General features: G+C 71.0%; 56 protein-coding genes (2 of these 56 cut by a window edge). 11 read left to right on the forward strand and 45 right to left on the reverse strand.

Annotation, left to right across the window (positions count from 1 at the left end):
• The 17 genes from ACFYQ6_RS32540 to ACFYQ6_RS32620 form a co-directional block, all read right to left on the reverse strand.
• Positions 1-454, reverse strand: the 5' portion of a protein-coding gene (locus tag ACFYQ6_RS32540) for a TetR/AcrR family transcriptional regulator (protein WP_388766491.1). 104 nt of this gene lie to the left of the window's left edge; 454 of the gene's 558 nt are visible here — the first part of the coding sequence; it begins with the start codon at positions 452-454; its stop codon lies off the left edge, out of view.
• Positions 455-551: 97 nt separating this feature from the next.
• On the reverse strand, positions 552-1388 hold the full coding sequence (whiG, locus tag ACFYQ6_RS32545) for an RNA polymerase sigma factor WhiG (protein ID WP_361583626.1): 837 nt from the start codon (positions 1386-1388) through the stop codon (positions 552-554).
• Positions 1389-1639: 251 nt separating this feature from the next.
• Positions 1640-2815 carry a DNA-processing protein DprA gene (dprA, locus tag ACFYQ6_RS32550; protein ID WP_361583623.1) on the reverse strand — a complete coding sequence of 392 codons (1176 nt, stop codon included), beginning with the start codon at positions 2813-2815 and terminating at the stop codon, positions 1640-1642.
• On the reverse strand, positions 2812-4434 hold the full coding sequence (locus tag ACFYQ6_RS32555) for a YifB family Mg chelatase-like AAA ATPase (RefSeq protein WP_361583620.1): 1623 nt from the start codon (positions 4432-4434) through the stop codon (positions 2812-2814). The genes dprA and ACFYQ6_RS32555 overlap by 4 nt, the downstream gene beginning before the upstream one ends.
• Positions 4434-4793: a YraN family protein gene (locus ACFYQ6_RS32560; RefSeq protein WP_361583617.1), complete on the reverse strand. Its 360-nt coding sequence runs from the start codon at positions 4791-4793 to the stop codon at positions 4434-4436. Before ACFYQ6_RS32560 ends, ACFYQ6_RS32555 begins: the two co-directional genes overlap by 1 nt.
• 346 nt (positions 4794-5139) lie before the next feature.
• Positions 5140-5448 (reverse strand): DUF2469 domain-containing protein, encoded by a 309-nt coding sequence (locus ACFYQ6_RS32565; protein WP_008745401.1) that lies wholly within the window; start codon positions 5446-5448, stop codon positions 5140-5142.
• Positions 5449-5511: 63 nt separating this feature from the next.
• Complete coding sequence (locus ACFYQ6_RS32570; RefSeq protein WP_361583614.1) at positions 5512-6000, reverse strand: NUDIX hydrolase; 489 nt, start codon at positions 5998-6000, stop codon at positions 5512-5514.
• Entirely contained in the window at positions 5990-6769 is a 780-nt protein-coding gene (gene lepB, locus ACFYQ6_RS32575; protein ID WP_361583611.1) for a signal peptidase I, read from the reverse strand. Before lepB (ACFYQ6_RS32575) ends, ACFYQ6_RS32570 begins: the two co-directional genes overlap by 11 nt.
• Positions 6770-6819: 50 nt before the next feature.
• Positions 6820-7701 carry a signal peptidase I gene (gene lepB / locus ACFYQ6_RS32580; RefSeq protein ID WP_361583751.1) on the reverse strand — a complete coding sequence of 294 codons (882 nt, stop codon included), beginning with the start codon at positions 7699-7701 and terminating at the stop codon, positions 6820-6822.
• On the reverse strand, positions 7619-8677 hold the full coding sequence (gene lepB / locus ACFYQ6_RS32585; RefSeq protein WP_361583608.1) for a signal peptidase I: 1059 nt from the start codon (positions 8675-8677) through the stop codon (positions 7619-7621). Before lepB (ACFYQ6_RS32585) ends, lepB (ACFYQ6_RS32580) begins: the two co-directional genes overlap by 83 nt.
• Positions 8670-9440, reverse strand: coding sequence for a signal peptidase I (gene lepB, locus ACFYQ6_RS32590; RefSeq protein ID WP_361583605.1), 771 nt, complete (start codon positions 9438-9440; stop codon positions 8670-8672). The genes lepB (ACFYQ6_RS32585) and lepB (ACFYQ6_RS32590) overlap by 8 nt, the downstream gene beginning before the upstream one ends.
• Positions 9441-9485: 45 nt before the next feature.
• The gene (gene rplS, locus ACFYQ6_RS32595; protein WP_014048592.1) at positions 9486-9836 is read right to left on the reverse strand and encodes a 50S ribosomal protein L19; all 351 of its coding nucleotides are present in this window, start codon (positions 9834-9836) and stop codon (positions 9486-9488) included.
• Between the two features lie 124 nt (positions 9837-9960).
• Positions 9961-10782: a tRNA (guanosine(37)-N1)-methyltransferase TrmD gene (gene trmD, locus ACFYQ6_RS32600; protein WP_361583748.1), complete on the reverse strand. Its 822-nt coding sequence runs from the start codon at positions 10780-10782 to the stop codon at positions 9961-9963.
• Positions 10782-11366 (reverse strand): ribosome maturation factor RimM, encoded by a 585-nt coding sequence (rimM, locus tag ACFYQ6_RS32605; protein WP_361583602.1) that lies wholly within the window; start codon positions 11364-11366, stop codon positions 10782-10784. Before rimM ends, trmD begins: the two co-directional genes overlap by 1 nt.
• Positions 11367-11471: 105 nt before the next feature.
• Entirely contained in the window at positions 11472-11711 is a 240-nt protein-coding gene (locus ACFYQ6_RS32610; protein ID WP_014153811.1) for an RNA-binding protein, read from the reverse strand.
• Between the two features lie 2 nt (positions 11712-11713).
• Positions 11714-12151, reverse strand: coding sequence for a 30S ribosomal protein S16 (rpsP, locus tag ACFYQ6_RS32615; protein ID WP_145810827.1), 438 nt, complete (start codon positions 12149-12151; stop codon positions 11714-11716).
• Between the two features lie 155 nt (positions 12152-12306).
• Positions 12307-12900, reverse strand: a complete 594-nt coding sequence (locus tag ACFYQ6_RS32620) for a hypothetical protein (RefSeq protein WP_014153813.1) — start codon at positions 12898-12900, stop codon at positions 12307-12309.
• A 520-nt stretch (positions 12901-13420) separates the two neighbouring features.
• Between ACFYQ6_RS32620 and ACFYQ6_RS32625 the strand changes: the two genes are divergently transcribed.
• Positions 13421-14284 carry a class I SAM-dependent methyltransferase gene (locus ACFYQ6_RS32625; protein WP_388766450.1) on the forward strand — a complete coding sequence of 288 codons (864 nt, stop codon included), beginning with the start codon at positions 13421-13423 and terminating at the stop codon, positions 14282-14284.
• Between the two features lie 87 nt (positions 14285-14371).
• Here ACFYQ6_RS32625 and ffh read toward each other — a convergent pair whose 3' ends face one another.
• From ffh to ACFYQ6_RS32650, 5 genes are all read right to left on the reverse strand, one after another.
• Positions 14372-15919: a signal recognition particle protein gene (gene ffh, locus ACFYQ6_RS32630; RefSeq protein ID WP_361583596.1), complete on the reverse strand. Its 1548-nt coding sequence runs from the start codon at positions 15917-15919 to the stop codon at positions 14372-14374.
• A 122-nt stretch (positions 15920-16041) separates the two neighbouring features.
• Positions 16042-18495 carry a [protein-PII] uridylyltransferase gene (locus ACFYQ6_RS32635; protein WP_361583593.1) on the reverse strand — a complete coding sequence of 818 codons (2454 nt, stop codon included), beginning with the start codon at positions 18493-18495 and terminating at the stop codon, positions 16042-16044.
• A gap of 32 nt (positions 18496-18527) precedes the next feature.
• The gene (locus ACFYQ6_RS32640) at positions 18528-18866 is read right to left on the reverse strand and encodes a P-II family nitrogen regulator (protein ID WP_033304048.1); all 339 of its coding nucleotides are present in this window, start codon (positions 18864-18866) and stop codon (positions 18528-18530) included.
• Positions 18863-20215 (reverse strand): ammonium transporter, encoded by a 1353-nt coding sequence (locus ACFYQ6_RS32645; protein WP_361583590.1) that lies wholly within the window; start codon positions 20213-20215, stop codon positions 18863-18865. The genes ACFYQ6_RS32640 and ACFYQ6_RS32645 overlap by 4 nt, the downstream gene beginning before the upstream one ends.
• Before the next feature lie 338 nt (positions 20216-20553).
• A complete protein-coding gene (locus ACFYQ6_RS32650; RefSeq protein ID WP_361583588.1) occupies positions 20554-22026 on the reverse strand; it encodes a hypothetical protein in 1473 nt (490 codons plus the stop codon).
• 424 nt (positions 22027-22450) lie between these two features.
• On the opposite strand from ACFYQ6_RS32650, the gene ACFYQ6_RS32655 reads away from it, so the two are divergent.
• A complete protein-coding gene (locus tag ACFYQ6_RS32655) occupies positions 22451-23098 on the forward strand; it encodes a bifunctional DNA primase/polymerase (protein ID WP_361583584.1) in 648 nt (215 codons plus the stop codon).
• A 65-nt stretch (positions 23099-23163) separates the two neighbouring features.
• On the opposite strand, the gene ftsY is transcribed toward ACFYQ6_RS32655, so the two are convergent.
• Positions 23164-24369: a signal recognition particle-docking protein FtsY gene (gene ftsY / locus ACFYQ6_RS32660; protein WP_361583581.1), complete on the reverse strand. Its 1206-nt coding sequence runs from the start codon at positions 24367-24369 to the stop codon at positions 23164-23166.
• A gap of 109 nt (positions 24370-24478) precedes the next feature.
• Between ftsY and ACFYQ6_RS32665 the strand changes: the two genes are divergently transcribed.
• The gene (locus ACFYQ6_RS32665; RefSeq protein WP_388766456.1) at positions 24479-25870 is read left to right on the forward strand and encodes a cytosine permease; all 1392 of its coding nucleotides are present in this window, start codon (positions 24479-24481) and stop codon (positions 25868-25870) included.
• 110 nt (positions 25871-25980) lie between these two features.
• Here the strand turns inward: ACFYQ6_RS32665 and ACFYQ6_RS32670 are convergent, their stop codons facing one another.
• The 4 genes from ACFYQ6_RS32670 to ACFYQ6_RS32685 all read right to left on the reverse strand — a co-directional run bounded on the left by ACFYQ6_RS32670 (position 25981) and on the right by ACFYQ6_RS32685 (position 32669).
• Positions 25981-27399 (reverse strand): sugar porter family MFS transporter, encoded by a 1419-nt coding sequence (locus ACFYQ6_RS32670; protein ID WP_361583575.1) that lies wholly within the window; start codon positions 27397-27399, stop codon positions 25981-25983.
• Positions 27400-27640: 241 nt separating this feature from the next.
• Positions 27641-31417: an AAA family ATPase gene (locus tag ACFYQ6_RS32675; protein WP_388766459.1), complete on the reverse strand. Its 3777-nt coding sequence runs from the start codon at positions 31415-31417 to the stop codon at positions 27641-27643.
• 313 nt (positions 31418-31730) lie between these two features.
• The gene (locus ACFYQ6_RS32680) at positions 31731-31943 is read right to left on the reverse strand and encodes a hypothetical protein (protein WP_033304037.1); all 213 of its coding nucleotides are present in this window, start codon (positions 31941-31943) and stop codon (positions 31731-31733) included.
• Between the two features lie 444 nt (positions 31944-32387).
• Entirely contained in the window at positions 32388-32669 is a 282-nt protein-coding gene (locus tag ACFYQ6_RS32685; RefSeq protein ID WP_361583569.1) for an acylphosphatase, read from the reverse strand.
• Between the two features lie 156 nt (positions 32670-32825).
• On the opposite strand from ACFYQ6_RS32685, the gene ACFYQ6_RS32690 reads away from it, so the two are divergent.
• The 3 genes from ACFYQ6_RS32690 to ACFYQ6_RS32700 all read left to right on the forward strand — a co-directional run bounded on the left by ACFYQ6_RS32690 (position 32826) and on the right by ACFYQ6_RS32700 (position 36502).
• Positions 32826-33770, forward strand: coding sequence for a CAP domain-containing protein (locus ACFYQ6_RS32690; protein ID WP_388766461.1), 945 nt, complete (start codon positions 32826-32828; stop codon positions 33768-33770).
• A 212-nt stretch (positions 33771-33982) separates the two neighbouring features.
• A complete protein-coding gene (locus ACFYQ6_RS32695; protein WP_388766463.1) occupies positions 33983-36022 on the forward strand; it encodes a PA14 domain-containing protein in 2040 nt (679 codons plus the stop codon).
• Between the two features lie 75 nt (positions 36023-36097).
• Complete coding sequence (locus ACFYQ6_RS32700) at positions 36098-36502, forward strand: helix-turn-helix domain-containing protein (protein ID WP_361583560.1); 405 nt, start codon at positions 36098-36100, stop codon at positions 36500-36502.
• A 75-nt stretch (positions 36503-36577) separates the two neighbouring features.
• Here the strand turns inward: ACFYQ6_RS32700 and mutM are convergent, their stop codons facing one another.
• The 9 genes from mutM to ACFYQ6_RS32745 form a co-directional block, all read right to left on the reverse strand.
• Positions 36578-37444 (reverse strand): bifunctional DNA-formamidopyrimidine glycosylase/DNA-(apurinic or apyrimidinic site) lyase, encoded by an 867-nt coding sequence (mutM, locus tag ACFYQ6_RS32705; RefSeq protein ID WP_388766465.1) that lies wholly within the window; start codon positions 37442-37444, stop codon positions 36578-36580.
• 79 nt (positions 37445-37523) lie between these two features.
• On the reverse strand, positions 37524-38348 hold the full coding sequence (gene rnc / locus ACFYQ6_RS32710; RefSeq protein WP_361583554.1) for a ribonuclease III: 825 nt from the start codon (positions 38346-38348) through the stop codon (positions 37524-37526).
• 19 nt (positions 38349-38367) lie between these two features.
• A complete protein-coding gene (gene rpmF / locus ACFYQ6_RS32715; RefSeq protein WP_003965982.1) occupies positions 38368-38541 on the reverse strand; it encodes a 50S ribosomal protein L32 in 174 nt (57 codons plus the stop codon).
• Between the two features lie 2 nt (positions 38542-38543).
• Positions 38544-39209, reverse strand: a complete 666-nt coding sequence (locus tag ACFYQ6_RS32720) for a DUF177 domain-containing protein (protein ID WP_361583551.1) — start codon at positions 39207-39209, stop codon at positions 38544-38546.
• Between the two features lie 135 nt (positions 39210-39344).
• Complete coding sequence (locus ACFYQ6_RS32725; protein ID WP_388766467.1) at positions 39345-40466, reverse strand: cell division initiation protein; 1122 nt, start codon at positions 40464-40466, stop codon at positions 39345-39347.
• Between the two features lie 97 nt (positions 40467-40563).
• Positions 40564-41043: a pantetheine-phosphate adenylyltransferase gene (coaD, locus tag ACFYQ6_RS32730; RefSeq protein ID WP_361583745.1), complete on the reverse strand. Its 480-nt coding sequence runs from the start codon at positions 41041-41043 to the stop codon at positions 40564-40566.
• A gap of 26 nt (positions 41044-41069) precedes the next feature.
• Positions 41070-41654 carry a 16S rRNA (guanine(966)-N(2))-methyltransferase RsmD gene (rsmD, locus tag ACFYQ6_RS32735; protein WP_388766469.1) on the reverse strand — a complete coding sequence of 195 codons (585 nt, stop codon included), beginning with the start codon at positions 41652-41654 and terminating at the stop codon, positions 41070-41072.
• 87 nt (positions 41655-41741) lie between these two features.
• The gene (gene recG, locus ACFYQ6_RS32740) at positions 41742-43946 is read right to left on the reverse strand and encodes an ATP-dependent DNA helicase RecG (protein ID WP_388766471.1); all 2205 of its coding nucleotides are present in this window, start codon (positions 43944-43946) and stop codon (positions 41742-41744) included.
• A 49-nt stretch (positions 43947-43995) separates the two neighbouring features.
• Complete coding sequence (locus tag ACFYQ6_RS32745; RefSeq protein WP_361583539.1) at positions 43996-45615, reverse strand: DAK2 domain-containing protein; 1620 nt, start codon at positions 45613-45615, stop codon at positions 43996-43998.
• A gap of 256 nt (positions 45616-45871) precedes the next feature.
• Between ACFYQ6_RS32745 and rpmB the strand changes: the two genes are divergently transcribed.
• The gene (gene rpmB, locus ACFYQ6_RS32750; protein ID WP_003965989.1) at positions 45872-46057 is read left to right on the forward strand and encodes a 50S ribosomal protein L28; all 186 of its coding nucleotides are present in this window, start codon (positions 45872-45874) and stop codon (positions 46055-46057) included.
• A gap of 89 nt (positions 46058-46146) precedes the next feature.
• On the opposite strand, the gene thiD is transcribed toward rpmB, so the two are convergent.
• Positions 46147-46956: a bifunctional hydroxymethylpyrimidine kinase/phosphomethylpyrimidine kinase gene (gene thiD, locus ACFYQ6_RS32755; RefSeq protein WP_361583536.1), complete on the reverse strand. Its 810-nt coding sequence runs from the start codon at positions 46954-46956 to the stop codon at positions 46147-46149.
• Positions 46957-47023: 67 nt separating this feature from the next.
• On the reverse strand, positions 47024-47992 hold the full coding sequence (locus ACFYQ6_RS32760) for a thiamine-phosphate kinase (RefSeq protein ID WP_361583534.1): 969 nt from the start codon (positions 47990-47992) through the stop codon (positions 47024-47026).
• A gap of 320 nt (positions 47993-48312) precedes the next feature.
• Here ACFYQ6_RS32760 and ACFYQ6_RS32765 point away from each other — a divergent pair, with 320 nt between their 5' ends.
• Together ACFYQ6_RS32765 and ACFYQ6_RS32770 are read left to right on the forward strand one after the other, a co-directional pair.
• Positions 48313-48546 carry an Lrp/AsnC family transcriptional regulator gene (locus tag ACFYQ6_RS32765; RefSeq protein WP_056791028.1) on the forward strand — a complete coding sequence of 78 codons (234 nt, stop codon included), beginning with the start codon at positions 48313-48315 and terminating at the stop codon, positions 48544-48546.
• A 20-nt stretch (positions 48547-48566) separates the two neighbouring features.
• Positions 48567-49052, forward strand: coding sequence for a DUF3515 domain-containing protein (locus tag ACFYQ6_RS32770; protein WP_361583531.1), 486 nt, complete (start codon positions 48567-48569; stop codon positions 49050-49052).
• Between the two features lie 25 nt (positions 49053-49077).
• Here the strand turns inward: ACFYQ6_RS32770 and ACFYQ6_RS32775 are convergent, their stop codons facing one another.
• The 3 genes from ACFYQ6_RS32775 to ACFYQ6_RS32785 are packed head-to-tail and all read right to left on the reverse strand — an operon-like array spanning position 49078 to position 52062.
• A complete protein-coding gene (locus ACFYQ6_RS32775; protein WP_388766475.1) occupies positions 49078-50268 on the reverse strand; it encodes a D-alanine--D-alanine ligase family protein in 1191 nt (396 codons plus the stop codon).
• A 34-nt stretch (positions 50269-50302) separates the two neighbouring features.
• A complete protein-coding gene (locus ACFYQ6_RS32780) occupies positions 50303-51313 on the reverse strand; it encodes an NAD(P)H-dependent glycerol-3-phosphate dehydrogenase (protein WP_361583525.1) in 1011 nt (336 codons plus the stop codon).
• Complete coding sequence (locus ACFYQ6_RS32785) at positions 51310-52062, reverse strand: lysophospholipid acyltransferase family protein (protein ID WP_361583522.1); 753 nt, start codon at positions 52060-52062, stop codon at positions 51310-51312. Before ACFYQ6_RS32785 ends, ACFYQ6_RS32780 begins: the two co-directional genes overlap by 4 nt.
• Before the next feature lie 150 nt (positions 52063-52212).
• Between ACFYQ6_RS32785 and cofC the strand changes: the two genes are divergently transcribed.
• Positions 52213-52896, forward strand: a complete 684-nt coding sequence (gene cofC / locus ACFYQ6_RS32790) for a 2-phospho-L-lactate guanylyltransferase (RefSeq protein WP_361583520.1) — start codon at positions 52213-52215, stop codon at positions 52894-52896.
• A gap of 10 nt (positions 52897-52906) precedes the next feature.
• Positions 52907-53110: a hypothetical protein gene (locus ACFYQ6_RS32795; RefSeq protein WP_361583517.1), complete on the forward strand. Its 204-nt coding sequence runs from the start codon at positions 52907-52909 to the stop codon at positions 53108-53110.
• A gap of 80 nt (positions 53111-53190) precedes the next feature.
• On the opposite strand, the gene ACFYQ6_RS32800 is transcribed toward ACFYQ6_RS32795, so the two are convergent.
• From ACFYQ6_RS32800 to leuC, 4 genes are all read right to left on the reverse strand, one after another.
• On the reverse strand, positions 53191-53847 hold the full coding sequence (locus ACFYQ6_RS32800) for an HU family DNA-binding protein (protein WP_361583514.1): 657 nt from the start codon (positions 53845-53847) through the stop codon (positions 53191-53193).
• A 142-nt stretch (positions 53848-53989) separates the two neighbouring features.
• Positions 53990-54217, reverse strand: coding sequence for a hypothetical protein (locus tag ACFYQ6_RS32805; RefSeq protein ID WP_361583511.1), 228 nt, complete (start codon positions 54215-54217; stop codon positions 53990-53992).
• Positions 54218-54321: 104 nt separating this feature from the next.
• On the reverse strand, positions 54322-54915 hold the full coding sequence (leuD, locus tag ACFYQ6_RS32810) for a 3-isopropylmalate dehydratase small subunit (RefSeq protein ID WP_361583508.1): 594 nt from the start codon (positions 54913-54915) through the stop codon (positions 54322-54324).
• A 5-nt stretch (positions 54916-54920) separates the two neighbouring features.
• Positions 54921-55900, reverse strand: the 3' portion of a protein-coding gene (gene leuC, locus ACFYQ6_RS32815) for a 3-isopropylmalate dehydratase large subunit (RefSeq protein WP_361583506.1). Its footprint extends 445 nt past the window's final position; the window shows 980 of its 1425 coding nt (coding positions 446-1425); its start codon lies beyond the right edge, outside the window — the gene reads right to left on this strand; its stop codon occupies positions 54921-54923.

The raw sequence follows: 55900 nt of genomic DNA on the forward strand, positions 1-55900 counted from the left end.
AACCCTGCAGCAGCATGGCGGCGAGCCTCGGCTCGGTGTGGCCCAGGTCGGCCAGCGCCTCGACGATCATGGCGATCAGGCCGCCGTGCGCGGCACGGATCTTCTCGCGCGCGCCCGCGTCCAGCTCGCTCGCGGAGATCGCCACGACGGCCCGGTGCCGGCGGTCGCCGACCAGGTCGAGCTGCCGGCGCACATAGGCCTCGATCTTCGCCTCGGGTGTGGCGGCGCGCTCCATGGCGTTCTCGACCTCGGCCGCCCAGACGGGGAAGTCGACGGCGCAGAGTTCCTCGACCACGGCGGCCCGGGAGCGGAAGTACTCGTAGACGGAGGACCTGGCGAGGCCGGTGCGCTCGGCGAGGGCGGGGAAGGTCAGCGCCTCCGTACCGCCCTCGGACAGCAGGGAGCGCGCGGCGTCCAGGAGGGCGCCGCGCTGCATGGTCCGGTGCTCGGCCACGGAGGCCGCTCGAATCCTGGGCACCCGTCCACTCTACGGCGGGGCCCGCCCGAAGGGGGGTGCGCGTCCGCCACGGGGTGGCCGAAGCGGCTCCGGCTCAGCGGCCGGCGTCGGCCAGCTTCGCGCGGAGCTGGAGCACCGACTTGGTGTGGATCTGGCTGACCCTGCTCTCCGTGACTCCGAGGACGTTGCCGATCTCGGCCAGGGTGAGGCCTTCGTAGTAGTACAGGGTGACCACGGTCTTCTCCCGCTCGGGGAGCGTGTTGATGGCGCGGGCGAGCAACCGTCTGAGCTCGCGGTCCTCGGCGACCTCGACCGGGTCGTCCGCCGCGGTGTCCTCCAGGGTGTCCATCAGGCTCAGCCGGTCGCCGCCCTCGCCGCCCACGTGCAGCAGCTCCTCCAGGGCCACCACGTTGGCGAGCGACAACTGGCTGAAAACCGCGTGCAGTTCCTCCAGGGCGATGCCCATCTCCGCCGCGACCTCGGACTCCGACGGCGTACGGCGCAACTGGGCTTCGAGCGTGGCGTAGGCGCGCTCGACGTTGCGCGCCTTCTGCCGCACGGACCTGGGAATCCAGTCCAGGGCCCGGAGTTCGTCGATCATCGCGCCGCGGATCCTGGTGATCGCGTACGTCTCGAACTTGATGGCGCGTTCGATGTCGAACTTCTCGATCGCGTCGATCAGCCCGAACACTCCGGAGGACACGAAGTCCGCCTGTTCCACGTTGGACGGCAGCCCGACGCTGACCCGCCCGGCGACGTACTTCACCAGGGGCGAGTAGTGCAGGATCAGCTGCTCCCGCAGCCGCTCGTCGCCGGTGGTCTTGTACGAACGCCACAACTCGTCGAGCGAGGAGGGGGCGGGAGGGCGCACAGTGCCACGCGCAGCCGGTGGTACTGCCGCGCGGTCAGACCCGGAGGTGTGCTGGGGCATGTGGTGCCTTGAGCCGTTCTGCCGTGACGTGCTGGGGACGTGTCTCTGGGGCGGATTCCTTGTGAGCGTAGCGTGACTGAGGTGTTGCGGTGCGCGCAGGACAAGGGAACCGTGCGGTGCGATTGCGTTCCATTTCCCCCGCCGCCGGACACGGTCCGACGGCGCGACCGTCACCGCGCGCACCGGCCCCAGGGGCCTGTAGAGGTACTGCCGAGGTCATCGGCATCACCTTTTCACCCGAATGCTCCGGGTCAAGTAACGCCTCGCCGCGCGTCGCCATTGCATGTCCGTCCGGACGTCAACCTCCATCCGTCGCCTTGGCGTTCGACGAACCCCAGTGAGTGAAGTTCGTACAGGTGCCCGAGCGCTTCGTCGGTCGACGTCCCGGCGCTCCGGGCGATGCCGCGGCCGTCCATGGCGCCCCTGCCCGGCACGGCGTCCAGCACCCGGGCGCAGACGGCGTCGAGGTGGTCCCTGGGCAGGACGGGCCCACGCCGGACCGGGGCGAGGTCACCCATCTCCCCCACGAGTTCGACGATCTCGGCGGCGTCGGTCACCAGGACGCCCTCGCCGCGCAGGAGTTCATGCACCCCGGACGACAGACCGCTGGTCGCGGGGCCGGGCACCCCCATCGTGAATCGGCCCAGCTGCTGGGCGTTCCTCGCGGTGACCAGCGAACCGCTGCGGTATTCGGCCTCCACGACGACGGTCCCCCTGGTCAGTGCGGCGATCACCCTGTTGCGGAGGATGAATCTGCTGCGGGTGGGATGACCGGAGGGCGGGAGTTCCCCCAGGACCAGGCCCTGCTCCGCGATTCGCCCGATCAGCTCGGCGTGGCCGCGGGGATAGGCCACGTCCACTCCGCAGGCGAGTACGGCCATGGTCGCCCCGCCGGCGGCGAGCGCCCCCCGGTGGGCGGCACCGTCCACACCGAACGCCGCGCCGGAGACGACCACCCAGCCCAGCTCGGCCAGTCCGGCACCGAGGGTCGCCGCCATGTGCGCCCCGTAGGGTGTGCAGGCCCGGGCGCCGACGAGCGCCACGGAACGCAGCGCCCACAGGCGCAGATCGCATCTGCCGCGGACCCAGAGTCCGATGGGGCGCGCGTCTCCCAGGTCGTCGAGCTGGCTCGGCCACTCCAGGTCGCCGGGGCAGACGAACCGTCCCCCGATCGCAGCCGTGTCGGCGAGGTCCTTGCGGGGATCGACGTCCGACGCCCGTAAGCGGTAACCGGCGAGCCGGGTCTCCGTCATCCCTGCGAGCGCCTTCGCCGATCCGTCGTCCGTGCCGATGAGCCTGCGCACCAGCTCGACGGCGCCGACCTCGCGGAGCCAGCGCCCGCCGCGCTCGTCCCCGGGCTCGAAGACCCGGGTCAGGGCGGCTCGCGCCAGCCGCTCCCGCTCGTCGACGGCGGGCGCGCCGCTCATGAGGCACCGGCCCGCATCGGCACCCCGCGCTGGATGCCGGTGCGCAGCTCCAGGGCCACCGCGATGTCCGAGGCGTCCGGCCGCTCGGCGGCCCTCAGATCGGCCACGGTCCAGGCCACCCGCAGGACGCGGTCGAGCCCCCGGGCCGTGAGGATGCCCCGCTCCATGTCCCGCTCGGCGGCCATGAGCGCACCGGGCGCCGCGACCAGCCTCGTCCGCAGCTCGTGTCCCGGCACTTCGCTGTTGGTCGACCAGGGCGTGCCCGTGAGCCGCGCGGCGGCCCGCTCCCTGGCCTCCGCCACCCGGGCGGCGACGGTGGCCGAGGACTCCCCGCGCCCGCCGCCCCCCATCAGGTCCGCCCGGCCGACCGGCTCGACCTCCACCCGCAGATCGACCCGGTCGAGCAGGGGGCCCGACAGGCGCGACTGGTAGCGGCGCACCAGGGAGGGCGGGCACTCACAGCCCGCTCCCGCCAGGGTGTGCCTGCCGCAGGGGCAGGGATTCGCGGCCAGGACCATGAGGAACCGCGCGGGCAGCCGCACGACCCCGGCCGCTCGCGCGACCACCACGTGCCCGGACTCCAGGGGCTGACGCAGCGCGTCGAGGGCCCGCACGGAGAACTCGGGGGCCTCGTCCAGGAAGAGCACGCCCCGGTGCGCCAGGCTCACCGCACCCGGCCGCGGCAGGCCGTGCCCCCCGCCGACGAGTGACTGCATCGTCGCCGAGTGGTGCGGTGCGCAGTACGGCGCTCTGCCGATCAGTGGTTCACCCGGGGGGAGGATGCCCGCGACCGAGTGCACCGCCGTCACTTCGAGGGATTCCTGCCGGGTGAGCGGCGGCAGGATCGCCGTGAGCCGCTCGGCCAGCATGGTCTTCCCGGCGCCGGGCGGCCCGGAGAGCAGCAGATGGTGCCCGCCCGCCGCGGCCACCTCCAGCGCCTTGCGCGCCCGGCCCTGGCCGGCGACGTCCGACAGGTCGGGGGGACGTCCCGTACCGTCGGCCGCGTGCGGGGCCAGGCCCGTGCCGATACCCGCTCCCGGCACCATCAGGCCGCTCAGCATCGTGTCGGGACGGTTCCGGTCGGCGACGGGCTCGTCGGGCACCGGTTCGTCGCCGAGGACGGCGATCAGCTGGCGCAGACTGCGCACGCCGAGCACCGAGACACCCGGGACCAGGCCCGCCTCCCCCGCCGTCTGCTCGGGAACCACGACGTGGCGGTAGCCCGCCTCCGCCGCCGCGAGCACCGCGGGCAGCACCCCGCGCACCGGGCGCACCCGGCCGTCCAGCCCCAGCTCTCCGATCATCACCACGTCGGCGATGGCCGCGGGGTCGATCCGCTCCGCGGCGCCGAGCACCGCACACGCCACCGCGAGGTCGAAGCCCGATCCGCCTTTGGGAACGGATGCGGGCGACAGGCCCACGGTGAGCTTCTTCTGCGGCCACTCCGCGCCGGAATTGACGACCGCCGCCCTCACCCGGTCCCGGCTCTCCACCAGGCTCTTGTCCGGGAGGCCGACGAGCGTGAACGCCGCGACGCCCGGTTCCAGATCGGCCTGGACCTCCACCACCACACCCTCGACGCCGACCAGCGCCACCGAGCACGCCCGCGCGAACCCCATCAGGCCACGCCCCGCACGTGCTCGGCGACCGGGGCGCCCCGCCTGGGCAGGATCACACCGACCAGATCGATCCGGACCCCGCCCGGCGGAGGACCGCCGTGCCGGGAGAGCCAGATCTCGGCGAGCCTGCGCAGCCGGTCGGCCTTGGCCGGTGTGACGGCCTCCATCGGATGTTCGAAGAAGCCCGCCCTCCGGGCCTTCACCTCGCAGACGACCACCGCGTCGCCGTCCCTGGCGACGATGTCGATCTCTCCTGCGCGACAGCGCCAGTTGCGCTCCAGGACGGTCATCCCGGCTTCGGTCAGCAGCCGCGCCGCCAGATCCTCGCCGTACCGCCCGAGTGCCCCCCGTGCGTTCATGTCGGCACCACCTCCGGCACCGACTCTGACGCGCCCCGCCGGATCTTTTGGATCTTGGTGGACAACCTTGGCGATGTGGATATCCCGGCCACTCGTACGAGTGAAATACGTCGATACGAGTGAACCGGGATTCGGGTGGGTGGACCAGGATCCGGGTGGGTTGACCAGGACCCGGGTGGGCAGGACGGGCACGAGCGGCGGCCCACCGGGATGCGGGCGAAGCGCTTGACCACGGCCGGCGCACCGGAACGCGGGAAAACTCCGGCCCGGCCGGTGCGCGGACGACGGGCCGGAGCGCCGAAACGCGGACCTCCGGCACGGAAGCCCGCGCGACCGGCCGCCGCGATCAGCCGCCCGGAAGCTCGAGGTCAGTCTTGTTGAGCTCCTCGATGTTCACGTCCTTGAACGTCAACACCCGGACCTGCTTGACGAACCGCGCGGGCCTGTACATGTCCCAGACCCAGGCGTCCGCCATGGAAACCTCGAAAAAGACCTCACCCTGGACCGAGTGCACCTGCATCTCGTAGTCGTTGGTGAGGTAGAAGCGCCGTTCGGTCTCGATCACATATTTGAACAGACCGACGACATCGCGGTACTCCCGGTAGAGCTTCAGCTCCATCTCGGTCTCGTACTTCTCGAGGTCCTCGGCGCTCATGGCATGTTCCCCTTCAGCCGTGCGTCCCCCTATTGTGCGTCAGCCCCACGCCCCCCTGGCCGATTAGACGATTTCGGGGGCGAGAACCAGCGGAACACTCGGGGGACCCTCGTCGAGCAGCGTGCGCAGCAGCCCGGCGAGCTTGGTCGGATACACCGTCTCACGCGTGGCGAGAAGTTCGGCGGACGTCCACCACCTCAGACCGGCGACGCTGCGCAGCTCCAGCTCGGTCATGCCCCGCCGGTCCGTGACGGTCTGCGACGTACGCGCCAGGAAATACCACTCGTCCTGGTCCCAGCGCCGCCCGTCGAAGGGGAAGGAGCAGATCCTCGTCCACAGCAGCGGCCCGAGTGAGACGTCCGTGATCCCCGTCTCCTCCGCCAGCTCGCGCAGTGCGGCCTGCTCTCTGGTCTCGTCTCCCTCCAGGCCGCCGCCCGGGGTGAACCACCAGCTCTCGGCCGGATTCTCCGGCTCGAAGCCGTGCAGCAGCAGGATCCGGTCGTCCGGGTCCAGGAGCACCACGCGGGCGACCTTGCGGGTCTCAGTGAGCACCGGTGGACACCCCGTGCCGCTCGGTCCGGCGGGCGGACCTCCGCGCCGCGATCGGGCCGTAGGCCGCTCCCCCCACGATGAGCACCGCGCCCACCACGAGGCCGGTGAGCTGGAGCCGCAGCGGGCCGCTCGACGAGATCCCACCGGGCAGAGCGGCGAAGCCCTCGGGCCGGTCGATCATGCCGTTCAGGGGCCATGCCACCGCGTCCACCCGCGCCTGGACGGCGCTGCGCGGCACCGAGCCCTGCCCCGGGTCCTCCAGATGGACACGGGAGTCCATGGAGGTGTTGCGCTCGTCCCCCAGCAGGAAGAGCTGGCCCTCGGGCACCTCGGCCGTGAAGTTCTGGGGGGAGGCGGGGGCCTTTCCGTCGGGACCGCCGAGCGAGGAGGCGCCCTCCGCCCGCAGATACGGTTCGTCGACGGGCTTGCCGTTGACGGTGAGCCGGCCGTCCTTGTCGCAGCAGGCGACCTTGTCACCCCCCACGCCGACGACGCGCTTCACCATGGGCACATCACCCCAGGTCGAGTCGGTGAAGACGACCACGTCGCCCCGTCGTACGTCGTCGCCGTCCACCCGCTCCGCGAGCACCCGGTCCCCCGCATTCACCGTCGGGGTCATCGACCCGGTCGGCACGGTGTACGGCTGATAGACCACCGCTCCCCAGGCGAAGCCGCCGAGGAAGAGCACACAGCCGACGGCCACGGCCAGGTTCGACAGCACACTGCCGATCCGGCCGCGGCCGTCGTCCCTACGTCCTGTTCCACTCATCCCAGCGCTCCCCCATCGGAGATCGACAATCGCTGATCCGAGTCGGCACCCTACCCGGCGGTACGCCCACGGGTCAGCCTGCGGCGACGCCAGAACACGAGGGGCAGCGCACCGGCTACACCCAGTGCTCCCGGCACCGCGGCAGCGGCGGCCGCGTTGAGGCCGGGCTGGTCGAAGGTGCTCGGCACCGGCAGGGTCGCCCAGCGGTTGACGGGCCACGCGATGACGACGGCACGCCCGACGACCTCGTCCGTGGACACCGTGCCCTGGCCGGGCAGCTCCTGGTGGTAGCGGGAGTCCAGCGAGTTCTGGCGGTGGTCGCCCATGACCCAGATCCGGCCCTCGGGCACGTGGATCGGCCCGAACGGCTCGTCGTCGCAGGCGCTGTTGCCCTCGAAGATGAAGGACTTGTCGTCCAGCGCCTTGCCGTTGACCGTGACCGGGCCGTTCTTCTTGCACTCGACGGTGTCGCCGCCGATCGCGATGACCCGCTTGATCAGGTCCTTCTCCTCGGCCGACGGCATCAGTCCGATGAAGCTGAGGAACTTCTGCACCGCGTTCGGCTCGGGCGTCGCGGTGTCCTCCAGCCAGCCGCCCGGGTCGTGGAAGACCACGACCTCGCCGCGCTCCGGCTCCGAGCCGAACCACGGGGTCAGCTTGTCCACCAGCACCCGGTCACCGCGCTGCAGCGTGTTCTGCATGGAGTCCGAGGGGATCGAGAACGCCTGCACCAGGAACGTCTTGATCAGCAGCGCGAGGATGAGCGCGATACCGATGAGGAGGGGCAGTTCCTTCCAGAACGAACGCGGCTTCTTCACCGCCGTACTGCCTCGGTCCGTGGATTCGCCGTCACTCCCCGCATCCGCCGGGACCCCGTCGCCCGTCGGACGGTCCTCGGGTTCGTCGTGTCCGGATCGTGCGCCGACCGCCAAATCCCCCACATCCACTCCTCACTCCGTGCCACCGCCCACGCCTGATCCGGCGCAGGCCCACCACTCCCATAACGAGCGGGAGTTCCGCAGGGGTCGGGAGCAGGACCATTCCGTTGCGATCCTGGGAGGACACACTATTCGACGGGCCTGGTGCGGCCGTCGTCCCGGCGCGCCCGTCCGGGACCGAGGCGTACGTCCCGGGCTCCTCGAGCCTGCGCCAGTGGGCGAAGGGCCAGGCGATCACGACGGCCCGTCCCACGACCTCTTCCTCCGAGACCGTGCCCTTGCCCGGCTTGTCGAGGTGGAAGCGCGAGTCCGCGGAATTCGAGCGGTGGTCGCCCATCACGAAGATCCGGCCCTCGGGAACCTTTACCTCGAATTTGAGGGTGGACGGCACGTCGCCGGGGTTCAGATACGGCTCGTCGAGGGCGACGCCGTTGACCGAGAGCCTCCCGTCGGTGCCGCAGCACTTCACGGTGTCGCCTCCGACGGCCACAACACGCTTGATCAGGTCCTGCTCGTCGGCCGAGGGCAGCAGCCCTATGAAGGTCAGCAGCTCCTTGGCCTGCTTGACACCGGCGGGCGCTTCCTCGGGCTCGGCGGTCTCCTGCTGGAGCCAGCCGCCGGGGTCCTTGAAGACGACGACGTCACCGCGCTGCGGCTTCGAGCCGAACCACGGGGTCAGCTTGTCCACCAGTACCCGGTCACCGATCCGGATGGTCTGTTCCATCGACCCGGAGGGGATCACGAAGGCCTGGACCAGGAAGGTCTTGAGCACCAGGGCGATGACCAGGGCCACGAGGACGAGAAGGGGTATCTCCTTGATCGCGGACCTGCGCCTGCGGCGTCTGACCTTGCGGGCCAGCTTGCGACGCTCCGCCCGGGTGGGCAGCGAACGGCCGGTGGTGGGCCTGGACCCGGTGGGCAGCGGCGGGTCCGCATCCGGTGCTCCCCGTTTACGCCCCCGGTTACCCATGGTCCGCGCCCGCCGGCCGTATGCCCGCGAACGCGCCGGTCCCCTCCAGCGAGCCGAGTCTGCCGAGCGGCCAGCCGAGCCAGTCCACCCGCCCGATCACCCGCTCGACCGGGACCATGCCGCCTCCCGGCTGCCCGAGGTGGTCCCGGGAGTCCCGTGAGTTGCTGCGGTGGTCGCCCATCATCCACAGGGTGCCCTGGGGCACCACGATGTCGAAGGCGACGTCGGACGGCCGGTCTCCCGGATACAGGTACTCCTCGTCCACCGGAGCGCCGTTCACCCCGAGCCTCCCCCGCTTGTCGCAGCAGACCACCCGGTCGCCCCCCACGCCCACCACCCGCTTCACGAAGTCGGACCCGGCGGGCTCGGCCAGCCCGAGGGACGCCGCCGCCCCGCGCACGAGCGCGCCGACGGCGTTCTCCCCGGACGTCTCCCGCACGAAGGATCCGGTGCCGTCGAAGACCACCACGTCGCCGCGCTGCGGCTCCGAGCCGAAACGGTACGCCAGCTTGTTGACGAGGACCCGGTCCCCGACCCTCAGCGTGGGCTCCATCGAACCGCTGGGAATGAGGAAGGGCTGGAGCACGAAGGCGCTGAAGAGCAGCAGGACCGTCGTGCAGAGCATGCCCAGGAAGACGGTCCGCCCCCAGGACATCGACGTGACCCGCGAGTCCGGGACATGCGTGAAGCGCGACCCCTCCTCCGGCCCGTCTGCGGGGCCGGAGGAACGATCGCGCTCCATGTGCTGTGCTTCCGTGTCCATCGGGGCCGAATCCTATCCGGCCGCGCTGTGGACGCCGGAGGGGAATCAGCGGTCGCGCTTCTCCTTGATCTTCGCGGCCTTGCCGCGCAGCTCACGGAGGAAGTACAGCTTGGCGCGACGGACGTCACCGCGGGTGACGAGCTCGATCTTCTCGAAGATCGGGCTGTGCACCGGGAAGGTGCGCTCGACGCCGACGCTGAAGGAGACCTTGCGGACCGTGAAGGTCTCGCTGACGCCCGAGCCCTGGCGGCGGATGACGATGCCCTTGAACTGCTGGATACGGGAGCGGTTGCCCTCGATCACGCGCACGTGGACGTTGACCGTGTCACCGGGGCGGAACGCCGGGAGGTCGGTACGGAGCGAGGCGGCGTTGACGCCATCGAGCAGGGAAGCCATGTTGTCTGCTTTCTTCGCCGATGCCACAGGTCATCGACGGGAGAGAGTGAAGTTCGGATGCTGATCACATCGGGCGGGCGTCTTTCCCCCTGTGGCAGGGGCGCACGCCGGACGTACAGCGGGCCTATTCTTCCACGGCGTCGGGCCTGCGCCAAAATCGTCCGCCGGGCTCCGGGGACCAGCCGAGGATGGAGAGGATCTCGCGGTCCTTCTTGTCGAAGCCGGACGCCTCGCAACGCTCGATGAGATCAGGCCTGTTGAGCGCCGTACGGCGGAACGCCTCGTCCCGCCGCCAGCGCGCGATCCGGCCGTGGTGGCCGCTGAGGAGCACGTCGGGGATGCCCCGCCCGCGCCACTGGGGCGGCTTCGTGTAGACCGGCCCTTCGAGCAGGTCGGCCATCGCCCCGGGGGCGAAGGAGTCGTCACGGTGCGACTCGGCGTTGCCGAGCACTCCGGGCAGCAGCCGGGCCACCGCCTCCGTGATCACCAGGACCGCCGCTTCCCCGCCGGCCAGGACGTAGTCACCGATGGACACCTCGACGACCGGCATCCGGGTCGCGTACTCGTCCATCACCCGCCGGTCGATGCCCTCGTAGCGGGCCGGGGTGAAGACCAGCCACGGCCGCCCGGAGAGCTCGACGGCCAGTTCCTGGGTGAAGGGCCTGCCGCTCGGCGTGGGCACGACGAGCACCGGGGAGTGCGCTCCGGCCTCGTAGCCGTCGGCGAGCACCTCGTCCAGCGCCTCGCCCCACGGCTCGGTCTTCATGACCATGCCGGGCCCGCCCCCGTAGGGGGTGTCGTCCACCGTGTTGTGCCGGTCGTGGGTCCACTCCCGCAGGTCGTGGACACGTACGTCGAGGCTGCCCCGGGCGCGCGCCTTGCCGACGAGCGACACGTTCAGCGGTTCCAGGTACTCGGGGAAGATCGTGACGACGTCGAGCCGCATCACGCGCCGCCCTTCTGCCCGCCGGCCTCGGTACCGTCCTCCTCGGCGTCACGGGCCGAGGCGACCACGGCCTCGCTCTCGTCGATCAGGCCCGGCGGCGGCGTGATGACGACGCGCTGCTCCTCCAGGTCGATCTCCGTGACGATCTCCTCGACGAACGGGATCATCACCTCGCTGCCGTCCGCCCGTTCCACGATGAAGAGGTCCTGGGACGGCAGGTGCGAGATCTCGGTGATCCGGCCGATCTCCGTGCCGTCCGCGAGGACGACGTCGAGGTCCATGAGCTGGTGATCGTAGAACTCGTCCGGATCCTCGGGCAGTTCCTCCGGGTCGACCTCGGAGATCAGCAGCGTGTTGCGCAGCGCCTCGGCGGCCGTACGGTCGCGCACGCCTTCGAACCGCAGCAGCAGCCGGCCGCTGTGCACCCGGCCGGTCTCGATCGTCAGCGGTCCCACATGGGCGGGCTCCGTGACCAGGACGGCCCCGGGCCCGAGCCGGAGCTCCGGCTCGTCGGTGCGCACCTCGACGGTGACCTCGCCCTTGATGCCGTGGGCGCGACCGATCCGCGCAACTACCAACTGCACGCTACTTCTCCCGATGATCTCTTACTGAGGAGGCGGTCATGTACGGACGACAAAGGCCGGGGACGGCTCGAAAGCCCTCCCCGGCCCCTGCCGGTGTTCAACTCTTCAGCGAACCTGGTCCACATCGACGAGGTCGACACGGATTCCACGTCCGCCGATGGCACCCACGACGGTACGCAGGGCGCGCGCGGTGCGGCCGTTACGGCCGATCACCTTGCCGAGGTCGTCCGGGTGGACCCGGACCTCCAGGACGCGCCCACGGCGCAGGTCACGCGAGGCGACCTGCACATCGTCGGGGTTGTCGACGATGCCCTTCACGAGGTGCTCAAGAGCCTCCTCGAGCATGCTCAGGCCTCGGTCGACTCGGTGGACGCAGCGTCAGCCGCCTCGTCCGCCTTCTTGTCCGACTTCTTGGCCTTCTGGGTGATGGCCTCACCCTTGGCCTCGTCGCCGTCCGTGGCCAGGGCCTCGAACAGGGCGCGCTTGTCAGCCTTGGGCTCCGGCTGCAGCAGCGGCGCGGGGGCCGGGAGGCCCTTGTGGGCCTGCCAGTCACCGGTGAGCTTCAGGATCGCGAGAACCGGCTCGGTCGGCTGGGCGCCGACGGACAGCCAGTACTGCGCGCGCTCCGAGTTGACCTCGATGCGGGAGGGGTTCTGCACCGGGTGGTACAGGCCGATCTCCTCGATGGCCCGGCCGTCACGGCGGGTACGGGAGTCGGCGACGACGATGCGGTAGTGAGGCGAACGGATCTTGCCCAGACGCTTCAGCTTGATCTTGACTGCCACGGAAGTGGTGTCTCCTGGTCTCTGACGTGGTTGGGCACAAAAGATGCCACGTGGGGTTGCGGTACTCGGGTGCCCGATGGACGCGTCAGCCGGAGGAGAGAGGGGTCCTGTGCGACTGTCGAGTACAGCTGACCATTGTGCCACACCGCATCGGGTCACCCCACCGCGACCGCCCCTTCGGGGATACGGAAGGGCTTTCCGCAACCGCCGCAGACGATCGGCGCCTGGGCGAGGACCGAGGGGACCACGCGGACGTTGCGCCCGCAGTCACAGACGGCCTTGACCCGCACACCTCCCCCGGACGAGCCGTGCCGCGCCGCGGGCCCGCGGAACGAGCGCTTGGTGTCGGCGGCCGTGGCGACCGTGTGCGCCTTCAGCGCACGCTGCAGCCGTTCCGCCGTCGGGCGGTATCTGCGTTTGGCCTCGGGATTCAGCGTCACCAACGAGAATCCGCTGCTGGGGTGGGGCTCCTCGGCATGGTCGAGGCCCAGCTCCTCTGCGATCGCGAGGAAGCGTCGGTTGTGGTAGCGGCCGGCACGGGAGGTGTCCCGGACACCCCGCGCGGCGGCGATGCCGTGGACTGCCTCATGGAGCAGCCGTTCGAAGGAGAGCTCGGCGCCACAGGCGGACGACGACTCTCCGATCAGGGACTCTGGCGCGGCAAGATCGGGCAGCTCGGGGTGGTACCGCTGAATGTCGGCCCACGCCTGTGCCAGCTCTGCGGCAAGTACAGGTGGTGTCGTGCTCACGTCGTGACAACGAGCCTGAGTGCTCCGGTGTTCCTATTCCGGGGCATCCCAAATAATTTGCACGTACCAGTCAGTTGCCATTGATGCGTCCGGACGAGGGCGGGTGCGCAGAACAGCGGAGAACACGCACAGCTCGCACCAAGGTGGTACGTAGCAACGCGTACGCACCGGCGCCGACAAGGGCCGCGCGGGCGACACTACCCGGCACGGAGCGACCGGCGCACACCGGTCGCGGGGCGGGTGCGGAGCGCTCGACGTGCTGCGCCCCGCGTGTCGGGTAAGACTGTGAGGAAGCGAGCGGCACGCGTGCTGCCGCCGGCGCCCGCCCTCCACCGCGCGGCGCCGGGGGCGCACGACCGGAGCACGCGAGCAATGCCATCCCACCCCGTCCGACCCCTGGACGGGACCGCCGATGCGGAGTTCTCTGGCATACGGGGGCTGTGGGCACGCATACACAGACATAGACATGGGGGACCTCACTCGGGCACGACCGACCTCACGGCGGATTGGGGCGCATTCCATGACACCTACGCTCGTCCGGCACCACAGGTACGCGGCTTCGTCCGCCCCGGTGGACGCCGGTACCCGCGCCCGTGACTGGGCCGAGATCCAGGAGCGCATGCTGGCACCGCTCTACGAGGCGGTGTACGAGCGCCTCGAAGTAGGGGCCGGAACACGGATGCTCTCCCTCGGCTGCGGTTCCGGGCTGGCGCTGCTGATCGCGGCCTCGCGCGGGGCGCGCGTCACCGGCGTCGACAGCGACCGTGAACGGCTGGCCCTGGCACGTGAGCGCCTCTCACCCGGTCAGGGGCCGGAGGCGGGCCTCGACCGTCCGGCCCCGCGGGCCAGGCTCGTGGAGGGCGTGTCCGCGGCCGCGCCGGAAGGTGCGCCGTACAACCTCGTGACGGCCTTCCAGCCGGTCGGCTGCGCTGCCGGTGACTCCGAGGGCCTCGCGCCCGCGCTCGCCTCCGCCATGCCGCTGGCCGTGCGCGGCGCCACGGTGGTGCTGGCCGGCTGGGGACCGCCGGAGCGCTGTGCCACGGCTCCCGTGCTGGAGGTGGCGGCGCGGCTGACCGGGTCGTCGCGGGCCCCGCGTCCGGCGAGCGGGTGGCGGCCGGCGCTGCGGGACGACCTGGAGGAGGTCGCGGCGCGGGCCGGACTGAAGCCGGACGGCTCGGGCCGGGTGTCCTGCCCGTTCGGCTACGCGGACGTGGACAGCGCCGTGCGCGGACTGCTGTCGACCGGGCTGTTCGACGCGGCGATACGGGCGACCGACCGCTCCCAGGTGGAGAAGGAGATCGCCGAGGCGCTGCATCCGCATCTGCGGCCGGACGGCACGGTGTGGATGCCGAACGTCTTCCGCTACCTGGTGTGCGTGGCCTGACCACAAGGATGGCGTGACCGCCGGACGCCGGAAGACGAAGGGGCGCCCCGCCGAGCGGGGCGCCCCTTCGTCCGGGTCCTGGGCCGGTCAGCCCATGAACTTCTTGAACTCGTCCGGGAGTTCGAAGTTCTTGTCCTCCTGGGCGGGCAGACCGAACGCGCCGCCCTGCGCGGCCTGCTCGCGCCGGGCCGCGGCGGCCTGCTCCTCGGCCTTGCGCTTCATCGGGTTCCCGCTCTTGCGCTTGCCCTTGGCCTGCTTGACCTGCTTCTTCTGACGGCCGGCGCCGCCGCCCATCCCCGGCATGCCCGGCATCCCCGGCATGCCGCCGCCCTGGGCCATCTTCGACATCATCTTGCGGGCCTCGAAGAACCGCTCCACCAGGTTCTTCACGGCGGAGACCTCGACTCCGGAACCCTTGGCGATACGGGCCCGGCGCGAGCCGTTGATGATCGTCGGCTCGGCGCGTTCCTTCGGGGTCATCGACTTGATGATCGCGGCCGTACGGTCGACGTCGCGCTCGTCGATGTTGTTGATCTGGTCCTTGATCTGCCCCATGCCGGGCAGCATCCCGAGCAGCTTGGAGATGGAGCCCATCTTCCTGACCTGCTCCATCTGTGCCAGGAAGTCGTCGAGCGTGAAGTCCTTGCCCTTGCTCGACGCCAGCTTGGAGGCCATTTTGGCGGCCTCTTCCTGGCTGAACGTCTTCTCCGCCTGCTCGATCAGGGTGAGGAGGTCACCCATGTCGAGGATGCGGGAGGCCATGCGGTCCGGGTGGAAGGCGTCGAAGTCCTCGAGCTTCTCGCCGTTCGACGCGAACATGATCTGCTTGCCCGTGACATGGGCGATCGACAGGGCCGCACCACCGCGGGCGTCACCGTCGAGCTTGGAGAGCACCACGCCGTCGAAGCCGACACCGTCGCGGAAGGCCTCGGCGGTGTTCACCGCGTCCTGGCCGATCATCGCGTCGACGACGAAGAGGATCTCGTCGGGGCTGACGGCGTCGCGGATGTCCGCGGCCTGGCGCATCAGCTCCTCGTCGATGCCGAGGCGGCCGGCGGTGTCGACGATGACGATGTCGTGGACCTTGGCCTTGGCGAACTCGATGGAGTCCTTGGCGACCTTGACCGGGTCGCCCACGCCGTTGCCCGGCTCCGGTGCGTAGACCGCCACACCGGCGCGGTCGGCGACGACGCTCAGCTGGTTGACGGCGTTGGGACGCTGGAGGTCACAGGCGACGAGCAGCGGGGAGTGGCCCTGGGCCTTGAGCCAGAGGCCGAGCTTTCCCGCCAGGGTGGTCTTACCGGCACCCTGGAGACCCGCGAGCATGATCACGGTGGGCGCGGTCTTGGCGAACCTGAGCCGCCTGGTCTCGCCGCCGAGGATGCCGACGAGCTCCTCGTTGACGATCTTGACGACCTGCTGGGCCGGGTTCAGCGCCTGGGAGACCTCGACGCCGCGCGCCCGCTCCTTGACGTTGGCGATGAACGCGCGGACGACGGGGAGGGCGACATCCGCCTCGAGCAGGGCGATACGGATCTCGCGAGCCGTGGCGTCGATGTCCGCCTCGGACAAGCGGCCCTTGCCCCTGAGGTTTTTGAAAGTCGCGCTAAGGCGGTCGGAGAGAGTATCGAACACGGCGCTCGTCGGTCCTCAGGGTCGGGGGCGGGGCAGGTCAGTCGCCCTCCAGGGTATCCGGACCCCGGGGGACGCAAAGCCCTCGCCCGTTTCTCGTGACGAACGGGGGCCTGGGCCCGGCTTCAGCCGAGCTCCTTCTCCACCTCCCTGGCCACCTCCGCGGCTCGTTGCGGCGCCAGCGGTGCGCCGTCCTTGTCCGTGACGTAGAAGGCGTCCACGGCGTTCGCTCCGAGCGTGGAGACGTGGGCGCTGCGCACCCGGACCTCGCTCTGTTCCAGTGCCCGGCCGATCCGGTGCAGCAGTCCGGGGGCGTCCTGGGCGCGGACCTCGATCACCGTGGCCAGGCGGGAGCCGGCCGCCGCGACGGTCACCCGGGGCGGGGGCGCCTTCACCCCGCGCCGCCGCGGGTAGGCGGCCTCGCGTTCGGCGAGGCGGGCCCGGATGTCCAGGGCCCCGTCCAGGGCGCGGACGAGGTCGGCGCGGAGCCTGGCGGCCTGCGGGAGCGAGCCGTACTCGGCGGCGACCCGCCAGCTCAGCACCAGCAGACCGGCCGTCTCACCCAGCTCGGTCGGGAGCTCGACGGCGCGCAGGTCGGCCGCGCGGACGGTGAGGCGGTGCAGGGCCAGGACGCCGGCCGCGGCGGGCAGGACCCCGGGGCGGTCGGGCAGCGCGATGAGCAGTTCGACGCCGACGGGCTCCGGCTCCCCGTCCTCGGCGGCCGGCTCGGGCCGGGTGTGCAGGGCCAGGACGGGCTCGCCGGTGCGCAGTGCCTCGACTGCGAGGCGTTCCTGCTCGGCGCTGGGGGCGAGCGGTTCCGGCTCGGGGGGCTCCTCCCCGGCCAGCAGTGCCGCGACGCGCTTGACCAGGTCCGTGACCAGCGATGCCCGCCAGGAGCTCCAGGCGGCGGGTCCGGTGGCCAGGGCGTCGGCCTCGGTGAGGGCGTGCAGCAGCTCCAGGGTGGACGCGCTGCCCACGGCGGTGGCGACGGAACGCACGGTCGCGGGGTCGTCGAGGTCGCGCCGGGTGGCCGTCTCGACGAGCAGCAGGTGGTGGCGCACGAGCGTGGCGACGACGGCCACGTCCTGCTTGTCGAAGCCGATCCTGGCGGCCATGTCACGGGCGATGACCTCACCCGCCACCGAGTGGTCCCCTGGCCAGCCCTTGCCGATGTCGTGGAGCAGGGCGGCGATCAGGAGGAGGTCGGGGCGCCCCACCCGGCGGGTGAGCGAGGAGGCGCGGACGGCCGTCTCGACGAGGTGGCGGTCGACGGTCCAGGTGTGGACGGGGTTGCGCTGCGGACGGCAGTGGACCCGCTCCCAGTCGGGCAGCAGGCGGGTGATGATGCCCTCCGCTTCGAGGGCCTCCCACACGCCGACGGTGGATTCACCGGCTCCGAGCAGGGTGACGAGCTCCTCGCGGGCCTGGGAGGGCCACGGGACGGGGAGCGGCTGGACCGCGGTCCTGAGGTGCCGTACGAGATGACGGGAGAGCGGCAGCCCGGCCTCGGCCGCCGCGGCGGCGGCCCGGAGGGTGAGCACCGGGTCGCGTTCGGGGCGGGCGGTGCGCGCGAGGACGACCTCGCCGTCCGCCTCGACGACGCCTTCGGCCAGGGGGGTGCGGTCCGGGGCGGTTCTGGCGCCGCCGCCGAGGATCGACCGCAGCCGTGGCCGTGCGGAGCGGGCGCGCAGGACGCGGTTGACCTCGCGCCAGGTGACGTCGGTGGCGTACGAGACGGTCCGGGCGGCTTCGTACACCTGGCGCAGCAGGGCGTCGGAGTCGAGGAGGCCGAGGGCCTGGGCGACCTGGTCCTGTTCCTGCAGGGCGAGCCGGTCGGTGGCCCTGCCGGTGGTCAGGTGGAGGGCGTCACGGGCGTCGAGGAGGACACGGCGGGCTTCGGCGAGCCCTTCGCGGGGTGCGTCGGCCACCCACGAGGCGGCCACGGCGCGCAGGGCGGTGGCGTCGCGGAGGCCGCCGCGGGCCTCCTTGAGGTCGGGTTCCAGGAGGAACTGGAGCTCGCCCATGCGTTCCGCTCGCTCACGGCAGAGTTCGTCCAGGGCGGGGAGCCTCTTGGGGGCCTGGTTGCGCCAGTCGGCGAGCACGGCCGTGCGCAGTCCGGCGACGAGGCCGAGGTCACCGGCGACGGGGCGGGCGTCGAGCAGTCCGAGCTGGACCTTGAGATCCTCGCCGGCGGTCCCGCGCGCTTCGGCGGGGGTGCGTACGGAGTGGTCGAGGGCGAGGCCGAGGTCCCAGACGGGGTACCAGATCCGGTCCGCGAGGGTGGCGACGGCTGCGGAACCGGCGCTGCCGTCGTGCAGGAGGAGCAGGTCGAGGTCGCTGCGCGGGGAGAGTTCGCCGCGGCCGTACCCGCCGACGGCGACGAGGGCGGCTCCGCGCACGCCCGCCTCCTCGGCCGCCGCGTCGAACAGCGCGGTGAGCCAGTCGTCGGTGAGCCGCGCCAGGGCGGCACGGCGCGGCGGCCCGGACCGCGCCTCCTCCTGGAGGAGGCGCAGCCGGGCCGCCGCATAGCCGCTGGGTCCGGAGTCCTCTGCTTCGGTCGTCACTTCGGTGCTCGTCACCCAGCTGCCTTTCCGTTCACAGGAACCGTCGGTCAGAGTGCGTCCGGGCCGCGCTCACCGGTCCGTACGCGGATCGCGGTGTCGACCGGGACGCTCCAGACCTTGCCGTCGCCGATCTTGCCGGTGCGGGCCGCCTTGACCACCACGTCGATGAGCTGCTCGGCGTCCTCGTCCTCGACGAGGACCTCGATGCGGATCTTCGGTACGAGGTCCACGGTGTACTCGGCACCACGGTAGACCTCGGTGTGTCCGCGCTGACGCCCGTAGCCGCTCGCTTCCGTGACCGTGAGGCCCTGGACGCCGAAGGCCTGGAGGGCCTCCTTGATCTCGTCCAGCCTGTGCGGCTTCACGACTGCGGTGATGAGCTTCATGCGTCCACCTTCTTGTTCGTCGGGGCTGCCGTGGTGCCGGGCGCCGGAGGTGTGGTGCGGGTGGCGGAGCCGCCGCCGGCGCCGCTGAAGTCGTACGCGGTCTCGGCGTGCTCGACCTGGTCGATGCCGGAGACCTCGTCGTCCTCGCTGACCCGCATCCCGATCGTCCGGTCGAGGACGAAGGCGAGGACCGCGGAGACGACCAGGGAGTACGCGAGGACCGCGAAGACACCGACGGCCTGCTTGCCGAGCTGGTCGAGTCCGCCGCCGTAGAAGAGGCCCTTGGCGTCGGACTGCACTCCGCCGGTGGCGAAGAAGCCGACGAGGAGGGAGCCGAGGATACCGCCGACGAGGTGGACGCCGACGACGTCGAGGGAGTCGTCGTAGCCGAACTTGTACTTGAGGCCGACCGCCATGGCGCAGACCACACCGGCGATGACACCGACCGCGATCGCGCCCAGCGGGCTGATCGCACCACCCGCGGGGGTGATGGCGACGAGGCCGGCGACGGCGCCGGAGGCTGCACCGAGCGTGGTGAAGGAGCCGTGGCGGATCTTCTCGTAGGCGAGCCAGCCGAGGACCGCCGCACCCGTGGCGACCTGCGTGTTGACGAACATGACCGCGCCGACGCCGTCGTCGTTGCCGAGCCAGGAGCCCGCGTTGAACCCGAACCAGCCGAACCACAGGAGCGCGGCACCGAGCATGACGAGCGGCAGGCTGTGCGGCCGCATCGGGTCCTTCTTGAAGCCGACCCGCTTGCCGATGACGAGGATCACGCCGAGGGCGGCGGCACCGGCGTTGATGTGGACCGCGGTACCACCGGCGAAGTCGATGACACCCAGCTCGAAGAGCCAGCCGCCGGCACCCCAGACCCAGTGCGCGACCGGGAAGTAGACGACGGTCACCCACAGGGTGATGAACAGGGCCCAGGAGGTGAACTTGACCCGGTCGGCGAGGGCGCCGCTGATCAGGGCGGGGGTGAGGATCGCGAACATCAGCTGGAAGACGGCGAACACGTACACCGGAATGGTGTAGCCGTCCCAGAGTTCGGTGACGCCGATACCGCTGAGGCCGACGAAGTCCGAGCTCCAGCCGATGACCGAGCCGATGTCGGTGCCGAAGGCGAGGCTGAATCCGTAGAGCACCCACAGGATCGTGACGATCCCGAGGCTGATGAAGCTCATCATCAGCATGTTCAGGGTGCTCTTGACGCGGACCATGCCTCCGTAGAAGAAGGCCAGACCCGGGGTCATGAGCATCACCAGCGCGGAGCAGATGAGCATGAACCCTGTGTTGGCGGCAGACAGCTGCGGAGTGTCTGCGGCAAGCGTCGTGATGCCTGGGGGCATCGGCGTCTCCTCGTCGTCGGTGCGGCCACGTGCGGGGGTGCGGGACCACGGTGAAAAGGTGCGGGCCGGTTATGCGCCATGAGATTCGCGCAGCGCGGTTTCCACGAATGCCGCACGATGTTTCACCGCAGTGACGAAGGAGCGCGACGTGTTACGTACCGATGAACCACGGGTGTCGGCGCCGTTGTGCTGCCTACCATGCTGCCTGCGCCGCATACGGCGGGGTTGAAACGCCCGGGAACGTGAACCGGCCACGACAGCGACCCGCTGACCTGGCGCATGGGGGAGCCGGTCGGGTGGTACGGGGCGGCTGTCGTGGCCGGTGGCAGGGGTGCCGGTCAGACCGCTTCGGCGGTCTCCGGGAGCTGCTCGGAGAGCAGGTCGGTGAGCCTGGCGACCTCGGGGACGTCACCGAAGTCCCTGGCTGCGGTGTCGACGGTCTTGCGGAGCCTGGTGTTGACGCGCTCCGACCTCACCCTCTTGGCGACCTTCAGTGCCTGCGTGGCCAGCACGGTCGACTCCTCGGGCTCGCGCTGGAGGAGATGCACGGTGGCCATGCCGATCAGGTTGAGGGCGTAGGACCTCTGGTGCTCGTCGTCCTCGCCGAAGAGCTCGACGGCGCGGGCCATGACGGGCTCGGCCAGGGAGGCGTAGGTGGGGCTCCGGCCGGCGACATAGGCGAGGTCACGGTAGGAGTGGGCGTTCTCGCCGTGGAGTTCGGCGTCGGAGAAGAAGCGGATCCAGTCGGGCTCGGGCTCGTCGTCGAGGGCGGCGTCGGCGAAGGTGTCCTCGGCCATCCGGACGGCTCGCTTGCACTTGCTCGGCTGGCCCATGTTGGCGTAGGCGCGCGCCTCCATCGCATACAGCATGGCCTGGGTCCGGGCGGTGGCGCAGTCACGGCTGCCGTACTGGGCGAGATGGATGAGCTCGAGTGCGTCGTCGGGCCGGCCGAGGTGGATCATCTGGCGGCTCATGCTGGAGAGGATGTACGAACCGAGGGGCTTGTCGCCCGCTTCCTTGGAGGCGTGCAGGGCGAGCACGAAGTACTTCTGGGCGGTGGGCTGGAGGCCCACGTCGTAGCTCATCCAGCCCGCGAGCTCGGCGAGTTCGGCCGCGCAGCGGAACAGCCGTCCGGCGGTGGCCTCCGGCTGCGGCTCCTGGAGGAGATCCGTGACCTCGTGCAGCTGCCCGACGACGGCCTTGCGGCGCAGCCCGCCACCGCACTGGGCGTCCCACTGGCGGAACATCGCCGTGGTGGATTCCAGGAGGTCGAGCTCGGGGCCGGAGAGCTTGGAGGGGCGGCTCTCGGAGGCCGTGCGCTCCGGCTCCGTCCGGCCGGGTGCGACGGGCACCAGCCAGCGCTGCATGGGCTCGATGAGGGTGGGACCCGCGGCCAGCGCGAGGGAGCTGCCGAGGAAGCCGCGCCGGGCGAGCATGAGGTCGCTGCGGGAGAACTCGCTGAGCAGGGCGACGGTCTGGGGCCCGGCCCAGGGGAGGTCGACGCCCGCGACGGAGGGTGCCTGGTGGGCGGTGCGCAGGCCGAGGTCCTCGACGGCGACGACGCTGCCGAACCGCTCGGAGAAGAGCTCGGACAGGATGCGCGGGATGGGTTCGCGCGGCTGCTCGCCGTCCAGCCAGCGTCGGACCCGGGAGGTGTCGGTGCTGATGTGGTGGGCGCCGAGCTGGCGGGCGCGCCGGTTCACCTGGCGCGCGAGCTCGCCCTTGGACCAGCCGCTGCGCACGAACCACGATCCCAATTGCCCGTTGGGGCGCTTTCCGGCATTCGTCTCGCCTGCGCCGCTGCCACTCACTGGAACGCCCCCATCCCGCTGAAATCTGTCGCGCGAACCTCTATCAGAATGCCGTGCCTCGGTGCTGCCTGTACGGGTCTTGCGCACCATCGAACGGATCATCGGGTTGCCCGGGGCATACCCACGCGCTCATGCAATTGCAGGTTCGAGTACCGACGGTAATCCTACGATCACCGTCACCGCGAGGGAAGTTGCGGAAACGCCACCATTCGCCACCCCTTCGGATGAACGCGTTCGGCGCAGTCCGCGATTCACTTGACAGGCCGCGATCAGCTATCGGGCGGAGTGAAGCATTCAGGGGCGCGGGGCTCACACCGCACACCCTGATGACACCACCCCGTGCGCCGGTGATCGCCGGCGGCGACGGAGGACGTCCCGGACTCCAGGTCGTAACCACCGGTGAGTCGGACCCGTTGGAGGGGGCATGGGCTTCACGATCGGCGGCATCCGCGAGATGCGGTCCGGCACGCGGCGCCGCGGCCGTGCGGCCGGGGCGAGTGCGGTGGCCGAGTACACAGGACTCTGGGGCTGGGCCGTGGCGCCGGGCGCGCGTGCGGCGGCCGGTGCCTGCTCGTGCGGTGACCCCGCGTGTGCCGCCCCGGGCGCGCATCCGCTGGACTTCGCCCGGGAGGTGCCGCCGGGTGCCACGCACGGCACGGCCGCCGACACCTGGGCCGAGGTGCCGGGCGCCTCGATGCTGCTGCCGGTGGGCCGGACGTTCGACGTGCTCGACGTGCCGGAGGCCGCGGGCCGGCGCGCGCTGGTGCGGATGGAGCGGATGGGGCTGCCGCTGGGGCCCGTGGCGGTGACCCCGACCGGCCGTACCCAGTTCTTCGTCGCCCCCGGGGCCGCCGCGGGTCTGCCCGGGCTGCTCTACCGGATGGGCTGGGACGACGCGGACCTGGACCTGCGGGCGCTGGGCCGGGGCACGTACATCACCGCCCCTCCCTCGGACCTCGGCGGACTGGGCCCCGTCCGCTGGCTGCGTCCGCCGGCCCCCGGGACCGCCGCCGCTCCCCCGCAGGCCAGGCTGCTGCTGGGCACCCTCGCCTACATATGCCACCGCGGGTGAACGCCGGAGGGCGGTGAACCCCTCACGGGTCCACCGCCCTCCGGCGTTCCTCGGCCGTACGCCCGTCAGTCGCCGATCAGCGCGTCGACGAAGGCGCCCGGCTCGAACGGCGCCAGGTCGTCCGGCCCCTCGCCGAGACCGATGAGCTTCACGGGGACGCCCAGCTCGCGCTGGACGGCGATGACGATGCCGCCCTTGGCGGTGCCGTCCAGCTTGGTGAGCACGATGCCGGTGATGTCGACGACCTCCGCGAACACCCGCGCCTGGACCAGCCCGTTCTGGCCGGTCGTGGCGTCGAGGACGAGCAGGATCTCGTCGAGCGGGCCGTGCTTCTCGACGACCCGCTTGACCTTGCCGAGCTCGTCCATCAGGCCGGTCTTGGTGTGCAGGCGGCCGGCGGTGTCGATGAGCACCACGTCGGCGCCCTCGGCGATCCCTTCCTTCACCGCGTCGAAGGCGATCGACGCGGGGTCGCCGCCCTCGGGCCCGCGCACCGTACGGGCGCCGACGCGCTCGCCCCAGGTCTGGAGCTGGTCGGCGGCAGCGGCCCGGAAGGTGTCCGCGGCGCCGAGCACGACACTGCGGCCGTCGGCGACGAGCACGCGGGCGAGCTTGCCCGTGGTCGTCGTCTTGCCGGTGCCGTTGACCCCGACGACCATCACGACGCCGGGCGTCTCCTCGCCGCCCTCCGTCTTCACCGCACGGTCGAAGTCGGGGCCGAGCAGGGTGACGAGCTCCTCACGCAGCAGCGTGCGCAGCTCCTCGGGCGTACGGGTGCCGAGGACGCGGACCCTCTCACGGAGCCGCTCCACGAGCTCCTGGGTGGGGGCGACGCCGACGTCGGCGGTGAGGAGCGTGTCCTCGATCTCCTCCCAGGTGTCCTCGTCGAGGTTGTCGCGGGACAGGAGCGTGAGCAGCCCCTTGCCCAGGGAGTTCTGCGAACGGGCGAGCCGGGCGCGGAGCCGCACGAGGCGGCCGGCGGTGGGCTCGGGAACTTCGAGCGCGGGAATCTCCGGCTCGATGACGACCGGGGTCTCCTCGACGGGAGTCCCGGCGCCGGGGAGACCGGCGTCCTCGATGGTGCGCCGCGCTTCGTCGCGCGGCGCCTCGGCTTCCTCGCCGACACCGGGTTCGGCGGGAGGAGTGATGGTCGGCGTGCTCGACGGTGCCGAGGGCGGCAGCTGCTTCTTCTTGCGGCTGCTGACCACGAGCCCGCTGATCAGGCCGACCGCGACCAGGGCGATGACTACAGCAAGGATGACGATTTCCATAACCAGTCCAGTATCGGCCACAGCGGGGGTCCGGGCGCGGTTCGGTGGAACGGCGTCCGGGCCGCATGGGCGGTATGCCACTTATGGGGGTAAAGGTACGCTGCTGCCCGTGGAGAACCGCGGCCTGGACCCCGTCCCCGAGACCGAGCGCACCGGTCGGGTCCGCACCCTCTTTCCCACCTGGGTGACGGCCAACATGACCGTCCTCCTGCTGACCGTGGGCGCCGGCCTCACCGTCTTCAACGGGCTGAACCTCTGGCAGGTACTGGCCGTGGCGGCCGTCGCCCCCGTGGTCGCCTTCGGACTGGTGGGGTTCGTGTCGATCGCGGGCAAGCGCGGCGGGGCGCCCGGCATGGCGCTCTCCCGGGCGGTCTTCGGGCAGCGCGGCAATCTCCTTCCCGGCGCCCTGATCTGGGTGGCCCGCTGGGGCTGGGAGACCGCCAACGCGGTCACCGGCTCCTACGCGCTGCTGGCCGTGCTCGGTCTGCTGTTCGGTATCCACATCACGCACACGCTGGTGCTGGTGACGCTGACGGCGTTCGTCGCCGCGAGCTTCCTCGTCTCGGGCCTCGGCATCCGCGCCCTGAGGGTGTCCGCCCGGCTCTCCGTGTACCTCTTCGGCGGCGCGAGTCTCCTGCTCCTCGTGCACCTGGCCGGCGCCACCGCGTGGCGGGACGTGCTGGACCGGCCCGCCGGTCCGGCGGCGATGATGATCGCGGGCATCGGGACGCTGGCCGCCGGGGGAATCAGCTGGGTCCCCTCGGCCCCGGACTTCACCCGTTACCTTCCGGCTGCCGCGTCCGGCCGCGCCATGGTCGCCGCGGCGGTGGGCGGAGCCCTGGTCACCGTCCTGCCGATGGTGATGATGGGAGCGGTGATGGCGGTGGACTCCCCCGGCCTCGCCGCGACGCAGGACCCGGTGGCGTTCATCGGCGAGCTGCTGCCGCGATGGATCTCGGTGCCGTATCTCCTGGCCGCCCTCGGCGGCATGGTGCTGATCAACGCGATGTCCATGTACTCGGCCGGATTCACCGCGCAGACGCTCGGATTCACGGTCCCCCGCGCCTGGGCGGTGGGCGTGAACGCCGCCATCAGCCTGCTGCTCGGCGGGCTGCTGACGATGGTGGCGACGAGCTTCATCGGCACGTTCACGTCGTTCCTGTCCCTGCTCGGTGTGACCTTCTCCGCCTGGATCGGGGTCTTCGGCATGGATCTGCTGAGGGGCCGCACCTACGCCCCGGAAGCGCTCCTGGACACCTCGCCGCGCAGCGCCTACTGGTACACCGCCGGATTCAGCGGACCGGCCGTCGGCGCGTGGGGCGCGGCCCTCGTGGTGGGGCTGCTCCTCACCGATGTGGAGTGGTTCACCGGTCCGCTCGCCTCCACCTGGGTCGGACGCCACGGCCTGGGCTGGGCGGCGACGATCCTCGTCGCGGCAGGGTTGTACGCGATCGCGCCGTGTCCGGCCGGCCGGACGGTCCAGGAGCCGGACACCTTCTGACGCCACGCCGGCCGGCCGTGCGCGGCGACGCGGCGACCTCACGAAGAACGCTGCCCCGGGCCGGCATGGGCCGGTCCGGGGCAGCGGGTCGAGGAGAGGGGCAGCGGGGATTAGCCCATCTCCTCCAGCGCCTTGCCCTTGGTCTCCTTCACGAACATGAGCACGAAGGGGATGGAGAGCACGGCGAAGCAGGTGTAGATGATGTAGGTGCCTGACAGGTTCCAGTCGGACAGGCTGGGGAAGCTCGCGGTGATCGCCCAGTTGGCGATCCACTGCGCGGAGGCGGCGACACCGAGGGCGGCGGCGCGGATGCGGTTCGGGAACATCTCGCCGAGGAAGACCCAGACGACGACACCCCACGACAGCGCGAAGAAGAGCACGAAGACGTGGGCGGCGACCAGCGCGACCGTTCCCTGCGTGGTCGGGAGCTTGCCGTCGACCAGGTCCGCGGAGAAGGCCCATGCCTCGAAGGCGAGGGCGACGGCCATACCGGCGGATCCGACGAGTGCGAGCGGCCTGCGGCCCACCCGGTCCACCAGGATCATGGCGATCACGGTGCCGATGATGTTGATGATCGACGTCGTGAACGAGTAGAAGAAGGAGTCGGTCGGGTCGATGCCGACGGACTGCCACAGCGTCGCCGAGTAGTAGAAGGCGACGTTGATGCCGACGAGCTGCTGGAAGATCGACAGGCCGATACCGACCCAGACGATGGGCAGGAAGCCGAAGCGGCTGCCGAGCAGGTCGCTGAACTTGGACTTGTGTTCACGGCGCATGGCCGTCTCGATCTCGTTCACGCGTGCGTCGAGGTCGACGTTCTTGCCCTCGACCTCTTCCAGGATCTTCCGGGCGCGGTCCCTCTTGCCGACGGAGATCAGGAAGCGCGGCGACTCGGGGATCGCGAAGGAGAGCAGCCCGTAGAGGATGGCCGGTACGACCATCACGCCGAGCATCCACTGCCAGGCCTCGAGGCCGCCGATCTCGCCCCGCTGGTCGCCGTCGGCGATCTGCAGGATGCCGTAGTTGACCAGCTGCGAGATGGCGATGCCGATGACGATGGCGGCCTGCTGGAAGGAGCCGAGGCGGCCGCGGTAGGCGGGCGGTGAGACCTCGGCGATGTAGGCGGGGCCGATGACCGAGGCCATGCCGATCGCGAAGCCGCCGATGATCCGCCACATGGCGAGGTCCCATAGGGCGAACGGCAGGGCGGACCCGACGGCGCTGATGGTGAAGAGCACCGAGGCGATCTGCATGCAGCGGATACGGCCGATGCGGTCGGCGATACGTCCCGCCGTGGCCGCGCCGATGGCACAGCCGATCAGGGCGATGGCGATGACCTGCGCCAGGGTCCCCGACCCGATGTCGTAGCGGTCACGGATGGCCTCGACGGCGCCGTTGATGACGGAACTGTCGTAGCCGAAGAGGAAGCCGCCCATCGCTGCGGCTGCCGTGATGAAGATGACATGGCCGAGATGGTCCGGGTGGGCCTCCCGGGCTCCGGACTCCGGTCCGCGCGCTGTGCTGGTCACATGAACTCCTGGTACCTGGCCGCAACGTCAGGTGTGGGGGGTGAGCCCTCCTAGTGGCGCACAACTTCCAGCCGACCACCACTTGAAGGTAAAAACAACATTGCTGAGGTTATGCGTTCAAGTTTCGAAGTCAAGACTCGGTTCTCGCGAAGGGGCGCCTCACAAGTACCCAGGGATGCTCAAAAGGTGCGTTCAGATGTTGAAGATTAGGTAAAGGGGATGTGACTGCCCCTCAGTCCGTTTACCCCGGAGTCCGGCGCAGACGCTGACTGATCACCTTGGATACGCCGTCGCCCTGCATGGAGACGCCGTAGAGCGCGTCGGCGACCTCCATCGTGCGCTTCTGGTGCGTGATCACGATGAGCTGGGAGCTCTCCTGGAGCTCCTCCATGATCCGGATCAGACGCTGCAGATTGGTGTCGTCGAGCGCTGCCTCGACCTCGTCCATGACGTAGAACGGGCTCGGCCTGGCCTTGAAGATCGAGACCAGGAGGGCAACGGCCGTAAGGGATCGCTCGCCCCCGGACAGCAGCGAGAGGCGCTTGACCTTCTTGCCCGGGGGCCTCGCCTCGACGTCGAGACCGGTCGTCAGCATGTTGTCCGGGTCGGTCAGGACGAGGCGGCCCTCACCGCCCGGGAAGAGCCGCGAGAAGACGCCTTCGAACTCCCGCGCGGTGTCCCGGAACGCCTCGGTGAAGACCTGCTCGACGCGCTCGTCGACCTCCTTGATCACCTGCATGAGGTCGGCCCTGGTCTTCTTCAGGTCTTCGAGCTGCTCCGAGAGGAACTTGTGCCGTTCCTCCAGCGCCGAGAACTCTTCGAGAGCGAGCGGATTCACCTTCCCGAGTTGCTGATACGCCCGTTCGGCCGCCTTGAGCCGCTTCTCCTGCTCGGCCCTGACGAACGGCTTCGGCTGGTTGCGCGGGTGCTCGGGATCGTCGGGGAGCTCCTCCCCCTCCGCGGCGGGCGACGGGGGCACCAGCTGTTCCGGCCCGTATTCGGCGGCCAGGCCGGCCGGCTCGACGCCGAACTCCTCCAGGGCCCTCGCCTCCACCTGCTCCATGCGCATGCGCTTCTCGGCCCCGAGCACCTCCCCCCGGTGCACCGAGTCCGTGAGCCGGTCGAGTTCGCTCTTCAGGTCGCGGCCCCGGCCGCGTTCGGCGGTGAGCTCCCGCTCGCGCCCGGCCTTGGCCGCCTCCGCCCTGGCCCGCTCCTCCTCGGCCCGTACGACGGAGACCTCGACATGGGCCAGCAGCTGCCGGGCGCCCGAGGCCACGGCGGTGGCGACGGCGGCCTCGTGGCGCAGCCGGGCGCGGCGCTGCTCGGCGCGGGCGCGGGCCTCACGCTCGGCGCGGGCCCCCCGGTCCAGCGCGTCGGCCCGTCCGGCGAGCGCCTTGACGCGTTCCTCGTGGGTACGGGCTTGCAGGCGGGCCTCCATCTCGGTCTGCCGTGCGTTGGCGCCGTCGGCGGCGAGCCGGTCCCGTACGGAGGTGTCCGGCTCCTCCTCCACGGGTGTCTCCTCCGCGACCAGCAGCCGTTCCGCGAGTTCCTCGGCTTCCTCGGTGGCCCGTTCCAGCGCCTCCTGGGCCCGGACGGCCGCCGCGGTCGTGCGCTCGGCCTCCCCCGCGGCGCCCCGGGCCTGTCCGGCCAGCCTTCCGAGCTGCTGCGCGACTCCGGACTTCTCCCGCTCGGCGGCCCGGCGCCGCTCGCCGAGCTCCTCGACCAGCGCGGCCGACTCCCCGCGCCGTGCGGCCACCAGGCGCTGGGCCGTGGCGAGCTCCTCGCAGCGCACGGCGAGCTCGGCCAGCTCGGCCGCGGCCTCGTCGACGGACGCCTGCACCTCCAGCAGGCTCGGCGCCCCGGCCGATCCGCCGTGCGCGAAGTGGGTACCGAGGACGTCGCCCTCGGCCGTGACGGCGGTCAGCTCCGGGTGCGCGGCGACCAGCTCCTCGGCGTCCTCCAGGGTGCCGACGACGACCATGCCGCGCACCAGCCGGCGTACGGCGGTGAGCAGTTCGGCCGGGCCGTGCACCAGGCCGGCGACGGCGGGCGCGGCGCGGTCACCGGTGGCCAGGCCTGCCGCGGCCGGCGCCGGCTGCCCCACGTGCATGGACCCGGCGGCAGCCTGTTCCGACCCGGGCAGGCCTGCTCCGTGTCCGGCCCCGGCCGTGACGCCGTGTTCCACCCCGGCCGCGACGGCGTGCCCGGCCCCGGACGCCTGCCCCGGTACCTGGCCGCCCGCGGTCGCGGGGGGTTCCGGCCGCTGTTCCGTGCCCTGGGCCGGCACCTGCCCGGCTCCGGTGCCGCCCGGCACCAGCGCCGCGCGCCCGGCGTCCTGTTTGCGCAGCAGCCGGATCGCGTCCGCCGCCGCCGCGGGGTCCGTCACGGCGATCGCGTCGGCCGCCGCGCCCAGCGCCGCGGCCACCGCGACCTCGTGCCCCGGGGCGACGGTGAGCAGTTCGGCGAGCGGCCCGAGCAGGCCTGCGAGCCCGTCCCCGGCACCGAGCAGGACCCCGGTGCCGTCCTTGCGCCTCAGTCCCAGCGACAGCGCTTCGTGGCGGGCCGAGAGCGCGGCGCGGCTGCGCTCCGCGTCGGTGACCGCCTCCCGCGCCGCGCCCAGCGCCGCCTCCGCTTCCGCGAGCTCCCGCTTGGCGGCGTCGTGCTGCTCCGCCAGTTCCGCGTCGCCCGCGTCCAGGCCCTCGACCTCGGCCTTGAGCTGCTCGTACTCCTCCTGCGCCGCGACGGCCCGCTCCTGCGCCTCGTCGCGGGACGCGGCCAGCCGGTCGATCTCTGCCTGTGCCGAACCCGCCCGGCTCCGGGCCGCGTTGACCTGCCCGCTGAGCCGTGCGAGACCTTCCCGGCGGTCGGCGATGGCCCGGGCCGCGTCCCTGAGTCTGCGCTCCTCCACCGCGAGCTCGCGCTCCAGTTCGGCCCGGTGCGCGGTGGTGTCCTCCAGCGCGTGCTCCGCCGCTTCGAGGGCCGCCTCCAGCTCGGCCTCCTGCTCGCGGATGCGGGCGGCCTCGCGCTCCATGTCCTCGGGGTCCCGTCCGCGCCGTTCCTCGTCGGGCGCGGCGGTGGCGCTCTTCACCCGGGCGTCCGCGAGCGAGATCGTGCCGCGCACCCGCTCGGCCAGCTGGGAGAGCTCGTACCAGGTCTGCTGGGCCCGCTGGAGTCTCGGCGCAAGTCGCCGGACCTCGTCCTCCAGCCCGGCCTCCCGTGCGAGCGCCGCCCGGAGTTCGGCCTCCGCCGTTTCCCTGCGCCGCTTGAGCGCGGCCTCGTCGGCGATCTCGCTGCGCAGCGCCTCGCGCAGCGAGACGAGGTCGTCGGCGAGGAGCCGCAGCCGGGCGTCGCGTAGATCGGCCTGGATGACGGCCGCCCGGCGGGCCACGGCCGCCTGCCGGCCCAGCGGTTTGAGCTGGCGGCGCAGTTCGTCGGTGAGGTCCTGCACGCGGGCGAGGTTGGCCCCCATCGCCTCCAGCTTCCGCAGCGCCTTCTCCTTGCGCTTGCGGTGCTTGAGCACACCCGCCGCCTCCTCGATGAAGGCGCGGCGCCCCGTCGGGTCGGCGTGCAGGACGGAGTCCAGCCGGCCCTGGCCGACGATGACGTGCATCTCGCGGCCGATACCGGAATCGGAGAGGAGTTCCTGGATGTCGAGCAGCCGGCAGGTGTCACCGTTGATCTGGTATTCACTGCCGCCGTTGCGGAACATGATCCGGGTGATCGTCACCTCGGCGTAGTCGATCGGCAGCGCGCCGTCGGAATTGTCGATGGTCAGCGATACTTCGGCGCGGCCCAGAGGCGGCCTTCCGGTGGTCCCGGCGAAGATCACGTCTTCCATCTTGCCGCCGCGCAGGGATTTGGCTCCCTGTTCCCCCATGACCCAGGAGAGCGCGTCCACCACATTCGATTTACCGGACCCGTTGGGCCCCACGACACAGGTGATCCCGGGTTCGAACCGCAGGGTCGTGGCGGAGGCGAACGACTTGAAACCACGGAGGGTCAGGGCCTTGAGGTGCACGCCGCCGGACTCTACCTTTCACTCTCGGTTTCGCTGATGAAGGTGCAGGGCACATCAGACGGTAAGCGAAGAGCGATACGCCGGTGAGATCCGGGGGGGAAAGAAAGAAGGGACGCCGGAGCGTCCCTTGTGAAACTCGCACGGTGCGGCGTGTACAGCCCTCCGTGCACGGCTTTGCGTTACGGATCGCGAGCGGACCGGATCACGAGCAATCCTCGGTGTTCCAGGACGGCGATCCGCGACGAAAGACATTCGTAGGATTGGTCCCGAGCAGCTGGCGTGCGGCCCGACCGGCCCCGGCAGGGCCTGGGGGTCAGGTCAGCGCGGGCTCCGCCTGGGGTACGTCGATGTCGATGCTGTCGAGCAGCGACTCTTGGTGCTGGGCGGCGGCGTTGAGCGCGTCGTTCTCGTCCTGGATCCGTACGAGCTCGGATTCCAGGTCCTGGACGCGCTTCTGAAGCCGTCGCATCTCGGCGAGGAGTCGCGGGTCGGATCCGCCGACGTAACCGAGAAGCGCCTTTGCCATGATGGATGGTCCTCCACACTGAGTGACCGACCGATGCGGTGTGGGTCGTGGTCGTGAGGGAATCGCACCCGCGGTGCTCGGCAGTGCTCTGTGTCTTCACTGCTGTTCTGCTGTCACCAGCCTTGCCGAACAGCTGCGGTGCGCGGGGTTTTCAGCGTCTCACCAAAAAGTTTGACGGTCAACACGATCACACGCCAGGGAGCCGGGTGTCCCGGGGGTGCGCGGCCTGACGATCTTGCGGCGCGACTCTCCTGCGGGTCCCCGAAGGGTGTGGAGATCTTCGTCAATGCCGCAGCCTGGCACGACGGAGCGTTCTTGGCAACCATGTGCCGGGACCGAACATTCCGCAGGTCATTTCGGGTGCGGGCCCTTCGCGGACCTTCCGGTCACCGCATGCCGCACCGTGCCTGCGCAGCGGATCCGGGTGCGCTTTCCCGCCCGGCGTCAGCGAATCGCGAATCCCTCGTAACCGCCGCGCGGCGTGTCCCAGATCTCAGTGACCCCGTCCACGCGCCCGGGTGTGTCGCCGGCTGCGAGCCAGTCCAGCAGACGGTGGCAATTCTCACGTGGGCCTTCGGCGACCACCTGCACCCGGCCGTCGTCGAGATTCAGCGCGAAGCCGGTGAGTTTTCCGATCTCCAAAGCATTTGCCCTGGTGAACCAGCGGAATCCTACTTGCTGTACTCGGCCGCGTACCCATACGACGAGTCGTGCGTCTTCGTTCATGCCCGAACGCTAACCGGCCAATTGCTCACGGAGCACGTCGCCCCAATCCGTCATGGCGTAAGGTCCCCTCGCAATAGCCTCACCCGGACGGGTGAGTTTGATCATGAATACGGTGACGTCGGCCAAGACGCCCGGAGCACGAGGAAGGCACAGCGCATGGGACGGCATCGACGCGCAGGCGCGGCCCCCGCCGCTGAGCAGCACGCGGCGGACGCGGTGGAGGGGCCGCGCGGTGCGCGCCGGAAGAAGCGGGCGGGGATACCCGTGCGCGCCGGGCTTCTCGGTGTGTCCGCGGCGGTGGCCGTAGGAGCGGTGGCCGTGGCCTCCGGCCTGCTGCCCGGCGGGGGCAGCTACGACGTCAGCGGCGGCCGGTCGTCCGACAGCGTCCACGCGGGCGGCGCCCCCGACCTGCTGACCCAGGGAGACGCGTCCGCCGAGCCGACCGCCCGCACGTCGGCCTCGGCATCGGCCGAGGCGAGCAGGGGTGCCGACCGTTCAGCAGCCCCCTCCGCGTCCGCCTCCCCGACGCCGAAGAGGACGCCGGCGAAGAAGCCCTCGGCCACCGCGTCGAAGCAGGCGGCGAAGACTCCGGAGCGCACGAAGGCGGCGGCCCCGAAGCCGGGGAAGAGCGTGTCGTCGGCACCCGCCACCAAGGCGCCGGCCGCGCCGAGGACCGCCTCGGCCACCCCGAGCGCCGAGTCCAGCACCTCCCCGAGCCCGTCCGCCGCCTCCGCCCAGGCGGCTGTGCTCGCACTGGTCAACCAGGAGCGCGCGAAGGTCGGCTGCAGTCCGGTCACCACGAGCGGCTCGCTGACCGCGCTCGCCCAGGACTTCAGCGAGGACATGGCCGCCCGCGACTTCTTCAGCCACACCGACCCCGACGGGGCGACCCCCTGGGACCGCGCCGCCGCAGCCGGCGTGGAGGGTCTCGGCGGGGAGAACATCGCCCGCGGGCAGGCCGACGCCCAGGCCGTGATGAACGCCTGGATGGCCAGCGAGGGTCACCGCGCAAACATTCTCAACTGCGATTACAGGACGCTCGGCGTGGGAGTGCACCTCGGCTCGGGCGGGCCCTGGTGGACGCAGGACTTCGGCTTCTGAGAGGCCGTACGGACGAGAGGCCCCGCCGGTCGACGGACCGGCGGGGCCTCTCGCTGTCCCCGGCCGTTCCGGAGAGCCCGCCGAAGGAGCCCGCAGTCGCTCCGGAAGCCCGCCGAAGGAGCCCGCAGGGCCTACAACCTTGGCCGCCCACCAGGAGTCTTGATCGTCGGCAGTCATTTCCGGACTGCGGATGATCAAGACCGAAGGAACGAATGAACCGACCCAGAGGCACCACGGTGGCCACCGCCACCGCTGTGGTACTCGCCTCCGCAGGCGGCCTGCTCGCCACGGCCGCCCCCGCCTCCGCCGCCGTGACCTGCGCCTCGCCCGTCTTCAAGCGGACGTTCTACGCGAACACCAGCTTCTCCGGCACGCCCAAGGGCACGGACTGCGACTCCGTGATCGACCAGAACTGGGGCACGGGCGCACCTGGTTACAAGGGCATGCCCTCCAACGACTTCGGTGTCCGCTGGTCCATGACCCGCGACTTCGGCTCGGGCGGGCCGTTCTCGTTCGCGGCGTCCTCCCGTGACGGCATCCGCGTCTACGTCGACGGCGTACGCAAGGTCGACCTGTGGAAGAACGTCTCCAGCACCGTCTCCAAGACGGTCAACGTGACCATCCCCTCGGGCAAGCACAGCCTGCGCATCGACTTCGTGAACTGGACCGGCGCCGCCAACGTCAAGTTCTCGTACGCTCCCCGCACCATGGCGACCGTGGACAAGGTGAAGCCGCTGGTTCCCGCCGGTACCACCGTCACCTACAGCACCGCCTCCACGTCCACCAAGGTCAGCTGGGCGAAGAACAAGGAGATGGACCTCGCCGGGTACCGCGTGTACCGGCGGCTGAAGGGCGCCTCCTATCCGTCGAAGGCCCTCGCGACCACGACGTCCACCTCGTACACCGACACGACCGCGCCGGAGGACGGCAACGTCTACTACTACGAGGTGCGCGCGTACGACAAGGCGGGCAACACCTCGTCGGGCACCGCCGACCTCGGCATCACCACCGTGGACCGCACGGCCCCCGCCGCCCCGAAGGGCGTCGAGGACAACTGGGCGATGGGCAGCCCGACCAAGATCACCCTGTACTGGGACGGCAACACCGAGCCCGACCTCGCCGAGTACCGGGTCTACCGCTCGACCTCGCAGCCGGTCGCCCTCACCCCCGCCAACCGGCTGGCCTCCACGGGCGGCGGTTACAGCGGACCGCTGCCGCAGACCGGCGACGTCTACTACTACGTCGTCACCGCCGTCGACACGAGCGGCAACGAGTCCCCGGCCTCCGGCACCGCGATGTACTACAGCGACGACACGACCGGCCCGGTGGACACCGCGCTCAACGCGCGGGCCTCGGAGAGCGAGGCGGGCGTCACCATCACCTGGGACGCCTCCGCGGTGACCAGCAGCGACTTCGCCGGCTACTCGGTCTTCCGGACGAGCCGCCCCGGCACCAGCACCGCCACCCGTACGGAGGTCGGTTCGGGCGTCAGAGGGACCTCGTTCACCGATGCCGCCCCGCAGCCCGGCGCCACGTACGCCTACTACGTCGTCGCGGTCGACCACGAAGGGAACGGCGGCACCCCGTCCGCGGGGCTCACGGTCACCGTCACCGGGAACACGACGGCGCCCGCGGCGGTCACCGGCGTGAGGACCGTCCCGGAGAAGAACGGCGTCAGCCTCTCGTGGGACGCGAGCAAGGACCCCGGCCTCGCGCACTACCTCGTGCTGCGCGGCACCCTCGTCGACGGGCAGTGGACGTACAAGGCCGTGCCGCATCCGGCGGACTTCAAGCCCTGGCAGATCGAGGGGACGACGTTCCACGACTACGTCCCGGCCGACGGACAGCAGGTCCGCTACGCCGTGATCGCCGTCGACCAGTACGGGAACCAGCTCACCCCGGCCACCGGCGCGACGGCGGTCGACGTCACCGAGCTGGACCTCCGCCCGACCGCACCGGCGGCGACCGGTGCGCCGCTGGTGTACCTGGGCTCCGACCAGAACGGCTGGATCTCCTGGGCTCTCGCGAGCTCCACGACCCTCGGCGAGGTCACCGGTTTCGCCATCCACCGCTGGAACCCGGTGACGCAGACCTTCGACCTGGTCCACACGGAGCCCAGGGACAACGTCACCTCCTGGAACTGGGTGGACCCCGCCCAGCCGCCGGCGAGCACGGTCTACTACCGGATCTCGGTGCTCTACGCGGACGGCACCACGTCCGGCGCCAGTGAGGTCTCCGTCATCAGCCGCTGACAGCGACGCACCTTCGCTCTTCCTCCTGCGCAGCGCTCACCCCAGGTGGGCGCTGCGCAGGCGTAAGCTGCGGGTATGAGCGAGACACGGACGGAGCCGGTGCAGGACGGCGGCGACTCGCCGTTCGACGTCTTCTCACGGCTGTGCCCCTCGCGGGGCACGCTGGAGCACGTCACCGGCCGCTGGGGCGGCCTGACCCTGGGGGCGCTGTACGAGAGCGGCGCCCGCTTCAACGAACTGCGCCGCCGGGTCGACGGGGTCAGCGAGAAGATGCTCTCGCAGACGCTGCACGCGCTGGAGCGCGACGGCCTGGTCCTGCGGGAGGCGCAGTTCACCAACCCGCCGCGCGTCGACTACGAGCTGACGGACCTCGGCCGCGAGGTCACCACCCGGCTCCTGGAGCTGATCCAGCTCGTCGAGGGCCGCATGCCCGAGGTCATCGAGGCCCGGGCACGGTACGACGCCGCCCACGCGGACTGAGTCCGGGCCCCGTCCGGCGAGGCCGGGCCCCGGGCCGGTGGAGCCCGGTCGGTCAGGAGGCCGGGAACCCGGTCCTCAGGAGGCCGGGGAGATACGCGGGGGACGCTGGCAGCGCGGGCAGAAGTAACTGGAGCGGTTCATCCAGGGCCGGCGGCGCATCGGCGTACCGCAGCGGCGGCAGGGCTCGTCCTCGCGTCCGTAGGCGTCGAGCGACCTGTCGAAGTAGCCCGACTCCCCGTTGACGTTGACGTACAGGCTGTCGAAGCTGGTGCCGCCCTGGTCGAGGGCCTCACGCATGACGTCGCGGACATGGCCGAGCAGCTCCGCCGTCCTCGGGCGGGTCAGGGTCGCGGTCGGCCTCTCGTAGTGCAGCCGGCTGCGCCACAGCGCCTCGTCCGCGTAGATGTTGCCGACCCCGCTGATCAGGGACTGGTCGAGCAGCGCGCGCTTGAGAGTCGTACGGCGCAGGCGCAGCGCCGTGTGGAAGGCGTCGTCGTCGAAGGCGGGGTCCAGGGGGTCCCGCGCGATGTGCGCGATGACATCGGGCAGCCCTTCCGGGGTGTTCTCGTGCAGCGACAGCCCGCCGAAGGTCCGCTGGTCGACGAAGCGCAGCTCGGTCCCGAGGGCGTCGTCGAAGCGGATCCTGATGCGCAGGTGCTTCTCGTCGACGGCCGCCTCGGGCTGGACGAGCAACTGGCCGCTCATGCCCAGGTGGCCCAGGAGCGAGGTGCCGGCATCGTCAAGGGGCACCCAGAGGTACTTGCCCCGGCGCATCGCCGTGCCGAAGCGCAGCCCGCGCAGCCGGGCGGCGAAGTCGGCGCCGCCCGCGAGGTGCCTGCGGACCGCGCGCGGATGCAGGACCTCGACGGCGTCGACGGTCCGCCCGGCGGTCCAGCGCTCCAGACCCCGCCGCACGACTTCGACCTCGGGCAGTTCGGGCACGGCGGGCTCTCCTTCGGGAAGGTGGCAGGACAGCGAGAACCCCCCGGTGCACCAGGGCACCGAGGGGTTCTCCCTTGGTTCAGGCCGGAGCGGCGTCCGAGTGCGGCGACGGGGCGGCAGGGGTGTCGGCGACCCCTCCGCCGGCAGCGGACTCGGCCGCCGCCTCCCGCGCTTCCGCGGCGGCGCTGATCTCGCGCCAGGCGGACTCCGCCGCCTGCTGCTCCGCTTCCTTCTTGCTACGGCCGGTGCCGGTGCCGTACGAGACACCACCGACGCGAGCAGCAGCAGTAAAGGTCTTCTCGTGGTCGGGGCCGGTCTCCGTGACGAGGTACTCGGGGACTCCGAGGCTCTCGCTCGCGGTGAGCTCCTGGAGACTGGTCTTCCAGTCCAGGCCGGCTCCGAGGTTGGAGGACCTGTCGATCAGCGGGTCGAAGAGCCGGTGGACCAGCTCCGAGGCCGCGCTGAGGCCCTGGTCGAGATAGACGGCGCCGATCACCGCTTCCAGTGTGTCGGCGAGGATGGAAGCCTTGTCCCGGCCACCCGTGCCCTCTTCACCGCGGCCGAGCCGGATGAAGGAACCGAGTTCGAGGCCGCGGCCCACTTCCGCAAGCGCACGTGAGTTGACCACCGCGGCCCGCAACTTGGCCAGCTGGCCTTCGGGCAGGTCGGGGTGGGTGCGGTACAGCGTGTCCGTGACCACCAGGCCGAGCACCGAGTCCCCGAGGAACTCGAGCCGCTCGTTGGTGGGCAGACCGCCGTTCTCGTACGCGTACGAGCGGTGGGTCAGCGCACGCACCAGAAGGGCGGACTCGAGGTGATACCCGAGCCGCCCTTCCAGAAGCGTGTGGGACGAGGCTGTGTTGATGTTGTCTGCCTGCTTCTTGGCGCTGGACAACTCAGACATCGGGCCTCTCACCAGCCGCTCAGACCTCGAGGACCTGGCGCTTGTTGTAGGTGCCGCAGCTCGGGCACGCAATGTGCTGGAGCTTCGGCTCCTGGCAACGCTCGCACGAAACCAGGGTGGGGACCGCAGCCTTCCACTGCGACCGGCGGTGGCGCGTGTTGCTGCGCGACATCTTCCGCTTCGGAACAGCCACGGCTACTTCTCCTGCTTCTCGTCGACGCCAGGTTCGGCGCCGCCCATGTTGTCCTTCTCGCCGTCCTGAACGGTCTCGGCGAGTCCTTGCAGTGCCGCCCAACGGATGTCGGCGACGTCGTGGTGGTGGTCGGGATTCTCGTCCAGCCTGATTCCGCACTCGGAACACAGACCGGCACAGGTCTCCTTGCACACCGGCTGCAGCGGCAGTGCGAGCACCACCGCGTCACGCAGCACAGGCTCGAGGTCGAACGAGTCGTCCTCGAGAAAGAACCTGTCCTCGTCGTCCTCGGCGTCGTCGACCGGGTCCGCGGTCCTGCTGCGGTTCCGGTCATCGGCGTCAGGGTACGAGAACATTTCCTGGAAGTCCGCCTCGACCTCGAGGGTCAGCGGCTCCAGACACCTTACGCACTCCCCCTCGGCCGTCGCACGGGCGGTGCCTGTGACGAGCACCCCTTCCATGACCGATTCGAGGCGGAGGTCCAGCGCCAGGGGCGCGTTCTCCGGAACTCCGACGACCCCGTCGATGCCGAGGTCCTTCGGTGCTTCCGCCGTGCGGGTCAGCCGCTTCTGGGTACCCGGACGCCGGCCCAGCTCGCGCGTATCGAACACGAGAGGGCTGCGGTGGTCGAGGTGGCCGTTCAGGGCTTCTCCTGCTTTCGAGATCATGTACGTGGTGCGGCTTCGGGTGGGCCGCCTCCGTCCGGAAGGAGGAGGGCAGCCGGGATCGCGGACATACGCGCGACCGAAGAGCCAGGATACTGGACGTACCGCCCAGCTCCCAATCCGGTCGGGCCCCTCCGGTCAGCGGCCCTGTTCGTAGCGGCGCAGCTGCTCCAGGTCGATCATGCTCGTGTCGAAGAGGCTGGTCTCGTCGAGCGCGCTCTCCCCCTGCTGCGCGGGCGCCTGGGCCTGCTGCGGCCAGCCGTAGTCCTGCTGCTGGTTCGGGTCGTAGGCCTGCTGCTGATAGGCGGCGTACGGGTCCGTCTGCTGCGGGTAGGCGGCGTAGGGGTCGGCCTGGCCCTGCTGCTGGTCCTGGTAGCCGTACGTCTGCGCGTACTCCTGCTCGGGCTGGACCTGGGCGGGGAAGGCGTTCTGCGTGGGGTCCTGGTAGCCGGCCACCGGCGCGTAGTCCGGCTGTACGGGCTCCGCGTAGGAGTGCGGCTGGGGGCTCTGCACCGGCTCGGGGGTGGCGAGCTCCGCCAGGCCCGCCCAGTGGTCCTCGTCACTCGTGTGCGGCCGGCCGGCCGCGGCGTCCTGCGCCGCCATGTGCGCGCCGAGCTCGTCGGTGGCCACCCGGCCGTGCAGCTTCTGCCGCCCCCGGCCGACGGCCTCCAGCGTCTTGGCGAGCACGGCCTCGAAGGCGCCGAGCTTGGTGTCCACGTAGTCGTCGGCCCGCCTGCGCAGCGTCTCGGGGTCGGCGCTGCGCTCGGGCGCCTCGGCGAAGTCGGGGTCCTCGTAGCCCTGCTCGTCGAGGCCCGCCCCACGGCCCAGGAGCTTCTCCCGGCCGCGGTCGACAGAGCCGATGGTCTTGGTGAGGACGACCTCGAAGTTGGCGAGCTTGCTGTCGACGTACTCGTCGGCCTCGGCGCGGACCTCGTCGGCCTCCCTGCGGGCCTCGGACAGGATCCGGTCGGCCTCGGCCTGGGAGCGCTGGGCGATCTCCGTGCCGGAGATCAGCGAGCCGCGCTCGGCGCGGGCGGACTCGATGATCCGCTCGGCCTCCTGCCTGGCCTGCTCCACGAGTTGCTCACGGCCGCCGATGAGCTCCTCGGCGTGGGCGAGCGAGCCGGGGAGCGCGTCGCGCACCTCTTCGAGCATCGCGAGCAGCTCGGCGCGGTTGACCACGCAGGACGCCGACATGGGCATGGAGCGGGCGTTCCCGACCGTTTCGACGATCTCGTCGAGCTTCTTCTGCACGTCCACCGTGTGCTCGCCACTCTCTGCTGCTGTTGGAGACGGACGGGACGACTGTAAGGCCAGTCGCCTCCCGTCCGACACCTGGTGACGGTCGGTCAGCGCATCACTTCTCGCCGAGACGCTTCACGAGTGCCTCGTGGACGGCCGGCGGAAGCAGGTGCGCCACGTCGCCACCCCAGGTGGCGACCTCCTTGACCAGGGAGGACGACAGGAAGCTGTACGTCGGGTTCGTCGGCACGAAGAGCGTCTCGACCCCGGAGAGACCGTTGTTCATCTGGGCCATCTGCAGCTCGTAGTCGAAGTCGCTGACGGCCCGCAGACCCTTCACGATCGCCGGGATGTCGCGCTGCTTGCAGAAGTCGACGAGCAGGCCGTGGAAGGACTCGACCTGCACGTTGCCGAAGTCCGCCGTCACCTCGCGGATCAGCTCGATCCGCTCGTCGACCGTGAACAGGCCCTTCTTGGACTGGTTGATCATCACGGCGACGTGCACGACGTCGTACAGCTTCGAGGCTCGTCCGATGATGTCGAGATGTCCGTTGGTGATGGGGTCGAACGACCCCGGACAGACGGCGCGGCGCAACGTGGTTCCCTCGCTCTCCGGTGCGGTCATCGTGCGTCTTCGCACGTAGAGGCGGCGCGACCGTACCAAAACGTGGCTTCGCCGTAACGACGCGCCCGCAGTGGCTCGAATCCTTCGGGCCAGTTGAATTCCCCGCCTCTGGTGCTCCGTTCCACCGTGACGAGAGCGTCGCCCGTGAGCCACCCCTGAGCACGGAGTGTGAGCAGGATCTCCCGAAGATCGTCGTCGGTGACGGCGTAGGGCGGATCGAGGAAGACCACGTCGTACGGGGCGGAGGGTGCCGGTCCCGTCACGGTCTGCTCGGCTTTGCCCGCCCGGAATTCCGCACCGGGCAGACCGAGGGTCCGGATGTTGTCGCGGACGGTGCGCGCGGCTGTGGCGTCGGCCTCCACGAGCAGCGCGTGGGCCGCTCCGCGCGAGAGCGCCTCCAGGCCCACGGCGCCGGATCCGGCGTACAGATCGGCGACACGGATGCCGTCGAGCGTGCCCAGCAGCGCCTGCCAGGTGGAGAACAGGCCCTCGCGCGCACGGTCGGAGGTGGGGCGGGTGCCGGTGCCGGGCGGGACGGCCAGGCGGCGTCCGCCGGCCGAGCCGGCGATCACGCGGGTCATGGGTGTCGGTCCTCGGGTCGCGGGCGGCACGCAGGACGGGACGCGTGCCGTGCTCCCACGATATGGCGTCGGCGCGGATCCGCCCGGTCACCCCTTGTCGAGGTACTCCTCGCGGTCCTTGTCGAGCAGTGCGTCGAGGGCGATGCGCAGCTCCGGCAGCGTCTCCAGGGAGGGGTCGGCGGCGACGACGCGCACGGCTTCCTCGCGGGCCGCCGCGATGACCTCCTCGTCGTCGATGACGCTGAGCACCCGCAGCGAGGAGCGGACGCCGGACTGGGCCTGGCCGAGGACGTCGCCCTCGCGCCGCTGTTCGAGGTCGATGCGGGAGAGCTCGAAGCCGTCGAGTGTGGCGGCGACCGCGGAGAGCCGGGCGCGGGCGGGGCTCGCCTCGTGGGCCTCGCTGACCAGCAGGCAGAGTCCGGGGGCGCTGCCGCGGCCGACACGGCCCCTGAGCTGGTGCAGCTGGGAGACGCCGAAGCGGTCCGCGTCCATGATCACCATCGCGGTGGCGTTCGGGACGTTCACCCCGACCTCGATCACGGTGGTGGCGACCAGGACGTCCACCTGTCCGGCCGCGAACCGGCGCATGACGTCGTCCTTGTCGTCGGGCTGCATCCTGCCGTGCAGGATCTCGATGCGCAGACCGGCGAGCGGGCCCTTCGCGAGCTGCTCGGCGATGTCCGTGACGGCGAGCGGGGGCCGCTTCTCGGCGTCCTCGCCGGCGGCGGGCTTGCCCTTCTTCGCCGCGGCCTCGTCGGCGTCGTCGCCGATGCGGGGGCAGACGACGTACGCCTGGTGGCCGTTCTCCACCTCTTCGCGGACGCGTTCCCAGGCGCGGCTGAGGAAGTGGGGCTTGTCCTTGGCCGGCACGACATGGCTGGCGATCGGCGAGCGGCCGGCCGGGAGCTGGTCCAGTACGGAGGTCTCCAGGTCGCCGAAGACGGTCATCGCGACCGTGCGGGGGATGGGGGTGGCCGTCATGACCAGCAGGTGGGGCGGTTGCTTCCCCTTGGAACGCAGGGCGTCGCGCTGTTCCACGCCGAAGCGGTGCTGCTCGTCGACGACGACGAGGCCGAGGTCGTGGAACTTCACCTTGTCCTCGATCAGCGCGTGGGTGCCGATGACGATCCCCGCCTCGCCGGTGACGAGGTCGAGCAGGGCCTGCCGGCGGGCCGCGGTGCCCATCGAACCGGTGAGCAGCACGACCTTCGTCCCCTTGTCGGAGCCGCCGAGCATCCCTCCTTCGGCGAGTTCGCCCATCATCTCGGTGACCGACCGGTGGTGCTGCTGGGCCAGCACCTCGGTGGGCGCGAGCATCGCCGCCTGGCCGCCCGCGTCGACGACCCTGAGCATGGCCCGCAGGGCGACGAGCGTCTTGCCTGATCCGACCTCCCCCTGGAGCAGCCGGTGCATGGGGTGTTCCGTGGCCAGGGCGTCGAAGATCTCTCCGGTGACCTTCTGCTGGCCCTCGGTGAGGGTGAAGGGGAGGGTGGCGTCGAAGGCGTCGAGCACCCCTGCGGACACGGGCTTCCTGGCCACCGCCGGAAGCTGGGTGTCGGCGTAGCGGCGGCGGGCGAGGGCGACCTGGAGGACGAAGGCCTCGTCCCAGCGCAGCCGGTCCCGCGCGGCCGCGATGTCCGCCTTGGTCTGCGGGCGGTGGATCCTGAGCAGCGCCTCGGGCAGGGGGACGAATCCGCGCCCCTCGCGCAGCGCCGGGGGCAACGGGTCCACCGCCTCCGGGGCGCTGGGCAGGACCGTGTCGACGGCCTTGGCGATCCGCCAGGAGTCGAGCTGCTTGCAGGCGGGGTAGATCGGCAGCAGCCGGCCCGCGAACGCGTCCACGGCCTCGGTCGCCTCACCCTCGTCGTGGGCGTCGAGGAGCTGGTAGGTGGGGTGGGCGAGCTGCATCTTCCGGTTGAAGACGGAGACCTTGCCCGCGAACATCGCCCTGCGGCCGGGCAGGAGCTCCTTGTGGGGCTTGTGGACGCCGTGCCCGAAGAAGACCAGCTGGAGTCTGCCGCTCCCGTCGGTGAGGGTGACCTCGAGCCGCTTGCCCCGGCCGTTGTTGAACATCACGACCCGCGCGTCGGCCACCTGCGCGACGACCGTCACGTGCTCGTCCAGCGGCAGCTCGGTGAGCGCGGTGAGGCGGCCCCGCTCCTCGTAGCGCCTCGGGTAGTGGTGCAGCAGATCCCCGACCGTGTGCAGGTCGAGGTGTTCGGCCATCACCTTCGCGGTGGCTCCGCCGAGCAGCTTCTTGAGGGGTTCATCGAAAGCGGACACGCGCTCCATTGCACACCACGCCACTGACAGATGTCGCCGGGCGCAGCGGCGCGCGGTGTCACTCCACGCCGATCAGCAGGGGTGCCGCCTGGCGGCCGCCCCGGTAGACGACCGTGTCGACGGCGAGGTAGCCCTCCCGGACGTGCTCGCCGAGTTCCTCGGCCAGGGAGTCCGGCACGTCCTCGCCGAGGATCAGGGTGACGAGTTCGCCGCCGGCCGAGAGCATCCGGTCGAGGACCGTGCGTGCCGTGCCGGGGACGTCCTCACCGATGACGGCGACGTCGCCGTCGATCAGGCCGAGGATGTCGCCGGCCTGGCAGATGCCGGCCATGGTCCACGACCGGTGCTCGGCGACGGCCAGTTCGGCGTACCGGGTGGCGCCGGCCGCCGAGGTCATGGCGACGACGTCCTCGTCGAAGCTGCGTCCGGGTTCGTGGACGGCGAGGGCGGCGATGCCCTGGACGGCGGCGCGGGTGGGGACCAGGGCGACGCGGACGCCTTCGGCCCTGGCCTGTTCGGCGGCCGCCGCGGCGGTGTGGCGCAGCTGCGCGTCGTTGGGCAGCAGGACGACCTCGCGGGCGTGGGCCCGGCGGATCGCGTCCACCAGCTCGCCGCTCGCGGGGGGTTCGCCGGGACGGGCCAGCACGGTGGTCGCCCCGGCCTCGACGCACAGCTGGGAGAGCCCGTCGCCGGGGACCACGGCGACGACGGCGCGCTGGACGGGATCGCGGTCGGCCCTGATCCGGTCGGCTGCGAAGTGCGTGATCCTGATGCGGTACGGCCGGCCCGCCTCGACCCCCGCCTCGACGGCCGCTCCGGCGTCGTCGACGTGGACGTGGACGTTCCACAGGCCGTCCCCGCCGACCACGACCAGGGATTCGCCCAGGGCGTCGAGCCTGCTCCGCAGGCGGTCGACCGCGTCGTCGGGGGCTTCCAGGAGGTAGATGACCTCGAAGGCCGGGCCGCCGTCCGGGTCCGCCTCCGCGCAGTCACCGGTCAGGGGCGGGACCTCGGGGGCGGGCGGTACCGCGCGCTCCCCGCGCCGTCCGCCGGCCGCTTCCAGCAGCGCCCCGAGCACGGCCACCAGGCCCTGCCCGCCGGCGTCCACGACTCCGGCCCGTCCGAGGACGGCGAGCTGGCCGGGGGTCCGGGCGAGAGCCTGGCGCGCCCCCTCGTACGCCGCGTCGAGCACGTCCGTGAGGCCGGCGCCGGCGGTGGCACCGGCCGCTGTCGCGGCGGCGGTGGCGACGGTCAGCACCGTGCCCTCGACGGGGTGTGCGACGGCCAGCCGGGCCGCCGCGGCGGCCTCCTTCAGGGCGGCGCGCACATGATCCGCGTCACCCGACTCGGCCAGCACCCCCGCCATGCCGCGCAGCAGCTGGGCCAGGATGGTGCCGGAGTTCCCGCGGGCACCGATCAGCGCCCCGTGCGCCATGGCACGTACGGCGTCCGCGGTGGCGGGGACGGTGGCGCCGGTCTCGTGGGCGGCGAAGACCGCCTCAACCGCCGCCGCCGCGGATTCCACGGTCAGGTACAGGTTGGTGCCGGTGTCCCCGTCGGCGACGGGGTAGACGTTGATGGCGTCGATAGCCGCACGCTCCCGGCCGAGGGCCTCCAGGGCCAGTGAGCACCAGGTGCGCACCGCGACGGCGTCGAGATCGTCGGGGGACTGCGGCACCGTTGGTCCTCCTTGGGCGGCCGTGGGGGGCTGGCTGCACCGCAGAGTAGCCCTCGTCCCCAGGCCGGGCGGGCAGAGGTGCGGGACGGAGTGCTCGGGGAGCCGTGGTAGTTTCGTATCTCCGACGCAGCCGTTGTATGCTGCTCCGGTTGCCCGACGAGAGTCGGGCCAATCCCTCCGGTACCGCCACTTCAGTAAAATGATTCCGGCGCGCCGGAATTCACTGTAAGTGCATCTGAAGTCTTTGGAGTGACCCGTGGCTGCCAACTGCGACGTTTGCGGCAAGGGGCCGAGCTTCGGCAACAGCATTTCGCACTCGCACCGCCGTACGTCCCGTCGCTGGAATCCCAACATCCAGCGCGTGCGTGCCGTGGTCGGTCGGACGCCGAAGCGGCTCAACGTCTGCACCTCGTGCATCAAGGCCGGCAAGGTCGCGCGCTGACGTCCCCGTCGTAGCGCAGCCTTCCGGTTGCCCAAAAAGCCGGTCCACCTCGGTGGACCGGCTTTTTGCTGTGCTCCGGCGGCCCCGCCTCACCGGGCGGTGTGTGTCCGCCAGCCGTGGTCGACCGGGCCGATCCCGGCACCCAGCGCGAAGCCGCCCCTGATCGCGCCGGTGACGTACTCCTTCGCGCCCCTCACGGCGGTCGGCACGTCCTGGCCCCGGGCCAGTCCGCAGGCGATGGCGGAGGCGAGGGTGCAGCCGGTGCCGTGGGTGTGCCGGTTGTCGAGCCTCGGTGCGCGCAGCCAGTGCTCCTCGCTGCCGTCCGTCAGCAGGTCCACGGCCTCGCCGGGCAGGTGACCGCCTTTGATCACCACCCAGCGCGGGCCGTACGCGAGGATCTGCGCGGCGGCCCGCCGCATTCCGGCCTCGTCGGTGACGGTGGTGCCGGTGAGCTGTGCCACCTCGTCGAGGTTCGGGGTGGCGACCGTGGCGACGGGCAGCAGGCGTGTGCGTACGGAGTCGAGTGCCTCGGAGGCCAGCAGCGGGTCCCCGTGCTTGGAGACGCCTACGGGGTCGACGACCACGGGGGCGTCCGTCTCCGCGAGGAGTTCCGCGACGGTCTCGACGAGTGCGGCCGAGGACAGCATGCCGGTCTTCACCGCCTGTACGCCGATGTCGTCGACGACGCTGCGGTACTGGGCGCGTACGGCCTCCGCCGGCAGCTCCCAGGCCCCCTGCACACCCAGGGAGTTCTGGGCGGTCACCGCGGTCAGCACGCTCATGCCGTGGGTGCCGAGGGCCAGCATCGTCTTCAGGTCCGCCTGGATGCCCGCACCGCCGCCGGAGTCTGATCCGGCGACGGTGAGGACACGGGGCGGTATCGGGGCAGGTGCGGTCATGCCCCGGAATCTACTAGGGCGTGCTGGGGAAGCAGCGCCGGGCGGGCGGGACTTCCCGTGCACGCCTTTAAGCGTCCTCGATGGATCCGAAATGGTCCCAGCCGCCCTTGCTCGTCCAGGGCGCCCCGTCGACGGTGACCTGGGGCAGCGCCGAGGGGTTGAGGACCTCTCCGATGACCTTCCAGCGGGCGGGGAGCTTCACGTCGGCGGGGAAGGTCGCCACGATCGCGTGGTCCTCTCCCCCGGTGAGCACCCACTGCAGCGGGTCGACGCCGACGGCCTGCCCGATGTCGGACATCTGCGAGGGGATGTCGATGAGCCCGGACCGCAGGTCGATGCGGACCTTGCTGGCCTCCGCGATGTGCCCGAGGTCGGCGACGAGGCCGTCGCTGACGTCGGTCATGGCGGTGGCGCCCAGGCCGGCCGCCGCCGGGCCCGCGTGGTACGGCGGTTCGGGGCGCCGGTGGGCCTCGACGAAGGCGCGGGGCGAACGGAACCCCCGGGAGAGCACGGCGAATCCGGCCGCGGACCAGCCGAGCCATCCGGTGACGGCCACCACGTCGCCGGGCCGGGCACCGGCCCGGGTGACGGGCTCGTGGTTGCGCAGGTCGCCGAGCGCGGTGATCGAGACGGTGATGGTGTCGCCGCCGACGACGTCGCCGCCGACGACGGCCGCCCCGGCGACCTGGCACTCGTCGCGCAGGCCGTCCATCAGCTCGCCGGCCCAGGTGACCGGCAGGTCGGCCGGGACGACGAGGCCGAGGAGCAGCGCGGTGGGCACGGCGCCCATGGCCGCGATGTCGGCGAGATTCTGGGCGGCGGCCTTACGCCCGACGTCGTACGCTGTCGACCAGTCGCGGCGGAAGTGCCGCCCTTCCAGCAGGATGTCCGTACTGGCCACGACCCTGCGGTCGGGAGCGGCGACGACCGCGGCGTCGTCGCCGGGTCCCAGCCGTACCGCCGGAGTGGTGGTGAGCCGGGACGTGAGCTCTCTGATGAGCCCGAACTCCCCCAACTCGCCCACGGTTCCCTTCACCGAGTCTCACCTCTCATCTATCGCACCGGACACCTGTCCGGGCTGCTTCGGCGGCCGGAGACCCGGACCGTGGGCGAGGGGCCCACGAGGGGCCGTGGCCCCGGGACGTGCAGGCATCACCGTCCCCCTTCCGCCTCGGTGGGCTTGCGGTCGCGAGCCCCACCTGCTGTCGGTACCGTCAAGAGATACGTCAACTTCCGTGGTGCACGCGCCACGCTGTGGACGTCGACCGGCCCGTAGGTCTCCCCGCGGCCCGGGGCAACGCGATAACGTGGCGTCCCTTTCCCCCACATGATCCTCGTGGCCGCCCTGGAGGTTCCGTGGTACAGGCGTACATCCTTATCCAGACCGAGGTGGGCAAGGCGTCGATCGTCGCCGAGACCATCGCCAAGCTTCCGGGAGTGATCCAGGCAGAGGACGTCACAGGCCCCTACGACGTGATCGTGCGCGCGCAGGCCGACACGGTGGACGCGCTCGGCCGCATGGTGGTCGCCAAGGTCCAGCAGGTGGACGGCATCACGCGTACCCTGACCTGCCCGGTCGTCCACCTCTGACCCCTGTCTACGCTGGTCCGGTGACTCACACCCGTCGCCGGTCCCCCAGATCCCGCGTTCTCGCTCCGTCCGCCGCCCTGTTCGTCCTGACGGCGGCGGGCTGTTCCTCCGGCGCACAGCCCTCGGTGACGGTGCCCACGCCGTCGTCGGAGGCCGCCGGGTACTGCGAGGCACTGCACGAGGAGCTGCCCCGGACCGTCGCCGGTCTGGAGCGGAGTGATCCCTCACCGGCTTCGGACCTGACCGCCGGCTGGGGGGACGGGGCGATCGTACTGCGCTGCGGTGTCCCCCGCCCCGCACGGATGGATGATTCCCAGGCCAAGGGTGTGGACGCGGACGGCGTCAACTGGCTGCTGGAGCAGCGCGATGACGCCGGTCCGCGGTTCACGACCACGTACCGCAAGGCGTATGTCGAGGTGACGCTCGGGACGCAGTACGCCCATGACATCACCCCTCTGTCGGCGTTCGCCGTACCCGTGAAGAAGACGGTCCCCGACAGTCTGTGACTCCGCCGGGGCGGGAGGACCGGCGTCAGCGCAGGCCCGTGGGGCGGTTCAGCGCGGACGTGATCAGCCGGTCCACCAGCTCCGGGTAGTCCACCCCGCTCGCCTGCCACATGCGCGGGTACATCGAGATCGGCGTGAAGCCCGGCATGGTGTTGATCTCGTTGATGACGAAGGTGCCGTCCTCGGTGAGGAAGAAGTCGGCGCGCACCAGCCCCTCGCAGGCGGCGGCCTCGAAGGCGTCGACGGCGAGGCGCTGGACCTCGGCGGTCTGCTCGTCGGTGAGCGGCGCGGGCACGAGACCTGCGGCCGAGTCGATGTACTTGGCCTCGAAGTCGTAGAAGTCGTGCGCGGTCACGGGCGGGATCTCGGCGGGCACGCTGGCGCGCGGCCCGTCCTCGAACTCCAGCACGCCGCACTCGATCTCCCGGCCGCGCAGCAGGGACTCCACGAGGAACTTGGGGTCGTGCCGCCGGGCCTCCTCGATCGCCTCGTCGAGTCCCGCCGGGTCGTCGACCTTCGTGATGCCCATGGAGGAGCCGCCCCTGGCCGGCTTCACGAAGAGCGGCCAGCCGTGCTCGGCGGCGAACTCCATGATGCGCTTGCGGGCGGCGGGGCGGTCCGACTCCCACTCGCGGGGCCGTACGACCTCGTACGGGCCGACCGGAAGGCCGAAGGAGATGAACACCCGCTTCATGTACTCCTTGTCCTGGCCGACGGCCGAGGACAGGACACCCGAGCCGACGTACGGCACGCCGGAGAGCTCCAGGAGCCCCTGGAGCGTGCCGTCCTCGCCGTAGGGGCCGTGGAGCATCGGGAAGACGACGTCGACCTGTCCGAGGACCGTGGGCACGGCACCGGGCTCCCCCACGACGACGTCGCGGTTGCCGGGGTCGACGGAGAGCGTCACGGACCCGCGCACGGCGCCGGACCCGGCCAGTTGCTCCACGTCCGGCACCTGCCGGTCGGTGATGGCCATGCGGGCCGGATCGTCGGACGTGAGGGCCCAACGTCCGTCCCTGGTGATGCCGATCGGCAGGACGTCGTACTTCGTCCGGTCGATGGCGCTCATGATGGCGCCGGCCGTGACGACCGAGATGCCGTGTTCGGAGCTGCGGCCACCGAACACGACGGCCACGCGCGGCTTGCGGCCCTGCGCGGAGCTCTGCTCGGAGCTCAGGGGGCTCTCAGGGCTCTGGGGGAGGTTCTGGCTGCTCATATCGCGATGAGCGTACCTGCTGGTAGGGCTCGAGTCAGCGCCGCTCGGGCTTGGCGCTGCGCGACATCAGCTCCTTGACCGCGACCACCGGCGACTTGCCCTCGTGGACGATCCCGACGACCGTCTCGGTGATGGGCATGTCGACGCCGTACCTGCGCGCCAGATCGAGCACCGATTCGCAGGACTTGACGCCCTCGGCGGTCTGGCTCGTCACGGCGACCGTCTCCTGGAGCGTCATCCCGCGTCCGAGGTTGGTGCCGAAGGTGTGGTTGCGCGACAGCGGCGAGGAGCACGTGGCCACCAGGTCGCCCAGCCCGGCCAGTCCGGAGAAGGTGAGCGGGTCCGCGCCCATCGCGAGTCCCAGGCGGGTGGTCTCGGCGAGCCCGCGGGTGATGAGCGACCCCTTGGCGTTGTCGCCGAGGCCCATCCCGTCGGCGATGCCCACGGCGAGGCCGATGACGTTCTTCACCGCGCCGCCGAGCTCGCAGCCGACGACGTCCGTGTTGGTGTACGGACGGAAGTACGGGGTGTGGCAGGCGGCCTGGAGGCGCTGGGCGACGCTCTCGTCCGAACAGGCGACGACGGCCGCGGCGGGGCGGCGTTCGGCGATCTCCTTGGCGAGGTTGGGGCCGGTGACGACGGCGATGCGGTCCGCCGGGACCGCCGTGACGTCCTCGACGACCTCGCTCATCCGCTTGGCCGTGCCGAGTTCGACGCCCTTCATGAGGGAGACCAGGACCGTCTTCGACTCCAGGTGCGGGGTCCAGTCGGCGAGGTTGGCGCGGAGCGTCTGGGAGGGCACGACCAGGACGGCGAAGTCGGCGCCACGCAGCGCCTCGGCCGCGTCGGTGGTGGCCCTGATCGAGGCGGGGAGCTCAATTCCCGGCAGGTAGTCGGGGTTGGTACGCGTCCGGTTGACGGCCTCGGCGACCTCGGCGCGGCGCCCCCAGAGGGTGACCTCGCAGCCGGCGTCGGCGAGGATCATGCCGAAGGCCGTACCCCATGATCCGGTTCCGAAGACGGCAGCCTTGGCGGGGTGCGTCACGTGGATCCCTTTCCCTCTGCCTTGCGCCGCTGTTCAGCACGGGCCTTGCGGTGATCGTAGAGCTCGGCCGGGGCCTTCTCGCCGCGCACCTCCTCCAGCTGGGCGGTGACCGCGGCCATGATGGCCTCGGTGGCCTGGCGCAGGACGTCGGGGGTCGGTTCGAGGCCGTAGTAGCGGGAGAGGTCGACCGGCGGTCCCGCCTGCACCCGCAGGGTCTTGCGGGGGAACAGCTGGAGCTTGTTCTCCTTGGCGTACGGCGGCATCGCGAGGTTGGCGCCCCACTGCGCGACGGGGATGACGGGGGCCTTGGTCATCAGCGCGACGCGGGCCGCGCCGGTCTTGCCCGCCATCGGCCACATGTCGGGGTCCCGGGTGAGCGTGCCCTCGGGGTAGAAGGCGACGCACTCGCCCCGCTCGATGGCGTCGACCGCGGCGCGGAAGGCGTCGAGAGCGTTGGTCGACTCGCGGTAGACGGGGATCTGCCCGGTGCCGCGCAGGATCATCCCGACGAACGGGGTCCTGAACAGCCCTGCCTTGGCGAGCAGCCTCGGCACGCGGCCGGTGTTGTACTGGAAATGCCCGTAGGACAGCGGGTCCAGATACGAGTTGTGATTCACCGCCGTGATGAATCCGCCCTCGGCCGGAATGTGTTCCATTCCCCGCCAGTCGCGCTTGAACAGAACCACCAGCGGCGGTTTTGCGATGACCGCAGCCAGGCGGTACCAGAAGCCGATTCTGGGGCGGGACACTCGGACGCCTTCCTCTAGGGACTGACCTGCTGCGGGGACGGCGGCACTGCTGTGCCCGGCCGGGGTCCCTGCTGTGTGGAGAACACCGTACGCCTCACCCGTGGGGGCGGACCTCCGGGTTGTCGTGCCGGCAGGCGAGAATAAGTCCTGATGCGTACGGAGGGGGAGATCGCCACGAACACCGACCCGACCGGCCCCTGGTCCCTGGTCGTCCCGCTGAAACCGCTCGCACGGGCCAAGAGCAGGCTGGGCCGGGCCGTGGGAGGAGATCTGCGTCCGCGGCTGGCCCTGGCGTTCGCCCAGGACACCGTTTCGGCGGCGCTGTCCTGCCGGGCGGTGGGCGATGTGGTGGTCGTCACGGACGACCCGGTGGCCGGTGCGGCGCTGGCCGCTCTGGGCGCGCTCACGGTGGCCGACGTCCCCGCGGCCGGTCTCAACGCCGCGCTGGAGCACGGCGCGCGCTCGGTGCGCGCGCGGCGCGGGGCAGTGGCGGTCGCGGCACTGAACGCGGATCTCCCCGCACTGCGCCCGGAGGAATTGGCGCGGGTGCTCGATTTCGCCGCAGAATTCCCCCGCACATTTGTCTGCGACGCACAGGAAATCGGTACCACTTTTCTTTCCGCTGCGCCCGGGGTGGAATTGCGGCCGGCTTTCGGCGGTGCGTCGCGGGCACGGCATCTGGCGTCGGGCGCGGTGGAGATCGGGCTGCCCGGCCTCGATTCGGTCCGCAGGGACGTGGACACGGGCGAGGACCTGGCGGCGGCGCTGGCGCTGGGAGTGGGGCGGTTCACGGCCGGCCCCGCGGCCCCGCTGGTGGCCGCCGGGGACCGATAGGCTGCCGCTCATGCAGGCGACCTCGTTCACGTACGACCCCGAGACCCGTACCGGCAGCGTGCTCCTCGACGACGGCACCCCGGTGGACTTCGACGCGGCCGCCTTCGACGCGGGCGGGCTGCGGCTGCTGCGTGCGGGGCAGCGGGTGCGCATCGAGACCGCAGGTGAAGGCGCCTCCCTGCGGATCACCCTGGTGACGCTCCAGACGCTCTGAGGAGCCCCTGAACAGCCCGCGGGCCGGGCTCCCCGAGGGGAGCCCGGCCCGGCGCGTACGAGAACGAGCGGTGCCCGGTCTCACTTCTTGCGTGCGGTGGCCTTCTTGGCTGTGGTCTTGCGCGCCGTGGTCTTCTTCGCGGGCGCCTTCTTCGCCGTGGTCTTCTTGGCGGGCGCGGTCTTCGCGGCGACGGTCTTCTTCGTCGCGGTCGTCTTCTTCGCCGGGGTCGCCTTCTTCGCCGCCGCCGTGGTCTTCTTGGCCGCCGCGGTGGTCTTCTTCGCGGTGGTCTTCTTGGCCGGGGCCGTCTTCTTCGCCGCCGCGGCGGTGGTCTTGCGCGCCGTGGCCTTCTTGGCGGTGGCCTTCTTGGCGGCGGCCTTGGCCGTCGTCCGGGTGGAAGAACCGCCCGAGAGGCTGCCCTTGGGGGCCTTCTTGACGGAGACCTCGCCGCCCTTGGGGAGCTTCTTGGAGCCGCTCACCAGGTCCTTGAAGCCCTGTCCCGCGCGGAAGCGGGGCACGGAGGTCTTCTTGACCCGCACGCGCTCGCCGGTCTGCGGGTTACGGGCGTACCGGGCGGGGCGGTCGACCTTCTCGAACGAGCCGAAGCCGGTGACCGAGACCCGGTCCCCCGCGACAACCGCGCGGACGATCGCGTCGAGTACCACGTCGACTGCGTCTGCGGCCTGCTGGCGGCCGCCGACCTTGTCGGCAATCGCTTCTACGAGCTGCGCCTTGTTCACGTCTTCCCCTTCGGAGACATTGCCGGAACGAAACTGTTCAGGCTTTTTCGCACGTTAGGCAGATATATACCGCAAATCAAACACGAAACGGGCTAATCACCCTAGTGCCGCAACGAAGTCGACCGCTGCGCCGTCCGCAGAGTCAGTCACCTTCGGGGAATCGGCCCTCGTCGAGGTCCTTCATCAAACGGTCCAGACGTCTTGCCGCGCCTGGGAGATCGTGCTTAGCCGCGGCCGTGACGGCCAACAGCTTCCGGGACAGCGCCATCCGTACGCCCTCCGGGACTTGCAGTGTGCGCACCCTTGCGTGCGCTTCTTTCAATCGGTCGGCGACGTGGCCATAGAGCTCGAGTTGGCTGTCGCGTTCCATGCACCGATTGTGCCATCTGGGGCGAGTTGTCGCCCGAGGGGGTCTCAACAAGCGACTGCGCCCCCTGCCATCCGGCAGGGGGCGCAGTTCGGGAAAAGCGCTGCTCAGGCGACAATTGTACGCGGCTTGTGGGACGGCCTGGCCGCCTCATAAGTCGCAATGTCCGCTTCGTTCTGAAGGGTGAGGCTGATGTCGTCGAGGCCGTTCAGCAGTCGCCAGCGGGCATTCTCGTCGAGTTCGAAGTCGACCGTGACGCCCTCCGCGAGGACCTGCCTCTTCTCCAGGTCGACGGTGATCTCGGCAGTCGGGTCGGCCTCCGTCAGGTCCCACAGCGCGTCGACGACCTTCTGGTCGAGGACGACGGTCAACAGACCGTTCTTCAGGGAGTTGCCCCGGAAGATGTCCGCGAACCGCGAGGAGATGACGGCCTTGAAGCCGTAGTTCTGGAGGGCCCAGACGGCGTGCTCACGGGAGGAACCCGTGCCGAAGTCGGGGCCGGCGACCAGGACCGAGGCACCCTTGCGCTCCGGGCGGTTGAGGACGAAGTTCTCGTCCTTGCGCCAGGCCTCGAAGAGCCCGTCCTCGAATCCGTCGCGGGTGACCTTCTTCAGCCAGTGCGCGGGGATGATCTGGTCGGTGTCGACGTTGCTGCGGCGCAGCGGGACGGCCCGGCCGGTGTGTGCGGTGAATGCTTCCATGACTCTCAGACTCCGGCGGGCGTACGGACGTCGGACAGATCGGCGGGCGAGGCCAGATGGCCCAGCACGGCGGTGGCGGCGGCGACCTGCGGGGACACCAGGTGGGTACGGCCGCCCTTGCCCTGCCGGCCCTCGAAGTTCCGGTTCGAGGTGGAGGCGGAGCGCTCACCGGGGGCCAGCTGGTCGGGGTTCATGCCGAGGCACATCGAGCAGCCCGCGTGCCGCCATTCGGCGCCGGCGGTGGTGAAGACCTTGTCCAGGCCCTCCTCGACGGCCTGGAGGGCGACCCGGACGGAGCCCGGGACGACCAGCATCCGTACGCCGTCGGCGACTTTGCGGCCGTCCAGGATCGCGGCCGCGTTGCGCAGGTCCTCGATGCGTCCGTTGGTGCAGGAACCTACGAAGACGGTGTCGACGCCGATCTCGCGGAGCGGCTGGCCCGCGGTCAACCCCATGTACTCCAGGGCCTTTTCGGCGGCGTGGCGCTCCGAGGCGTCCTCGTACGAAGCGGGGTCGGGGACGTTGGCCGACAGCGGCGCGCCCTGGCCCGGGTTGGTGCCCCAGGTGACGAACGGCGCGAGCGAGGCGCCGTCGATGACGACCTCGGCGTCGAAGACGGCGTCGTCGTCGGTGCGCAGCGTCTTCCAGTACTCCACCGCCGCGTCCCAGTCCTTGCCCTCGGGCGCGTGGTCGCGGCCCTTCAGGTAGGCGAAGGTGGTCTCGTCGGGGGCGATCATGCCCGCGCGGGCGCCGGCCTCGATCGACATGTTGCAGATGGTCATCCGGGCCTCCATCGAGAGCTTCTCGATGGCGGAGCCGCGGTATTCGAGGATGTAGCCCTGGCCGCCGCCGGTGCCGATCCGGGCGATGATCGCCAGGATCAGGTCCTTGGCGGTGACGCTGTCGGGGAGTTCGCCCTCGACGGTGATCGCCATGGTCTTCGGGCGGGCCAGCGGCAGCGTCTGGGTCGCCAGGACGTGCTCGA

It is taken from the genome of Streptomyces sp. NPDC005494 (assembly GCF_042872025.1).
Lineage (GTDB): Bacteria > Actinomycetota > Actinomycetes > Streptomycetales > Streptomycetaceae > Streptomyces.

Excerpts from the sequence above, each read along its gene's own strand:
- ACFYQ6_RS32610 (WP_014153811.1), bottom strand. The coding sequence starts at position 11,711 with ATGCTCGAGGAGGCTCTTGAGCACCTCGTGAAGGGCATCGTCGACAAC.
- trmD (WP_361583748.1), bottom strand. The coding sequence starts at position 10,782 with ATGCGGCTCGACGTCGTCACGATCTTCCCCGAGTACCTGGAACCGCTG.
- ACFYQ6_RS32640 (WP_033304048.1), bottom strand. The coding sequence starts at position 18,866 with ATGAAGCTCATCACCGCAGTCGTGAAGCCGCACAGGCTGGACGAGATC.
- lepB (WP_361583611.1), bottom strand. The coding sequence starts at position 6,769 with ATGAGTGGAACAGGACGTAGGGACGACGGCCGCGGCCGGATCGGCAGT.
- ftsY (WP_361583581.1), bottom strand. The coding sequence starts at position 24,369 with ATGGAAATCGTCATCCTTGCTGTAGTCATCGCCCTGGTCGCGGTCGGC.
- ACFYQ6_RS32685 (WP_361583569.1), bottom strand. The coding sequence starts at position 32,669 with ATGAACGAAGACGCACGACTCGTCGTATGGGTACGCGGCCGAGTACAG.
- ACFYQ6_RS32680 (WP_033304037.1), bottom strand. The coding sequence starts at position 31,943 with ATGGCAAAGGCGCTTCTCGGTTACGTCGGCGGATCCGACCCGCGACTC.
- ACFYQ6_RS32695 (WP_388766463.1), top strand. The coding sequence starts at position 33,983 with ATGAACCGACCCAGAGGCACCACGGTGGCCACCGCCACCGCTGTGGTA.
- rnc (WP_361583554.1), bottom strand. The coding sequence starts at position 38,348 with ATGTCTGAGTTGTCCAGCGCCAAGAAGCAGGCAGACAACATCAACACA.
- cofC (WP_361583520.1), top strand. The coding sequence starts at position 52,213 with ATGCGTACGGAGGGGGAGATCGCCACGAACACCGACCCGACCGGCCCC.
- ACFYQ6_RS32555 (WP_361583620.1), bottom strand. The coding sequence starts at position 4,434 with ATGGGGTTCGCGCGGGCGTGCTCGGTGGCGCTGGTCGGCGTCGAGGGT.
- whiG (WP_361583626.1), bottom strand. The coding sequence starts at position 1,388 with ATGCCCCAGCACACCTCCGGGTCTGACCGCGCGGCAGTACCACCGGCT.
- ACFYQ6_RS32690 (WP_388766461.1), top strand. The coding sequence starts at position 32,826 with ATGGGACGGCATCGACGCGCAGGCGCGGCCCCCGCCGCTGAGCAGCAC.
- ACFYQ6_RS32655 (WP_361583584.1), top strand. The coding sequence starts at position 22,451 with ATGGGCTTCACGATCGGCGGCATCCGCGAGATGCGGTCCGGCACGCGG.
- rsmD (WP_388766469.1), bottom strand. The coding sequence starts at position 41,654 with ATGACCCGCGTGATCGCCGGCTCGGCCGGCGGACGCCGCCTGGCCGTC.
- ACFYQ6_RS32560 (WP_361583617.1), bottom strand. The coding sequence starts at position 4,793 with ATGAACGCACGGGGGGCACTCGGGCGGTACGGCGAGGATCTGGCGGCG.
- lepB (WP_361583608.1), bottom strand. The coding sequence starts at position 8,677 with ATGGGTAACCGGGGGCGTAAACGGGGAGCACCGGATGCGGACCCGCCG.
- ACFYQ6_RS32795 (WP_361583517.1), top strand. The coding sequence starts at position 52,907 with ATGCAGGCGACCTCGTTCACGTACGACCCCGAGACCCGTACCGGCAGC.
- ACFYQ6_RS32565 (WP_008745401.1), bottom strand. The coding sequence starts at position 5,448 with ATGAGCGCCGAGGACCTCGAGAAGTACGAGACCGAGATGGAGCTGAAG.
- ACFYQ6_RS32720 (WP_361583551.1), bottom strand. The coding sequence starts at position 39,209 with ATGATCTCGAAAGCAGGAGAAGCCCTGAACGGCCACCTCGACCACCGC.
- ACFYQ6_RS32625 (WP_388766450.1), top strand. The coding sequence starts at position 13,421 with ATGACACCTACGCTCGTCCGGCACCACAGGTACGCGGCTTCGTCCGCC.
- ACFYQ6_RS32645 (WP_361583590.1), bottom strand. The coding sequence starts at position 20,215 with ATGCCCCCAGGCATCACGACGCTTGCCGCAGACACTCCGCAGCTGTCT.
- leuD (WP_361583508.1), bottom strand. The coding sequence starts at position 54,915 with ATGGAAGCATTCACCGCACACACCGGCCGGGCCGTCCCGCTGCGCCGC.
- ACFYQ6_RS32700 (WP_361583560.1), top strand. The coding sequence starts at position 36,098 with ATGAGCGAGACACGGACGGAGCCGGTGCAGGACGGCGGCGACTCGCCG.
- ACFYQ6_RS32775 (WP_388766475.1), bottom strand. The coding sequence starts at position 50,268 with ATGAGCAGCCAGAACCTCCCCCAGAGCCCTGAGAGCCCCCTGAGCTCC.
- thiD (WP_361583536.1), bottom strand. The coding sequence starts at position 46,956 with ATGACCGCACCTGCCCCGATACCGCCCCGTGTCCTCACCGTCGCCGGA.
- ACFYQ6_RS32805 (WP_361583511.1), bottom strand. The coding sequence starts at position 54,217 with ATGGAACGCGACAGCCAACTCGAGCTCTATGGCCACGTCGCCGACCGA.
- lepB (WP_361583605.1), bottom strand. The coding sequence starts at position 9,440 with ATGGACACGGAAGCACAGCACATGGAGCGCGATCGTTCCTCCGGCCCC.
- rplS (WP_014048592.1), bottom strand. The coding sequence starts at position 9,836 with ATGGCTTCCCTGCTCGATGGCGTCAACGCCGCCTCGCTCCGTACCGAC.
- recG (WP_388766471.1), bottom strand. The coding sequence starts at position 43,946 with ATGGAGCGCGTGTCCGCTTTCGATGAACCCCTCAAGAAGCTGCTCGGC.
- dprA (WP_361583623.1), bottom strand. The coding sequence starts at position 2,815 with ATGAGCGGCGCGCCCGCCGTCGACGAGCGGGAGCGGCTGGCGCGAGCC.